Origin of the sequence: Flavobacterium sp. B183, from assembly GCF_023539155.1 — a bacterium.
In the GTDB taxonomy this organism is placed as follows: Bacteria; Bacteroidota; Bacteroidia; order Flavobacteriales; family Flavobacteriaceae; genus Flavobacterium; species Flavobacterium tructae.
The window spans coordinates 3,689,686-3,747,356 of record NZ_CP097434.1 but is presented as its reverse complement, the minus strand read 5'-3'; the positions used below and the strand labels follow the sequence as shown (position 1 = coordinate 3,747,356).

General features: G+C 35.5%; 41 protein-coding genes (1 of these 41 running past the window's edge). 28 read left to right on the top strand and 13 right to left on the bottom strand.

The window, feature by feature from the left end; all coding sequences use genetic code 11:
- The first annotated feature begins 470 nt into the window (after positions 1-470).
- Genes M4I44_RS15890 through M4I44_RS15880 form a run of 3 tightly spaced genes read left to right on the top strand, consistent with a single transcriptional unit; the run spans position 471 to position 5,088 of the window.
- Complete coding sequence (locus tag M4I44_RS15890; RefSeq protein WP_249965326.1) at positions 471-1,919, top strand: carboxypeptidase-like regulatory domain-containing protein; 1,449 nt, start codon at positions 471-473, stop codon at positions 1,917-1,919.
- A complete protein-coding gene (locus tag M4I44_RS15885) occupies positions 1,846-3,651 on the top strand; it encodes a TonB-dependent receptor domain-containing protein (protein WP_249965325.1) in 1,806 nt (601 codons plus the stop codon). Before M4I44_RS15890 ends, M4I44_RS15885 begins: the two co-directional genes overlap by 74 nt.
- Before the next feature lie 12 nt (positions 3,652-3,663).
- Positions 3,664-5,088, top strand: coding sequence for a SusD/RagB family nutrient-binding outer membrane lipoprotein (locus tag M4I44_RS15880; RefSeq protein ID WP_249965324.1), 1,425 nt, complete (start codon positions 3,664-3,666; stop codon positions 5,086-5,088).
- 113 nt (positions 5,089-5,201) lie between these two features.
- On the opposite strand, the gene M4I44_RS15875 is transcribed toward M4I44_RS15880, so the two are convergent.
- Genes M4I44_RS15875 through M4I44_RS15860 form a run of 4 tightly spaced genes read right to left on the bottom strand, consistent with a single transcriptional unit; the run spans position 5,202 to position 11,947 of the window.
- The gene (locus tag M4I44_RS15875; protein ID WP_249965323.1) at positions 5,202-6,344 is read right to left on the bottom strand and encodes a cytochrome-c peroxidase; all 1,143 of its coding nucleotides are present in this window, start codon (positions 6,342-6,344) and stop codon (positions 5,202-5,204) included.
- 30 nt (positions 6,345-6,374) lie between these two features.
- The gene (locus tag M4I44_RS15870) at positions 6,375-7,883 is read right to left on the bottom strand and encodes a DUF6850 family outer membrane beta-barrel protein (protein ID WP_249965322.1); all 1,509 of its coding nucleotides are present in this window, start codon (positions 7,881-7,883) and stop codon (positions 6,375-6,377) included.
- A gap of 11 nt (positions 7,884-7,894) precedes the next feature.
- Positions 7,895-9,097: a DUF4876 domain-containing protein gene (locus M4I44_RS15865; RefSeq protein ID WP_249965321.1), complete on the bottom strand. Its 1,203-nt coding sequence runs from the start codon at positions 9,095-9,097 to the stop codon at positions 7,895-7,897.
- Between the two features lie 27 nt (positions 9,098-9,124).
- Positions 9,125-11,947: a TonB-dependent receptor gene (locus M4I44_RS15860; protein ID WP_249965320.1), complete on the bottom strand. Its 2,823-nt coding sequence runs from the start codon at positions 11,945-11,947 to the stop codon at positions 9,125-9,127.
- Between the two features lie 472 nt (positions 11,948-12,419).
- On the opposite strand from M4I44_RS15860, the gene M4I44_RS15855 reads away from it, so the two are divergent.
- Together M4I44_RS15855 and M4I44_RS15850 are read left to right on the top strand one after the other, a co-directional pair.
- Positions 12,420-13,250: a restriction endonuclease gene (locus tag M4I44_RS15855; protein ID WP_017497195.1), complete on the top strand. Its 831-nt coding sequence runs from the start codon at positions 12,420-12,422 to the stop codon at positions 13,248-13,250.
- Between the two features lies 1 nt (position 13,251).
- Positions 13,252-14,607, top strand: a complete 1,356-nt coding sequence (locus tag M4I44_RS15850) for an MBL fold metallo-hydrolase (RefSeq protein WP_249965319.1) — start codon at positions 13,252-13,254, stop codon at positions 14,605-14,607.
- A 28-nt stretch (positions 14,608-14,635) separates the two neighbouring features.
- Here M4I44_RS15850 and M4I44_RS15845 read toward each other — a convergent pair whose 3' ends face one another.
- The 4 genes from M4I44_RS15845 to M4I44_RS15830 all read right to left on the bottom strand — a co-directional run bounded on the left by M4I44_RS15845 (position 14,636) and on the right by M4I44_RS15830 (position 23,588).
- Entirely contained in the window at positions 14,636-15,523 is an 888-nt protein-coding gene (locus tag M4I44_RS15845) for a hypothetical protein (RefSeq protein ID WP_249965318.1), read from the bottom strand.
- An 801-nt stretch (positions 15,524-16,324) separates the two neighbouring features.
- The gene (locus M4I44_RS15840) at positions 16,325-16,600 is read right to left on the bottom strand and encodes a hypothetical protein (protein WP_249965317.1); all 276 of its coding nucleotides are present in this window, start codon (positions 16,598-16,600) and stop codon (positions 16,325-16,327) included.
- Positions 16,601-16,604: 4 nt separating this feature from the next.
- Entirely contained in the window at positions 16,605-20,198 is a 3,594-nt protein-coding gene (locus tag M4I44_RS15835; protein ID WP_249965316.1) for a DUF6443 domain-containing protein, read from the bottom strand.
- A 12-nt stretch (positions 20,199-20,210) separates the two neighbouring features.
- Positions 20,211-23,588 carry a hypothetical protein gene (locus M4I44_RS15830; protein ID WP_249965315.1) on the bottom strand — a complete coding sequence of 1,126 codons (3,378 nt, stop codon included), beginning with the start codon at positions 23,586-23,588 and terminating at the stop codon, positions 20,211-20,213.
- A 656-nt stretch (positions 23,589-24,244) separates the two neighbouring features.
- On the opposite strand from M4I44_RS15830, the gene M4I44_RS15825 reads away from it, so the two are divergent.
- The 9 genes from M4I44_RS15825 (at position 24,245) to M4I44_RS15785 (ending at position 35,998) form a co-directional block, all read left to right on the top strand.
- Positions 24,245-24,952 carry a Sir2 family NAD-dependent protein deacetylase gene (locus M4I44_RS15825; protein ID WP_249965314.1) on the top strand — a complete coding sequence of 236 codons (708 nt, stop codon included), beginning with the start codon at positions 24,245-24,247 and terminating at the stop codon, positions 24,950-24,952.
- Positions 24,953-25,354: 402 nt separating this feature from the next.
- On the top strand, positions 25,355-28,672 hold the full coding sequence (locus M4I44_RS15820; protein WP_249965313.1) for a carboxypeptidase-like regulatory domain-containing protein: 3,318 nt from the start codon (positions 25,355-25,357) through the stop codon (positions 28,670-28,672).
- A gap of 229 nt (positions 28,673-28,901) precedes the next feature.
- Complete coding sequence (locus M4I44_RS15815) at positions 28,902-30,326, top strand: amino acid permease (protein ID WP_249965312.1); 1,425 nt, start codon at positions 28,902-28,904, stop codon at positions 30,324-30,326.
- Positions 30,327-30,528: 202 nt separating this feature from the next.
- Positions 30,529-31,227, top strand: a complete 699-nt coding sequence (locus M4I44_RS15810) for a DUF1826 domain-containing protein (RefSeq protein WP_249965311.1) — start codon at positions 30,529-30,531, stop codon at positions 31,225-31,227.
- Positions 31,228-31,271: 44 nt separating this feature from the next.
- Positions 31,272-31,703 carry a hypothetical protein gene (locus M4I44_RS15805; RefSeq protein ID WP_249965310.1) on the top strand — a complete coding sequence of 144 codons (432 nt, stop codon included), beginning with the start codon at positions 31,272-31,274 and terminating at the stop codon, positions 31,701-31,703.
- Between the two features lie 9 nt (positions 31,704-31,712).
- A complete protein-coding gene (locus M4I44_RS15800) occupies positions 31,713-32,120 on the top strand; it encodes a hypothetical protein (protein ID WP_249965309.1) in 408 nt (135 codons plus the stop codon).
- A 264-nt stretch (positions 32,121-32,384) separates the two neighbouring features.
- Positions 32,385-34,136 (top strand): alkaline phosphatase, encoded by a 1,752-nt coding sequence (locus M4I44_RS15795; protein WP_249965308.1) that lies wholly within the window; start codon positions 32,385-32,387, stop codon positions 34,134-34,136.
- A gap of 174 nt (positions 34,137-34,310) precedes the next feature.
- Positions 34,311-34,910, top strand: coding sequence for a transposase (locus M4I44_RS15790; protein ID WP_249965307.1), 600 nt, complete (start codon positions 34,311-34,313; stop codon positions 34,908-34,910).
- Positions 34,911-35,449: 539 nt separating this feature from the next.
- Positions 35,450-35,998, top strand: coding sequence for a hypothetical protein (locus M4I44_RS15785; protein WP_249965306.1), 549 nt, complete (start codon positions 35,450-35,452; stop codon positions 35,996-35,998).
- A 379-nt stretch (positions 35,999-36,377) separates the two neighbouring features.
- On the opposite strand, the gene M4I44_RS15780 is transcribed toward M4I44_RS15785, so the two are convergent.
- Positions 36,378-37,007 carry a DUF6506 family protein gene (locus tag M4I44_RS15780; protein WP_017497208.1) on the bottom strand — a complete coding sequence of 210 codons (630 nt, stop codon included), beginning with the start codon at positions 37,005-37,007 and terminating at the stop codon, positions 36,378-36,380.
- Between the two features lie 281 nt (positions 37,008-37,288).
- On the opposite strand from M4I44_RS15780, the gene M4I44_RS15775 reads away from it, so the two are divergent.
- The 4 genes from M4I44_RS15775 to M4I44_RS15760 all read left to right on the top strand — a co-directional run bounded on the left by M4I44_RS15775 (position 37,289) and on the right by M4I44_RS15760 (position 39,991).
- Positions 37,289-37,858: a Crp/Fnr family transcriptional regulator gene (locus M4I44_RS15775; RefSeq protein ID WP_249965305.1), complete on the top strand. Its 570-nt coding sequence runs from the start codon at positions 37,289-37,291 to the stop codon at positions 37,856-37,858.
- Between the two features lie 69 nt (positions 37,859-37,927).
- The gene (locus tag M4I44_RS15770) at positions 37,928-38,383 is read left to right on the top strand and encodes a VOC family protein (protein ID WP_249965304.1); all 456 of its coding nucleotides are present in this window, start codon (positions 37,928-37,930) and stop codon (positions 38,381-38,383) included.
- 2 nt (positions 38,384-38,385) lie between these two features.
- Positions 38,386-38,751, top strand: coding sequence for a Dabb family protein (locus M4I44_RS15765; RefSeq protein WP_249965303.1), 366 nt, complete (start codon positions 38,386-38,388; stop codon positions 38,749-38,751).
- A gap of 217 nt (positions 38,752-38,968) precedes the next feature.
- Positions 38,969-39,991 (top strand): META domain-containing protein, encoded by a 1,023-nt coding sequence (locus tag M4I44_RS15760; protein ID WP_249965302.1) that lies wholly within the window; start codon positions 38,969-38,971, stop codon positions 39,989-39,991.
- A gap of 254 nt (positions 39,992-40,245) precedes the next feature.
- Here the strand turns inward: M4I44_RS15760 and M4I44_RS15755 are convergent, their stop codons facing one another.
- Entirely contained in the window at positions 40,246-41,850 is a 1,605-nt protein-coding gene (locus tag M4I44_RS15755) for a T9SS type A sorting domain-containing protein (protein ID WP_249965301.1), read from the bottom strand.
- A 443-nt stretch (positions 41,851-42,293) separates the two neighbouring features.
- On the opposite strand from M4I44_RS15755, the gene M4I44_RS15750 reads away from it, so the two are divergent.
- Positions 42,294-43,058, top strand: coding sequence for a restriction endonuclease (locus tag M4I44_RS15750; RefSeq protein WP_249965300.1), 765 nt, complete (start codon positions 42,294-42,296; stop codon positions 43,056-43,058).
- A gap of 57 nt (positions 43,059-43,115) precedes the next feature.
- Positions 43,116-44,219 carry a DUF3800 domain-containing protein gene (locus M4I44_RS15745; protein WP_249965299.1) on the top strand — a complete coding sequence of 368 codons (1,104 nt, stop codon included), beginning with the start codon at positions 43,116-43,118 and terminating at the stop codon, positions 44,217-44,219.
- A 26-nt stretch (positions 44,220-44,245) separates the two neighbouring features.
- Here M4I44_RS15745 and M4I44_RS15740 read toward each other — a convergent pair whose 3' ends face one another.
- Positions 44,246-44,650 carry a helix-turn-helix transcriptional regulator gene (locus M4I44_RS15740; RefSeq protein WP_249965298.1) on the bottom strand — a complete coding sequence of 135 codons (405 nt, stop codon included), beginning with the start codon at positions 44,648-44,650 and terminating at the stop codon, positions 44,246-44,248.
- Between the two features lie 204 nt (positions 44,651-44,854).
- Here M4I44_RS15740 and M4I44_RS15735 point away from each other — a divergent pair, with 204 nt between their 5' ends.
- Positions 44,855-45,400, top strand: a complete 546-nt coding sequence (locus M4I44_RS15735; RefSeq protein WP_249965297.1) for a hypothetical protein — start codon at positions 44,855-44,857, stop codon at positions 45,398-45,400.
- A gap of 342 nt (positions 45,401-45,742) precedes the next feature.
- Positions 45,743-46,156, top strand: a complete 414-nt coding sequence (locus tag M4I44_RS15730; protein WP_070908121.1) for a 3-hydroxyacyl-ACP dehydratase FabZ family protein — start codon at positions 45,743-45,745, stop codon at positions 46,154-46,156.
- A gap of 272 nt (positions 46,157-46,428) precedes the next feature.
- Here M4I44_RS15730 and M4I44_RS15725 read toward each other — a convergent pair whose 3' ends face one another.
- Positions 46,429-46,896: a hypothetical protein gene (locus tag M4I44_RS15725; protein ID WP_249965296.1), complete on the bottom strand. Its 468-nt coding sequence runs from the start codon at positions 46,894-46,896 to the stop codon at positions 46,429-46,431.
- Positions 46,897-46,908: 12 nt separating this feature from the next.
- On the bottom strand, positions 46,909-51,114 hold the full coding sequence (locus M4I44_RS15720; protein ID WP_249965295.1) for a DUF6531 domain-containing protein: 4,206 nt from the start codon (positions 51,112-51,114) through the stop codon (positions 46,909-46,911).
- A 758-nt stretch (positions 51,115-51,872) separates the two neighbouring features.
- On the opposite strand from M4I44_RS15720, the gene M4I44_RS15715 reads away from it, so the two are divergent.
- The 6 genes from M4I44_RS15715 to M4I44_RS15690 form a co-directional block, all read left to right on the top strand.
- Positions 51,873-52,589: a type 1 glutamine amidotransferase domain-containing protein gene (locus tag M4I44_RS15715; RefSeq protein WP_249965294.1), complete on the top strand. Its 717-nt coding sequence runs from the start codon at positions 51,873-51,875 to the stop codon at positions 52,587-52,589.
- 12 nt (positions 52,590-52,601) lie between these two features.
- On the top strand, positions 52,602-53,651 hold the full coding sequence (locus M4I44_RS15710; protein ID WP_017497223.1) for a hypothetical protein: 1,050 nt from the start codon (positions 52,602-52,604) through the stop codon (positions 53,649-53,651).
- A 26-nt stretch (positions 53,652-53,677) separates the two neighbouring features.
- Positions 53,678-55,039 carry an aldehyde dehydrogenase gene (locus tag M4I44_RS15705; protein WP_017497224.1) on the top strand — a complete coding sequence of 454 codons (1,362 nt, stop codon included), beginning with the start codon at positions 53,678-53,680 and terminating at the stop codon, positions 55,037-55,039.
- Between the two features lie 88 nt (positions 55,040-55,127).
- Positions 55,128-56,060 (top strand): NAD-dependent epimerase/dehydratase family protein, encoded by a 933-nt coding sequence (locus tag M4I44_RS15700; protein ID WP_249965293.1) that lies wholly within the window; start codon positions 55,128-55,130, stop codon positions 56,058-56,060.
- A 41-nt stretch (positions 56,061-56,101) separates the two neighbouring features.
- Complete coding sequence (locus tag M4I44_RS15695; protein ID WP_017497226.1) at positions 56,102-57,013, top strand: AraC family transcriptional regulator; 912 nt, start codon at positions 56,102-56,104, stop codon at positions 57,011-57,013.
- Between the two features lie 17 nt (positions 57,014-57,030).
- Positions 57,031-57,671: the 5' portion of a nitroreductase family protein gene (locus M4I44_RS15690; protein WP_249965292.1), read on the top strand. It continues 88 nt past the right edge of the window; only the first 641 of its 729 coding nucleotides appear in the window; its start codon is at positions 57,031-57,033; its stop codon lies beyond the right edge, outside the window.

Here is a 57,671-nt window from a genome sequence, read left to right as displayed (position 1 = left end):
TAAAAGGCTGATTTATTTAACATTTTTTATATAAAAAAAAGAGTTAAAATTTTGGCTTTCGTTATTTTAACTTACTTTTGTTCTATCAAATTGGTAGAGTATAAAATTATCAGATTAGTGAAGATTAAAGAGAAGAATAGTAACTACTGTTTTTAACTAATAATAAGAATTAATAAGAGATAAGTTTCCTTTAAAAGTAGTCAGACAATAAAGTGATTTTTAATCTAACGCTATAATTTCAGTGAGACGAAGTCCTTTTTTGAGATTGAAATCTTACACAGATACATTTAGAAAGTAGTAATCCAAAATAATAAAAAATGAAGAAACGAATGCATAGCTGTTAAAAAAAGAACCATTTCTGCGGGAACAGAAATGGTGAAGCTTAAAGAAATTGTACATCTCTATAAGGAAAGCACGAGCGGAGTAAATCCGACTTCGGGGCACCTTATGTATTAAACTAAAACAAAGTAATGAAAAAAAAATTAAACAGATATATAGGATTATGTATTTTGTTAATTTCCGCAGGTATTAAAGCACAGGAAGTTAAACCCTTAATCCAGTCGAAACTCGAAGGAACTGTAATCGATGCTGTTACAAAGGAGCCCGTTATTGGAGCTTCGATAAACATTAAAGGAACTACTCACGGGGTTGTAACGGATATGGACGGTAAATTTTACTTTCAAACCGGGCAAAAACTTCCTTATACCCTAATTGTAAGTTATTTGGGCTATAAAAAAGCGGAAGTTACAGCCAATGAAAATTCAGTTGTGGTTACTCTTACTCAGGAACAGAATGCATTGTCAGAAGTAGTGGTTACGGCACTTGGTATTACAAAAGAAAAAAAATCTCTGGGATATACCACGCAGGCAGTTAAGGGCAAGGAATTGTCAGACACAAAAGAAACCAATTTTCTAAACAGCCTTAGTGGTAAACTTGCTGGTGTTCGTATTACCAATTCGCAGGGTGATATGGGATCTTCGCGTATCATAATTCGTGGTGAAACGTCTATTTCCGGAAATAATCAGCCGCTTTTTGTGGTCGATGGAGTTCCTGTAGACAACTCACAACTAGGAAGTACCGGAGGTACCACTCGTGATTTTAAAAATGCTATTGCCGATTTAAATCCACAGGATATTGAATCCTTAAGTGTATTAAAAGGTCCTAATGCTGCCGCTCTTTACGGATCACGTGCCGCACACGGAGTAGTGCTTATCACAACAAAATCCGGAAAAAGTCAAAAAGGGTTGGGGATAAGCGTCAATTCGGGAATCACAATTTCTCAGGTGGCTACTTTACCTAAATTTCAAAATTCATACGGACAAGGATCAAACGGAAAGTTTAGTTACGTAGACGGTAAAGGTGGCGGAATCAATGATGGAGTTGATGAAAGCTGGGGGCCTAAATTAGACGGTCGTCTTATTCCACAGTTCTATTCTAATGGTGTTGCGGTACCTTTCGTAGCACATCCGAATAATGTGAAAGACTTTTTCAACACTGGTATTACCTACGATAATAGCGTATCCATAGCTAAATCGGATGAAAAATCAGATTTTCGTTTAGGAATAAACAATCAAAAACAATTGGGTACAGTACCTAACAGTGAAACAAATAAAACAAACTTTACGGTTAATACAAATTACCAAATTTCTAAAAACATAAAAGTAGGGGTAACGGCTAACTATATTGTGACTGATGCACCCGCACTTCCGGGTGGTCCGCAAGGTAACCGTGCCGCTGGTGTGATGCTGCAGTTCCTTTGGTTCGGACGCCAGGTAGATATCGATCAGCTTCAGAACAACAGAGAGGTAAACTGGAACAACAGCTATTACAGCAATCCCTATTGGAATGCCTATTATACAACAGCGCAACCGTATAATAGGAGATATTCATTTGGATGCCAAAATTATCGACGGACTTAATTTTAAATTCCGCACCGGAGTTGATTATTATAATGATCGTAGAAAGTATACCATTAAATATGGTACAAACGGAACCCCATTTGGATCTTATGCAGAAGATGCTTACACGGTAAACGAAAGAAATACAGAAGGGATTTTTACGTATACAAAAAAACTAACCGAAGACTTTAGTGTGGATGCTCTTGCCGGATTCAATATTCGTAACCACAGTGATGCCAATAATTATCAAAAAGCACCACGTTTGGCCGTGCCGGATTTGTATACCTTAACGAATTCAAGAGATCCGTTGACTTCGTCGAATTCACTATCAAGATTAAGAGTGTACAGCGCCTATGCTTCAGCACAGTTTGGATATAAAAACTATGCTTATTTAAACGTAACTGCCCGTAATGACTGGTCGTCTACATTACCAAGCAGCAACCGTTCTTATTTTTACCCTTCCTTCAATGGTAGTTTTGTAGTTTCTGATGCTTTCAATCTGAAAAGCAACACACTTGATTTCTTAAAACTTCGTGGAGGCTGGTCTGAAGTAGGAAACGATGCAGATCCGTATCAATTGTCTACGGTTTACGATTTTCAAACTGCATTTGACGGAAACCCTATTCAAACTTCAGCGAAGAAAAAACTGAATGAGAACCTGAAACCGGAAACCACTCGTTCTACGGAATTGGGTATAGAATCTTCGTTCTGGAAAAACAGACTGCACTTAGATGTAGCTTACTATAATACGAATAGTTTTGACCAAATTTTAGAAATAAAAACTACGGCTTCAAGTGGTTATAATTCGCAATTAATCAACGCGGGTAAAATAAACAATCGTGGTATTGAAGTTCAGTTAGACGGAACTCCGATTCAAACGGAGAATTTTAAATGGAATGTAGGAGTTAACTATTCAAAAAACATCAGTGAAGTAAAGATTTTGGATTATGACAAACAAATCCAGAACTATACTATTGGTACATCAGGAGGTGTTGATGTACTGGCGTCGGTAGGACAGGCTTATGGAGCACTTTATGGTACAGCGTATCAACGTGATGCAAACGGAAATATAGTAGTTGGAGCTAACGGATTACCGAAAGCCGATCCTCAAAAAAGAGTATTAGGACATTATACTCCGGACTTTTTAGCAGGTGTAACCAACACTTTGAGTTATAAAAATCTTGAATTTTCATTCCTTATTGATGCCAGCTTGGGTGGAGATATTTTTTCGGGAACCAACAGAACAGGTACTTATACCGGAGTACTGGCTGAGACACTTGCTGGTCGTGATGCAGCAAACGGAGGTTTAAATTACTACTACCCTGGCAACAGTACAGCCAATCCAAAAACATTGGTAACGAGTGGTGGAGCACCAAATGGAGTAACGGTGTATGATGACGGAGTTCTATTTAACGGAGTTTACGCCGATGGAACCCCAAATACTCAGGTGATTAGTGCGCAGGAGTTTCATAAAGCATCTTACAATATTAGTGAAGCCTATATTTACAGTTCGACTTTTGTAAAACTGAGAGAAATAAAACTAGGCTACAATTTCAATAAGAAATTTGCCAGAAGACTGGGACTAGAAGGAGCAAGTATTACTGCTGTAGGCCGAAACCTTTTGTTTATTTACAAAGATGCGCCAAACATTGATCCTGAAACCGCTTTTAACACCGGAAATGCTCAGGGATTGGAGAGTTTGTCTTTACCAACTACCAGAAATTTCAGTCTGAATGTTAATCTTAAATTTTAAAAACGCGAAATCATGCTAAAAAAAATAGCTTATATAACACTATTTGCGGTAGCACTTACCTCTTGTAGTGACACTCTGGATGATATTAATAAAAATCCAAATGCAACCGAAACACCTTTAGCACCTTATCTCTTAACAGGCACGTTAAAGCAGGGAGCCGATTTGTACTGGGGAGCCGACAATAATTTTAATGCATCGTTACTATTTGTACAGCATTGGGCTAAAGTTCAATATACAGAACCGGACAGATATGACGTATCGAACACTTCTTTCACATCATTGTGGAATACGGGATACGCCACTTTGATTACAGATTTAAACACCATTCTGAAATTTCCGGATCAGCAGGCAAATCCAAATTACAAAGGAATTGCGTTAACCTTACGTTCATGGGCATTTTTATTGCTTACAGACGCTTACGGGAGCATTCCGTATAAAGAAGCAGGCCTAAAAGTAACTCCGGCATACAACACACAAAAAGAAGTGTACACCGGTTTATTGGAAGATTTAAAACAAGCGCAGTCTTTACTAAATCCAACTAGTGGAAGTGTAACGGGAGATTTGGCTTATAAAGGCGATATTTCGAAATGGAAAAAATTGGTAAACTCCCTTCGTTTGCGAATCGCATTGAGAATTTCTGATAGAGAACCTGCCTTAGCCAAACAAGCGGCGATCGATGCAACTACTGATGCTGCAGGAGTAATTAGCAACAACAATGAAACTTTTAAGTTTACTTTTACGAGTTCGCCTCAGCAAAATCCTGCTTCGGCCTGGTTTGAAACCCGTGATGACTTTCGTATTTCGAAAACATTGGTGGATAAGTTAAATGAATTCTCCGACCCGCGTTTGCCGGTTTATGCCCAGTTGCCAACAGATGCAAGCGTTGGAAAATATGTAGGAGGTGCTAACGGATTATCAAACAGTGATGCTAACAGCCAGGGGTTTGCTAAAACATCAAAGCCGGGAGCTTATTTTTTAACTTCGTCATCACCAGCCGTAATTGTTTCTTATTCCGAAGTATTGTTTAATCTTTCAGAAGCGGTGGCTCGCGGTTACATTGCCGGAGATGCAGAACAGTTGTATAAAAATGCCATTACAGCATCGTTCAATCAGTTTGGAATTACTGATGCCACTACAATTTCAAATTATCTTAATCAGGCAGCGGTAAAGTATGATGCAGCGAATTATGCTAAATCGATTGGTACACAAAAATGGATCGCATTTTTCGGGCAGGGTCTTGATGCTTTTGCAGAATGGAGAAGATTGGACTATCCGGTATTGAAAGCGGGGCCGGCTACGGTTCTAAACGGACAGATTCCTTCACGTTTCTTTTATCCGGGAACAGAGCAGTCACTGAATGGAGCCAGCTATCAGACAGCTGTATCTGCTCAGGGAAAAGATTTGTTGACTACAAAACTATGGTTTGACGCAAAGTAAACCTTAGTTTAATAAGGACAAAGCAAACGGCTTAAACGAGTCCGTAATCAATTATAACAGATAATACTTCAGAGAAAATTTTCTCTGAAGTATTATTCATTTAAAGACCAAAGTTATCTTGGTATTTGTGGTCTTTCCATCTTATACTGTCTTCCGGATAACGTTTTAATAAAGGAAACCAAAGCCACAATCTCGTCATCAGTAAGATTTAACGGCTGCATTAAAACATCTGTCTTAGGAAAGAGAGGATCTGCTATTTTTTCGGTTTCATCGGGATCAATCATGTGCATGCCGCTGTTATACATGTTCACAATTCCGGTGATATTATCAAATATGCCATTGTGCATCCAGGGCCCCGTATACATTACATCACGAAGAGAAGGAGTTCGGAATTTTCCAACATCATCTGCTTTTTTAGTAACCGTATAAAGTCCTAAATCTTCATATTCTCTTTTGTAATAAGTAAGCCCAATATTATGGAATGACTCATCGGTCATGTATTTTCCGGAGTGACAATTCATACATCTTGCTTTGGTTCGGAAAAGGTGCAGACCATAGATTTCCTGATCTGATAATTGCGTGTAATCGCCATCCATAAAGGCGTCAAAACGGCTTCGTTTGCTTAAAATTGTTTTTTGGAATACGGCCAGTGACTGCAGGATTTTTTCATAAGTAATCTCGGAATTTCCATAAGCATTTTGGAATAAAACAGGATAACCTTTAATTTTTCTCAATTTTTTAGCCAGATTTTTAGGTTCCATATTCATTTCATGATGCGCCGTAATGGGTCCTTGAGCTTGCTCTTCTAAAGTGGCAGCTCGTCCGTCCCAAAAGAATGATTTTCGGGCTCCGATGTTGTATAACGAAGGTGTATTTCTTTTTCCTTGCAAATGATCATTCCCTAAAGATACTTCACGCGCATCTCCCCAAGCCAGTTCCGGATCGTGGCAACTGCTGCAGGATACCTGATTAGATCCCGAAAGTTTGGGATCGAAAAAAAGCAGCTGTCCTAAAATTACTTTAGGATTTTCCATGGTATCGTAGTAACTCGTATCGATCGCAAGAGATTCGAATTCCTGCCATTGCACACCGTCATCAATAGTAGGTTTTGGCCATTGACTGGTTGGTTTACTATAGATTTCACGCCAATTTGTACTTGCAAGTTTCTCACTAAAGGCAGCGCTGAAACTTAACAATACATAAATTAGGCCTATGAAAAGAATAGAAAAAGAGGTTTTTAATAAAAGGGACTTCATTATAAGCGGATAGTGATGTTATAATTAAAATTAAAATGTCAAACCTATTGACATTTGAAAAAAAGTGTTGTTTTGTTTTTGAGGAAAACTGTAGTAACCCAGACTTGTCTTAACGAAAAAGTTAAGATCAGGTTGGTACTTGTAATCCCATCTTGCAGCGAGATTTATTTTAGTGTATGGAGAGGACAAAAAAGTAAAGTTATAATTGAGCATATTAAAAATTAAATTGGCTTTGCGATCGCTTAATTCCATTTCTGAACTTAAAATCCAGTTGTGTTCGAGTGAAGCCGAAACATTAATTAAGGATGGAGATAAAAGTTTTGAAATGGCAAAATCCAATCGGCCGATACCTTGCTGTAGGTCAATAGTCCGAAGAGGATCGAGATATTTTTCCGCAGTACTTTTTAAGTTAAAGCTTGGCGCAATCGACCATGATAATTCAGGATTTGGAACGTAGTACAATCCTGAAAACACAACAGATGTAACCTGATTAGTGTATTTGGTATGCTCGGCTATTTTGATGTAAGATGTGGTACTTTGGTTGTCAAATATATTTTCTTTTCCGGTTCGGTCTGTGTAAAAAAGTCCAATTTTTGCACCCCAAAACTTATCTTTTGATTTTTTGAAATAAGAAACCTCTCCTTCATACTGATTCTCTAAAATTGTAGACGCGACAAGGTTTTGGAATTCGGTCATGATTTTTTCATAACCAAATTGATGGTATCCCAGTAGTAAACCAAATCCATTTCGGTCTTTTGGAAAAAACTGCACATTGGCGCCATAGCCTCTTCCGTCATAATACGAACTCAGTTTATTTCCGGTAAGTAATTTATTGTACACGCCAAGTCCTACCATATGATAAACTGCGGGAGCCCCTAATTCGCTAAAGAATTTTAGATTATTAGATTGTGTATATTTTTGCAGATTTAAAGCCGAACCTAATACATAATGATCGCTAATGTTTAAGGAAATACCAGTAGAAACATTAAGATCTGAAACCGTATTTTTAGGTCTTGGATCAATATCCCGATATTCCATTAATGCCCTGTAATCAGCACTAATACCCAGAGTTATTTTATTAAATGCTTTAGCATAACCGCCACTAAAGGAGTACTCTTCATACGAAAGATCACCTCCTATAGAATCTGCCGTTACATAAGGATAGATTATTTGATAACCTGAGCTTTCGTTCCAACGCACATTTTTGCGTTTACCATTCTTGTAATGAGCGTTTCCAAAAACAGTATTTTCAGAATTAATCTTATAATACGATTGTGCTTTAATAAGAAATTGACGAATTCCATTTCCCAACTGTTGAATATTGGTTTGCTGTGCTGCCGAACTATAACCCGCGCTCAATTCTGATAAAGAATAACGGCGGGCATAATGCTGATTTGCAGGATTGGTATAAAATCTTCGGGCAAAAGTATTCTCGGGAGACAAGTCTTCTTGAATGCGAAGGAGCACAGAAGTACTGTCCTGTGCCTGCAGCAAACTGCAACTCAAAATAATAAATAGAAATAGGAAACGAAAGCTCATGATTAAATTCATTAATTCATTAAAGAAGGTTTAACCTCAGGGGAAAAATCTAATGTCGAATTATTAGTGTCTTTTAGTATTTTTTTGCCGTTTGAAGTAGTGGACAGCGTTTTACGACGAACACTTTTCCCATAACGTGTTGCATCTGAATCTACTTTTCCACAATAAGTCCACCCTTTATCCAGCGATGGAGCGGTAACAATCCATTTAAATTCAGATTCAACACTTAAATTAACAGCGTCTACAATCCATGAATTTGGAATCGAATACACGTTTTCGCCCATTGGATAACTTTCTCCGCCAAATACCAGATTGTATTCGTAGTTATAGGTATAATCCGTTAGATATTTTGCTTTGGTTATAGGCATACGAGCGATAACAAAACTTTTAAAACCTCTGTTATGAATTACCATAGAAGAGAATAAATTCTCCATATTTGGAACAGAAGGATTATCAACATCATCAGCGTCTTCTGTATAAAATTCAAAAGTAGCTTTTCTTAAATCCAACGAAGCTGAATTGTATTCTTTATGGTCGATTGCATCTTCGGCAATAACAAAAAACTCACCCGGAGCGATTGGATAAGTAGTTCCGTTACCGGGAACAATTGCAACAGCTGATACTGCAAAGGACTGCGCCATGATATTCGGGGTATAGTCTTGTTTGTCAGTTGTCATAAATTCTGATTGCGCGATCATTAATCCATCTGCATACAATACTTTATCCGTATTATTATGAATTTTAAAGTATTGGTCACCTGAATATTGTTTTCCCTGTGGTGTTTTGGTTCCGGTAAAAAATACCTCTTCAATCACAAAATCAGATTGTGTTGTTTTGAGGAAAAGATTTAAAGAAACGGAGGCACTTCCACCAGTAATCACGACCGCTTCTTTATAGCTGCTTACCGAAGCTTCGGCAATGTTACCGTCTATTGTATAGTTGATTTTTCCGTCAATAGATATTTCGTAAGAACCTTCACTTAAAGAGACAGAGATATTGTTATTTAAAGCTTTACTTTGGGTTACTTTACCGGTATTACGCTCTTTAAAAGAAACGGAAACATCAGAAAAGGTAACACTGCTTAGATCTTCCGGATTTACAAGTGTTAAGGTTAAAGCCGTTTCTTTATTGCTGTTATCATCATCTTTAGAACAGGATGGAAATAGTGCCATTATGGCTATTGTTAGATAAATGGGTAGTAATCTGATTTTCATAATTGGGTATTTATTTAATATTAAAAGTTAAAAATTCAAGTTTAATTCCATCCCGAAATAAGGTGAAGTAAGACCGCGTCGCTCGATCTTCTGACCATTAATTTCATAGTTTTGATAGTAACTGAAGAGTCGGTTAACGAACATGGAAATTCTAAATCTCTTGTAAAAATCTTTAGATACTTTCAGATTCATATTCATCGACATTGGGATTGATTTTTTTTGAAAAAGAGCATCATTGTATTTAATATCAAGCCATTGCAGAATAGGATCTGATAGGTCTTTTTCGAGATAAGGATGCTGTTTTCCAGAAGGATCAATATAAGCAATTGGTGTTCCGTTCATAGGAAGCGACTGATCACTTCTAAACCATAAAAACTGAAACGATCCCGAGAATTCTAAGCCAAGAGGAGGAACGTAGGTATCTACAATCAAATTGGTATTGAACTGCTGTTTTTCAGAACCATCATCAAACTGATACAGTCCTAAATAAGGAAGCCTCTTTCCATCAATGATAATATCTTTCTGTCCTCTTTTGTAAACCGGACTGCTATTGGTATAAGTGGTTTTAAACCAGGCTCCATTTAGAGTAAATCGGGTATTAATTGCCGTAAAACGTTTTGAGGAAAATTGAAATTCAACCCCGCTTTTGAGCAGCTTACTTCCGTTATTAGTGATGTTGTATGACGTTAATAGTGTGTCTCTAACAAAACGCATATCGGCTAAATTTGGTTGTGAGGTTAAGGTTAAAGGATCAATAGAATTATTGTCATACTTTTTATACGATAGCGCCTGATATTGAGAATTATTTCTAAATCCGGAATCCATACGTTCATTGAAAAAAGTAATCGAAAAACGATTATTGTCATAAGAGAAATCCGCTCGAAACTCCCATTTTTTATTTATAGCCGGTGTTAGATTGTAATTTACAGCAGATGTTTTATAAGTCATTAAGTTAATTCTTCGGTACTCCGGTGTATTATGATAATAGTTCAATTGCACCAGATCATTATAGATAAAATCCGGGTAAAGCTGGGCCAGTGTTGGAAATTTGGTATACTGTCCGAAACCGGCCGTAAGTTCTGTTTTTAGGAAATGTTTCCCCATTTTAAAGGATGGAAACACCCATTGCGTATTAATTCGGGGGTCAAAATAGTATTTTCCCGAAATGCTATAAGCCGACGGCACATTCAACAACGACATCGCCCGAAGACCTCCTGTGAGATTTAATTGGTGTTTACCAATTGGAATGGACAGAGCATCTTCGACAAAAAAAGAAAGATCAGTACTCGCCGGAATGTCTTTATACGATCTGGGACGTGTAGACATCTCGGGAGATGGGGGATGAGTAGTATCGTAAACCTGTCCTTTTCCGTTATTTTTTGAATAAGTCCATTCCGAACCCGCTTTTAAAGCATGTGTTATTCCAAATAACTGAATTTCGAAATCTCCCATGGTTTTAAAAAAGGCATCAAAAGGCTTTCCGTCAACAGTAAGATTAGAAATGTACTGTGGCGTTAGAAAAATTCCGTCAGATTCACCTTGTTCGGTAGTATTAGGAATAGCTGTTGCACTTGAGACCTGAACCCATTTGGTTTGCTCAATTTTATCGAATTGCTGATTTATTGCTGCCGACGAATGAATTGCTTTTAAAAACGGTGCCATTTTAAACTTTAAATCAAAAGAGTTTGCCAATGAGAACCGATTATAGCTTGAAGCATATCGGTCAATTTTGGTATAACCCACATCCGGATCTGCTCTTTCATTGTCTATAGAACCGCTATAATCTAAACTCGAATCCCATTGAAGCTGATGCGAATCATTTTCCCAAATTTTTTGTGCCCGTATAGAGGATGTAATTCTTTTGTAGTTTTCAAAACTGTTACGCGGATCTGATTTTGCATTTAAATAATCAATTCCCACATTCAGAATCAATCTTTTTTCTTCAGATTCAAAACCTTTTCCTAAATAAAACAATTTGCTAAACTCATCAGCCTTAAAACGGGATTCCCAATTAGTACGTCCTTTTTTTCGCTGAATTTTAATAAGTCCACTCGTCAAATCACCATATTCTACCGAAGGAATTCCCCTCACAATTTCGACTCTTTCAATCTGATCTGTCGAAATAGAGCGCATATCTACTCCTTTAGAAGTTGTATTGCGGCGTGTATTGGCATATCCTGAACCCGGTGTGATAGACATATTGAGTCCGGTGGTATACTGTAGATTTGCATCGGTATTTATTGGAATACCGTCAATTACAAAAGAAGTTCCAAGTGAAGAAACATCATAATTAGAATCAGCTGTTCCAACCTCTCTTAATTTAATATGATTCGAAGCATTAAATACAGGATCTTTTGAGCGTCCGCCAGGGAGTAATTCCAGTAAATCGGTGAAACTTGAAGGCTGTAAATGCTGCATGGCTTTTTTATCGATAACAGAAGTACTGGTCATACCACGAGATTCTACGGCTGTAATGACTACTTCGTTTAGCTGTACACTTGATGGGACTAATCCGAAAGAAAGACTTTGTCCTGTTTTAAACTCGAAATTTTTCTCGATCGTTTCGTAGCCTAAATGTGAAACTTTAAGCGTGTAACTGCCACTTTGAATGGAGTTTAAAACTATACTCCCCAAATCGTCTGAATGCGCTTTGTAGTGGTGAATTCCTTCTACAGAAAGTAAAACACCTTTTAAAGGAATTTTACTTTCAGCATCGTAAACGGTAATCTGAAGAGTAATTTTAGCAGTGTTTTGAGAAAAACTAAGGTTAGAAAAAAGAGAGAATAATAAAAACAGAACGGATACAATCCTTTTTAGCAGGAATGTAATAAGGCTATTAAAAGAAGTCATTGTATTAAATATCTGTTAGCTGAATAAGCTATATAACAAAAAGGCGGTTAATCGTTGCAAATGTAACTTAATTTAGACTGAATAAAAATAATTATTGATAAAAAATATTTTTACGACGTTTGCTCACGATTTAAAAATTAGAGCGAAAATGCCGATTATCAAAAATATTTCCCGAAATTTGTTACTATAACAACTTTTTATATCGTGTAGTAAATCAACTGTTTATAGGGTTTTTGTTGAGTTTTATAAACAGAAAAAACGTGAGTAAAAATGGTTGTTTAGTTTAAAAAGACCAAATCTTCAAGAGCTGTATTTCGTAAGAATTATGAATAAATAATGCTCAAAATAGAGGTTTCCAGCCCCGGAAACTGGCGGTAGAAGCCAATACAAAAAGTTAGAATTGAATCACAGCTAATTGCTTACTGTTCTTTTGTATTCAAATAAAAACAGTTCTTAAAACTCATTATCTGTTATGAAAATCACGAAGCACTCGGGACACAAAGTTCCTTTCGACAAAGAAAAACTGAAGCTTTCCCTTAAAAAATCAGGAGCTGCTCCCGATGTTATAACAGAATCTATGATTCAGATCGAAAAGCAGATGTATGATGGTATTACCACCAAAGAAATCTATAAGATGGCATTTGCAATTTTAAAGAAAACCGCAAATGGATATGCCGCTCGTTACAATATCAGACAGGCTTTACAGATGCTTGGTCCTGCGGGGTTTTATTTTGAGAAATTCATTGCAAGATTATATGCCGCAGAAGGGTTTAAAGCCAAAATAAATCTAACGCTTCAGGGTAAATGCGTCTCGCATGAAGTAGACGTTGCTATCATGAAAGACGATGCGATAACGATGATAGAATGCAAGTTTCACGGAAGCAAAGATGGGGCTTCAGATGTAAAAGTCCCCATGTATATTCTTTCTCGTTTTAATGATCTAAGAGAAAAACGACATATTATTTTTTCTAATAATGAAACTTTCACATCCTGTATCATCGTAACCAACAATCGTTTTACCAAAGACGCGCAGGATTTTGCCAACTGTAGCGGAATTTCTCTTTTAAGCTGGGATTATCCGCCAGATAAAAATCTTAAAAATAAAATTGATAGGGGAGCGCTTTATCCTATTACCTGCCTGACAACACTATCAATGGTCGAAAAAGAAAAATTGCTTTTCCTTGATCAGATACTGGTAAAAGACCTTCTTGACGATCAGGAAGGACTAAAAAAAATTGGACTGAGTCCAAACCGAATCAAGAATATAGTACACGAAGCTTCACAAATCTGTAAACTTATCTAAGATGAAAGTAAAATTTATAGGAGGTGCAGGAACCGTTACAGGTTCAAAAACACTCATAGAAACACAAAACAGCAGGATATTAATTGATTGCGGACTTTTTCAGGGTATAAAAGCATTGAGAGAACTCAACTGGGATCCGTTACCTGTTTTACCTTCCACAATAGATTTTGTACTTCTGACACATGGTCATCTGGATCATTGCGGCTGGCTGCCCCGATTAGTAGCACAGGGTTTTAAAGGTAAAATATATTGTACCGCGCCAACCAAAGCTATAGCCAGACTAGTGCTTTTAGACAGTGCCAAAATTCAGGAAGAAGAAGCCGAAAGAGCCAACAAAGAAGAATACTCTAAACATGAACAGGCAGAACCGCTTTATACCGTAGAGCAGGCAGAAGCTGTTACTCCGTTTTTTAAAATAATAGCACCAAATACAGCAGTAGAGATTGCAGAGGGTATCACTGCCGTTTTTCAAAATGCGGGACATATTATTGGAGCGTGCAGTATTACAGTAAATGCCGAAGCTAAAACGTTAGTATTTTCGGGTGATATTGGACGTGATGATGATGTATTGATGTTTCCGCCAACCAAACCCGTAAAGGCCGATTATATTTTTCTGGAAAGTACCTATGGAAACAAACTGCATGCAGAGTTGGACGTAAAGAAAGAACTGGAAACACTTATCAATACAGCCATAGCAAAAAAAGAGACGGTAATCATACCTGGTTTTGCTGTCGAGCGGGTACAATCGGTTATGTTTTTATTGTGGAAGCTCAAAAAAGAAGGCAGAATTCCGGACGTTCCCTATATTCTCGATACTCCAATGGGGAGTAATGCGCTGCATGTATTCTTAGAAAACCTGCAATGGCATAAACTATCCGTCGAGGATTGCCACGAAATGTCTAAAATGTTCACTATAGTTTCAGAGTACGAAGAAACCATGCGGATTATAGAAAATCCCCAGCCTAAAGTGGTTCTCGCCGCTAGTGGTATGGCAACAGGAGGAAGGGTATTGTCGTATTTTGAACATTATATAAGTCTCGAAAAAACTACAGTGATTTTTGTGGGGTATCAGGCAGAAGGTACGCGCGGAAGAAAATTGCTTGAAGGCGCCAAAGAAATCAAAATATATGGGAACTATTATTCCGTAAGAGCAAAAATCTTTCAGATCGAAGGACTCTCCGCACATGGAGATCAAAAAGACCTGTTAAACTGGCTTTCTGCTCTCGAAAACACTCCGAAATGCGTTTTTCTTGTACACGGTGAAAACCTACCTGCCGATGAATTGCGTGTTAAAATCCAGAAGCAGTACCACTTTAAATGTACCGTTCCGTTAATGGGGAATGAAATGGAAATTTAGGATAGGTTTGTAACTTCTTCAAAAAAAGCTAGGGCCTATTGGTAAATATTATTTTATTCAGATCTATAGTATCAGGCTGTTGTACATTCATTTCGTATGATACTTCTATTTCATGTTCAGACAGAAATTCTATAGTTTTAGCACATCCGTGAGCGCATGATTCGACCTTAATTGGGAAGTATAATCTTTTATTCTTATCATATCCAATGAGGTTATGACGAAAGTAGGGAACAATTTTAAAATCTGCATTTTCAATGGCTCCATCATCATTTCCTCTTCCGTTAAATTGAAATAGATCCTCCGAATAATAAGTACTTTTCACAACAGCTGGATAAGATGATTTTCCATCTTCAGTATAATTGTCTTCGTACCATTTTTGTTCAAAATTCTTATAAAAGTTAATATCCTTTTCTTCTTCTGATGGACTATAAATCCATTTACTCTTATTTGCGAAGCGATATAGTTCATTTTTGATCGCGGTGTTGTGATCTAATTCTGTATTTTCTAAAAAATTTCCATCAACCGCATTATCAGATCTTAGAGTAGGTTCGCCTTCATATTTTAAGGTATAATACTTAAGAGTATTTAAGTTTAACATTATAAAACTCAAATATAAGCTATGATCTCCATTACCTAAAGGAGACTCCATTAATGCAAATAGAAAATAATCTGCATTTTTCACTTTTTTTCTTAAAAAGAGTTGTCTGTCTATAGTAACATGATTATAATCACTTATTAATAAGGTGTCATTTTGAATTAATTGTTGTGGTTTGTTTTTTTTATACTTTGAAACTAACAGTATGTTTTTATCTCCAACTAGTAAAAAGTTGTCATCTTCGCTAACTTCACTCCCGGATATTTTTACTATCTCGGTGTTCTCAACAGTATTAAAGGAAAATAGAGTTGTGGTTTTCACTCCTTTAATAGTATTGTCCTTACTATCAGATTGTAGATTCTTTAGGTTACTACTTTTATCAGAACTCTTATCCTCTTTCTTACAAGAATAAAAAATGACAAAAGACAAAAGAATTAAAATCAGTTTGCTCTTAATGGTATTCAATTAATTTTAAGTTTTAGTTTACAGGAAAGATAAAATTTATTTTGTCAATTTAATTTACAGGTTAAAAAATCTTTTCTAATTTGATCTTTTTAGATTATTCGTTTACTACGCAACAGGTATTACGCTAAACATTCATTTTTCTATATCATCCAGCTTTCCGAAGTGTTCAACTGAAAAGCTGCGCAAATGCCTCTGACTTTGCGCTTTTTTTACGCTAGTTGAATTATTAAAGTTCGTAAAAGTCTCCCGACTTTTTATACTTATTTCTTAATATTATTTTGATTCTTTCTTTTTTAGAAATTGTATCTAAGAAATTTAGTTTTAAAGATTGAGACTTTACGGTTTATGCGTTATAAACTAGACGTTTTCAAGTTGGCGCAAAGTCAGAGACATTTGCGCAGCGCTTGTGTGGCAGACTTCGCAGAGCGGAGGTAATTGTAGGCTAGATTATCGATGAGCTGGGCTTACTTTGCACTACATGAAAGAATTCGTGCGGGGTCTTCTTAAATTCTTAGTAACAAAAAAAGCGCAAAGTCAGAGGCATTTGCGCAGCTTTTTATAAGAAACTCTTTGTGGAGCGGGTTTCAGTTAGTTACGTGGTTTTATTCTAAAAACACCTAATCTGTAACATCGCCTTATTCTATTTTACAATTAATATTAATTAAAAATTAGAAATTCATCTATAAATTCTTTTTCTTCATTAATATACAATACATAATAACCAATAATTTTTTCTTCTGTTTTATTTTTTATTTCAATCTTTATTTCAAAACAAGGTGTTGGAATAAACAAATGGTCTATTAAGAATGAAATTGATTTATCAACCAAAATAACTTCATTATTTTGATATTCTTCTAAATCTATATTATAATAAAATTCAGTTGCAAGCTTATAAAATTCTTTTTTATTTATATTTTTCTCAAATAAATCCATTTAATCAATGTGTTAAAAGTTTATCAAATACAAACTGTCCGTTAGGCGATTGTTTACCATATATTCTTAAATCGCCTCCTTTGCCTAATATTTTAAGTTTATGGGTATATCCCGCACCTACAGCTTCTGCTTCAGAAGCTGTTAACCTAATAATTCCCTGTTTTCCAGTTGGAGCAACTACTCCTTTTCCCATCGCTGATGCAAATTTCTTCGCTACAGATGAATCTAATTTTGAAAACACTTTGCGTGCAATCCAGCCCGTCGCTTTAACTTCAGTACTAGGGTTTGAAGGTACTGGGAAAATAACTGTCATCGCAGTTAGCCAATTATCTCCCACTTCAATCATTAAATTTGTTGAATCATAAAAAAAGCCTCTATCTACTTCCATTTGATGAGCTTCTTCGTTACTTCTCGGAGCCATCCTAAAAATTGATTTCATCAAATCCCAGAAACTACTTGTCGTTGGCGGGTCTGGAGTACCACCTTGACTAGATTCACTTGCTTGTCCTGATTCTGTTGATTCATCACTGTTTACAGTTGCTCCGTTACTTCCTGATGCTGAACCATCATCATTAAAAGTCCATTTAGTATTCTTACTATCATCTGATTTTTTCATTAAATCATCAATAAATGACTTTGACAACATTCCATCAGGGTCAATAAAATAAACAGGATTATCAAGAGCATATGTGTATGGGTTAAATCTACGAGATTTCTCCGCCAGCGGGTCAATATTCATCCAACGACCAAGTGCTGGGTCATAATTCCTCGCTCCATAGTCGTAAAAGTTAAGTGCTAATTCGTCCTGAAGCTCTTTACCGTTGTATTTATATTTATTTTCTACACCAGTTTTAACATTATTATACCCTTCCTGTTTTAAACCAAACGGATAGTAATTGTTTTCTTCTTTAATGGCAAGTGTTTGATCATAGCTTAAACGAACATTCCCCAAATGATCTTTGTACTGAAAAATATATTTAAAAGAACTTCCAGAAGGTTCAACATACCCCTCGGCTGTTGGGAAAAACTTTAAAACACTATTGTCGTATTGATAGCCACCCAGATAATCGGTCGTTATAGCTGTTTTTCCTGTTTCGCTTACAATTTTCTGTAGTTTTTGTCCCGCAGCATTGTAAATATACACAATATTTCCTGTAGTGGCAAAGGTAACTTTTGTTGGTAAATTTAAATGGTTATAAGTAATAGCTGTGATGTTTTTATTGGTATCAGAGATCATGTTTCCATTAAGATCATACGAATAATCGTCACCTGTGTTACTTCCTTCTGTGAAACCTAAATTTTTAAGGCTGGAATCGGTTACTCTTACAAGCTGATTGCTTTTATTGTCATTGCTGTAATTGTAGACCAGATTATCGATGAGCTGGGCCGTTTCACTATTTCCGTTGCGATTAAGTCCGGTGATGTTTCCGTTTTTATCATACCATAAGTTCTCATTATAAGCATTGTTAACGGCACCGTTTTTTGCAGAAATACTTTCTTTTAAGCGGTTCAGTTTATCGTATTTATAACCGTAAGCTCTTAAAGTGCCATTGTCTGAATTGGTTGCCCACTGTGTCTCGGAGATGTTTCCGTTGTACAATCCTGAAACTCCGGTTACTCCCGTAGGAAGGTTGTAATTGATTTTAAAAGCAAACAAATCCTTCGGATTTATACCTTTTTGCAGATTATTAACATCATTAATACCTGTTAGCCATCCACGAGTATTATAGGTATAATCTATTTTTTGTACACCACCTACTTCTTTTGAAATTAATTGTCCAAGTTCGTCATAGGTATTATTTTGGATGGGTTCCGGTACCTGTCTTCCATAAATAAAATGCGCAAGTGTCAAAAGTCTATCCTGATCAGAGTAATAGTAAATTTCAGATGTTTTTAATTCTTCACTATCTTCAAAGAGTCTTTTATGTGTAGTGACATTGTGTTCCAATCGTCCTGAGAAAGGATCCAGCTTACTTTCAGTATAAGTATATCCTCCTAAGAAATTTTTTATATAAGACTTAACGGGTCTTGCTTTGGCGTCATAAAGTGTATATGTTTGTTCGTTTCTAGTAGTTGTACTAGTTTCTGGGACTCTTGCCCAAGTTCCTGTTTCAAGTCCTATTGGTTTAATACTAGTATTATAGTAAACTTCTTGATCTGTGATGTCATCAAGAGCAGTAGGGATAACTGGTGCATCAGGAAAACTATAATTGTCGTAATAATTAACTGTTAGAAGCTTAAATGAGGTAGGGGCTATTGTATTACTGTAATACACTGCAATACCGTCAATCGTTCCGGAGCTTTGTTTACTTTCATGCAAAACTGTGGCAGCATTCTGTGCGTCCTGCAATGTCTTTCGGGCTGTCGAAGTGGAAGCCTGATTGTTCCAGCCTGTATAAATTGGCCGGCTAAAAGCATCGTATTTGGTAATGAGCCAGCCTGCGGAAGTAATGTCTGAAAAAGGAGAATTAGCAGGTCCTGTAGCAACAGGTCTGTCTAGTTTGTCGTATATAATGAACTCCCATTGTTTACCCGGTAGTTTTTTCTCGACCAATCTGTTTCGGTAATCGTATTTGTACTGATAGCACAATTGATCTAAAATACCCTGAGTACCATTATCAATAACAGCGCTAAAAGTACTTCCTGTTTGAGCATGAAAGCCCGGAAGCAAGGTAATAGAATTTGAAGCTACTAAATTCAATGTGTTTCCTGAGGCCGTTTGGACTGTTGAAGTCACATTGGCCTGTACAGCCGATAAGTTTTCTATTAAGTCAACAGCTTTGGGTGGAATAACATACGTAAGATTCCCATAAATATCATAGACATAATAGGTATCATGTCTGACCTGAGCGTCATAGGTTCTTTTTAAAACTACCTGACCTTCTTTGTTTTTAAATTCTACCGTTGAGCCATTGATTTCAAGGGGGGTAGCTGCTGTATTCTCATCATAGGTAATGGTTTTATAAAGTTCGTTGGCCGTATAGTTTCCACTATTGACAAACGATATCGTATAAAGACCCGCTGCAGCATCCCAAGCAGTATTGGCTCTGAAGAGTTTTACTTCTCCTGCTGTATTGGTCTGGTAATCCATTTTGATTTCATGACCCGATCCTGATCGCCAGTCATTTCCCGGAGCAGCCTGTTTGAGGATTCGGTTCAAAGGAGAGGCTTCGAGTTCTTTTTGGCTAAAAGGATAACCCGTGGTTTCCAGAGCAGGATTACCATTAAGTACGGGATTAGGACTCCCGTAATAAGACATAGTATTTGCTTTTGCAGCAGGATCAAAAGCCATGCTGGAAGATTCGGATTTGAAAGGCAGGTATTCTTGAGTTTGTCTTCCAAAACTGTCATATTCGATGTGGGTGATGATATCCTTACCTGAACTGGACTGTTGTGAGGCAACTTGCTGGATAGGTCTTCCGAGTCCGTCAAAATAAGTAACGTTTTGCGAAGCTTGTGCAGTTGTTGGAACAGTCGGCAGATTTGCTTCTGCAAAAGGTTGTTTATAGGTGGTGGTTTTGATGTAATTTTGAGTTGTGGTCTGTCCAATGGCCATAACAGGAAACAAAACCAAAAGGAATTTAAGTCTGTTTTTCATGATACTTTTGGTTTATGGTTTGTAGTTGTATTGGTTTTCTGAAAGGATCTTATCATTTTTATCTTTTACATATTTAAGTCTATTTAAACTATCATAAGTATAGATGATTTTATCCCCTTTAGGATCGGTGATGGTACTTACACCAACCAATGGAATATGAGTATAAGTGGTAATCATGGTATTGGCTAGCGAAGGATCATTTCGAAGTGCATTTAATGCAGATAACAAAGAAGTTTCACTTCCTGTCGCTGAAGATGCGGTTTCGATTGCCGATATTAAATTTGCCGGAATATCAATACTAGCAGCGTTTTCTATTTTTGCAACAATCTGAGTTTTGTTATATCCCCATATTACTCTGATATTAGATGCAGTATTTATTAAACGGGGTACAGCATTGTCTACCGAAATAACTCCTGTATTGATAATATTACCCAATTCATCATAACTGTAATACATTGTTTTTTCTAAAGCATTATTTCCTTTGCTTTTATAAAAAAAATGAGGTTTAAAGTTGTCAGAAACAGAAGTAAAATCATATTTGAACTGATCCGTAATTTCACCATTTGTTTTATTTACAACTTTTACCAAAGGCGAAATATTGTTTTTATTGATCATTTCCAGTGAAACGGCATCACTAAAATCATAAGGATAGAAGAGTTCATTGTTAACAATATGATTTGAATTAAAGGAAGTCGTGATTTTCTTTTGTTTGAAATGTGCATTATATTCAATAGTAGTATTTTTTTCTAATGGCTGACTACTATAATACTCCGTTGTTTTTTTATTGTACATAAATCTTTCTACATCAAACTCTTTATAAACTTTAAAATAAAAAAAGTCATTGAGGGTATATGGCAAAACAGGTTGTGACCCGTCAATAAGCCTCACTTTATAGGCCATCTTTAAACTTTTTGGGTAATTTGGATTGTTGATAACATCAGTTGGCTGATAGTTAGTATTATCAGTATCAAAATACAAATTGGTTTCTTCGGTTAGTTTTTTACTTGTAGTGGTAATATCATTATTAGAATAAATTGTTTTTACGTCTTCTATCCCAATACTTAAATCAGTACCGGTTGGTATAGAAGGATAGTCCGTTGCTTTTATTAACGGATTAACATACTTCGTTTCTTTATAACCTTGCGGATAAAGTGTTGTTCTGGTTCCATATACTCCGGGTAAATAGGAGTATACTGGTGAGTTGTCCCAGTTTGAATTAAAGTTACCGCCACAATTTCTGCAAAGAAATTTTGCTGGTTTAATCGTTTCAGATTTTATTGGAAACTCTTTTATCGAAAGATAGCCTACAGGAGAATTGTTTTGCATCGATAAATTGTGAGATTTAGAGCTTACCGTCATTACATTAGGAATAACAGGTAGTACAAACTGGCCACTATCTGCACAACAAGTTTCTTTCGACATCATTTTATCAGATAAAGACGAGTGCATAAAGGTAGTAGCGCTGGAAGTACCATCAGAATTTGTATAATCGAAGTTTTTGGCTATTGGCTCTCCATTTAAGGGGGAATCTATAATTTTACTAACTCGGATTCCTCCAATTGCAGCTGTTGGCTTGTATTGTACGAACTGTGCAACTGTAGCATCATAAAAATTAAGACTAATAGAAGCTTTGACGTTTTGAGTTCGATTATAATCTGTTTTAAATTTAAATTCGTAAGTCCCTGCAGGAATTCTAAATTTCCCTCCACTGTCTTTGCTTGATTCACAATTATTAAAGCTCAAACAATTACTGTCGTGCTGAGCCATCTCATTTAGTTGTGTTGAAACTAATGGTGTTTCACTTCCACTAATAATTCGGGATCGTTCAATCAGTAAATAATAGGGAGTTGTAGTGTCGTCACCGGTATTTCCACCTGAAATTTTTCGGATGCTTAAATTAACATAATTTATATTTTCTATGTAATGGCTTAGAGTCGCGGTCACATCAGTATCAAAAGTTTTGGTATATATATCCTCTTTTGTTGGGGGAGCGTCCGGTAAAAAATCAGATTTAAATTTCAAATTGATACCAACATTTGGTTCGTCGCTGCCATTACCATAAGTACCAGCTGTCGAATTTTGTTCATAGTATATATTGGTTCGGCCTCCCGTTTGATATTTTATTTCTCTTAAAGCTCCTTTTAGACTATAACCGAAGTTTGGCTTTTTATCGGCATTGTAATTAGTTCCAGAGACAAAAATCGGGTAAAGATTATTAGCGCCATTTGCAAAACCGTACTCATCCTGATTAGTAGGGTGAGTATAAATAGAATTTGTAAAGTCAGGTAAATCTCTGTCATAGTAATCAAATTCATAGAGAAATTGACTGTTTTTTGTAATCTTATCTAAGAGATTTCTTCTGCCGGAATAAGTAAAATCGTATAAGTGTACACTTTTGTTGTTCAGGTCTTTTACATTCAATTGATTGTAAACTTCCTGATTGTTTAGCGTGATATAATTAAAACTGATATTGAAATTAGGAGAGGTAATCGACTTTAAAATCCTTCTTTTTATAATATCACTGGTGCAGCCTTGGTTGTATACATCAGTTATTGCAGGGACACGGTTTCTTATTTCAACACTTGCATAAAAACTATACGTTTTAAAATCATCGAGATCATAAGTAAAATTGATTTCCTGACCATTATTCACTCTAATTTTTGACAGTTGCCAGCCTGAAGTATAAGAAGGGAAACCTTCTTCAAAAAAAGAGCTGTATCCCTGAAACGGTTCGTTAATTTCTTTTTGATCAAAAAAGTACTGGTTTGCACTGGCATCAGTTACGATAAAACCTTCAATAATCTGATTGTTAGTTGAATTTCGTATTATTTGTATTTTGTTGTCGTGTTTAGATAAAAAAGCAGCAGTACCATCTATTCCAATTTTGAAAGAAAAATGAATACCATTTACACTTACACTATATCGATCTGCCTCGGAATCATAGTAGCCTGAAGTTATCTTTTTAGCATTGTCGTAGCTAATGGAAGTATTGTTAATATAGTTATTTACAATTTCTTTAACAGCACTGTTATTATAGCCGCGAGGATGTTCATCAGGTAAACCTCTGACTTCTCTGGAAACAACTCCTCCTAAATTGAATTGCCAGCCAAGCCCGATTATAGATGGAGTCTCCTCTAGTTTGTTTCCGGCATAGTTGTAACTTAGTTGAATAGGGAGATTGAAATCACCAACTTTGCCATTAAATAGGGAAATGTTTTTTTCTAATCTGCCGTAAAACAAATTTACAGGGATCTCTTCATAAGTTCCCAATCGCGCTGCTTCAGGTGAAACGGGAAAAGTTAATAAATTAGATGATAAATTAGTTTGCTGGGCATGTACAGCAGTGTAAAAGATTAAAAAGAGTAGAAGTTCTATTGTTTTTTTGTTCATTTTCTTTTTTTAGTTTGGTGATTGTTATGTCAATAAAAAGATATTTTCTTGGTGATTTTTGCGGTAGGATGCAGAAATGTAATTCTGCGTTAGGACAGGTTAGGGCATTACTACTGTTTTAAATTTTAATAATTTGAACGGTACAATCTTACAAAATATTTAGTTAAAATAGTAAGGTAATTATGTTATTATTTAGCACTAGTTAAGAATCAGTTTTCCTGTTATGCGATGCATTTTCTTGTTGTTTGAGTAAGGTGTTTATTTACAGTGAATTAAGCTTTTTTTAGTTGTTTTCAGCTTACTGTTCTCCTGAAAATTAAAATGGACCAGTGTCAGAAATCATCCTATCCGAAAAAAACGTTTCTCTACCGATGAAACTTTAGAAGTAGACGAAGATTTTAGTACACCGTGAATTAAGATTATGAGGTTCTATTTGCTTTTCTGAGTAAAATGGCTAAGATGACTATAAAACTAAAATCTTGAGGAGTGACCAAATAGAATTGCTTTAGTTGTCAATTGATGGCAGAGAATTTTAAGCATTTTTGTAGAAAAACAAGGTTCTATTTGTCTATTTCGAAAAGAAAAAAGAAAAGTAAAATAACCTATTTTCGTACAGGTAAATTAACTCCCGAAATTTTAGAGAAAGAAGTTAAAAAATGAAAGAACAACTTACTGAAATCATAAGTCAGGTTTATCATAAAAGCAATAGAAATGGATTTACATTTTTAACAGGAGCAGGAATTTCCGCCGAAAGTGGAATACCAACTTATAGAGGAGCAGACGGGATATGGGTAAAAGGAACTCAATTTCATAAACCGGAAGAGTTTGGAACTTTTAAATACTTCAAGGAAAATCCTGAAGAGGTTTGGCAGTATTCATTGTTTAGAAAAAAGATGTTTGAAAACGCTCAGACCAATGAGAGTCACCATGAAATAGTAAAAATTGAAAACCTTCTGCAAGACAGATTCCATTTGATAACACAAAATATAGACAACCTGCACAGACGTGCCGGTACAGAAAGAATCTATGAAATACACGGAAAAACCAGAGAAATTAAATGTTCGAACGGCTGTAAGGAAATAGAAAAATTGCCTATAGAAGTCAAAGGAAAAAATATAGACGAAGATTTGACAAAAGAAGATATAGAATTGCTTAAATGCAAACAATGTGGCAGTTGGATGAGACCCAATATTTTGTGGTTTGATGAGTATTACGACGAAAAAACAAACAAAAAATTCAGTTCCTTAAAAAATTGCCAAGAATTCTGGTATTCTTTTTATTGTTGGAACATCCGGAGCGACAAATCTGCCGATGGCTATTGCAGAAACTACCTTGAAATACGGAGGAACAATAGTCGATATTAATACCGAGGATAATTTATTCACGGAACGTATTAAAGAGAAGAAAAATAAAATAATCATTCGCGAAACTTCTACAGAGACCTTAAAAACAATACGAGAGATAGTGCAGCATGTAATCGGGAAATAGATTATTTTATATTTCATCCACATCCGTCACAGTGTGCAATGTAATTTATGAACTGCCTTTTTTTTAACCTTAAAAAGGCAGCATTCCTATGCATAAAAGAAATGCCTTTCAACACGTTAAACATAGCTTAGGACGAATAAACGTCAAGTTCTTTACTTTGAAGAAAACTGGGAAACTGTATAATAATCATAGTCGCGGTATATTTAACATTGCTTTAACATTATTGTTTTTAGGTGCTGTAGTTTTGTCTCCTAAAAACTTAAATATTGAACAATACAATGAGAAAAGTTATTTTTATTTTGATTATTCTTCTATCGGCCTATGGTCATGCTCAAGTTACAAGTTCGGCAATGTCTGGAACGATTAGATCAAACAAAGGAGAGCCCCTTCCGGGAGCTACTGTGGAAATAATTCACAAACCTACCGGAACTAAATACTATTCGACAACTGGGTTTGATGGCGGATATGCAGCACAGGGTTTGAGACCGGGAGGCCCATATACTTTAAAGGTAACTTACATAGGTTACAAAACAACAGAAATCACAGATATTAATGTTGGTTTAGGAAACAATCTAACCGTAAACGTTAAAATCGACGAAGAACCAAACGCTTTACAGGAAGTCGTAGTGACAACCAAATCCAATGGAAATTTTAACAAAGGAAAAACAGGAGCGTCACAGCAATTTACAAACAGAGAAATTGTAGCAGTTCCCGTACTAGGAGCACGTTCTGTAAACTCTATCACTAAATACAATGCAAATGCCGGTGCTAATGGTACTTTTGGCGGTCAGGATTCAAGATTGAATAATTTTACTATTGACGGATCTGTATTTAATAATGGTTTTGGTCTTGGGAGCGAATCTCAGGCGGGGGGAAGAACAGGATCAACTGCTATTTCACTTGACGCTATAGAGCAGCTACAGGTTAATATTGCCCCTTACGATATCCGTCAGTCGGGATTTCTTGGGTCAGGAATTAACGCTGTAACCAGAAGTGGAACAAACGAAATCGAAGGATCTGTTTATAACTCCTTCAGAAGCAATAAATCCAGTTTTATTGGAACACATCCTGGAAAAGATGTGACCATCAAACCCGGAAAATTTGATGAAAAAATATGGGGAGCACGTATTGGAGCACCCATTATTAAAGACAAATTATTTTTCTTTGGAAACTTCGAAACCATCGAAAATACAAGTCCGGCAACAACATGGACTTCAACAGGATCACCACAAGGCGGGGCTCAGATATCAGAACCGACTTATCAGGAAATGCAGACTCTTTCTAATTATATGAGAGATAAGTTTGGTTATGAAACAGGTCCATGGGAAAATTATGATGCTACTAAAACATCTAAAAAATTCTTAGCGAGAATAGACTGGAATATTAATGATAATCATAAACTTACAGCACGTTATGTACATCATGATTCATCGTCAGACGAGCTAACTTCAAATTCCAACTCATTAGGTTTTGGAAACAGAAGAACAAGTACCTTAGCAATGTCGTTCAAAAACAGTGGTTATACGATCTTAGACAATACAAGATCTTTTGTACTGGAGTTGAACAGTAAATTAGGCAATTCATGGTACAACAATTTTATCGCTGGTTACGATAAACAAATTGAAGACAGAGGGCTTCAGGGAGGAGGATTGTTCCCTACAATTGATATCAAGAAGGGTACTGCAAATTATATATCTGTAGGTTTAGATCCATTTACGCAAGGAAACAAACTTAGCTATTCAACGCTGCATTTTACAGACAACTTAACCAAAACTATCGGTAAACATTCCATTGTTTTAGGAGCTAATTTTGAATACTTCAAATCAAGCAATTTATTCTTTTCCGGATCAAATGGTGTGTATATATTCAATTCTTTAGCAGATTTTTACGCAGCAGCAGATCAATCAGCAGCAAATGCAGGAGCACCTTCCACAGCTACAGCTACTTCGCCTGCACGTTTTCAGTACAGATACTCCGCTTTACCGGGTGCAGTTGAACCTTTACAGGTCCTGAAAACAAACAAACTGGATTTATATGCTCAGGACGAAATTAAACTAAGCGACAGATTCAAATTGTCAGTAGGGCTTAGAGCATCCAGAGTATGGTTTGCCGACACTGCGTTAGAGAACCCGACAGTAACTGCGATGACTTTTGCAAATGGAGAAAAATTCAATACAGGAGAAATGCCTGATGCACAATATTTATTTGAACCAAGAGTAGGTTTCAATTTAGATTTTAATGGAGATGCTTCAACCATAGTAAGAGGAGGTTCAGGTGTATTTACGGGAAGAGCTCCTGCCGTATATTTGTCAAACCAAATTGGAAATAATGGTGTGCTTACAGGTTTTATCGATGCAAGTGGTGCTGCTTTAGCCGCAGGAGGTTATGGTTTTACACCAAGACCTGCACAATATTTCACCCCGTCAACTCCAACGCTTCCTTCCACTTTTGATTTAGCCTTTACAGATAAAAAGTTTAAATATCCGCAAGTGTGGAAAACTACGATGGCAGTCGACCAAAAACTTCCATTTGGATTTGTAGGTACGATTGAAGGAGTAATCCAAAAAAATATCAATGCAATCAATTATTATAACGCCAATTTTGACGCACCAGTCGGAACTTTTACAGGAGCAGATAACCGTCCAAGATATTCAAGAAATGATAACGGAACGAGAATAAATGATAATGTTTCAAATGGGATTGTTTTAACCAATTCTGATAAAGGATATTTTTATTCTACTACCTTCAAACTAGAGTACCCATACCAAAAAGGACTTTGGGGATCTTTCGCCTACACACATTCTGAAGCTGCCGATTTAATTTCTCCAGGATCTATTGCTTCAGGATCATGGACAAGTGCCAGATCTGTAAACGGAAATAATGATTTAGACGTATCCTTATCCAATAATAATACACCACACCGTTTAGTTGGTGTTCTGGGATACAGAATTGAATACGGAAAAGGTTTGGGCGGTGCTACTTCCATCAACCTGGGGTATATCGGAGAAACAGCGAATCCATTTACTTATGCTTATAGTGGTGATATGAATGGCGACAGAGTAAACGGAAACGATCTGTTATACGTACCAAACAGCGCATCTCAACTTAGTTTTGCTCCTTTGGCAGTATCAAGTACTGTAAATGGCGTTACAACAACCAGAACTTATACAGAGGCAGAACAAAGAACGGCATTCGATGCCTACATTGATCAGGACAAATATCTTCGTACTAGAAGAGGTCAGTATGCAGAAAGAAATGCTGCTATCCTGCCAATGTTGCACCGATTAGATTTGTCTATTTCGCAAGACGTTTATATCAAAATCGCAGGTAAAAAGAACTCTTTCCAATTTAGAGCAGACATTCTGAATTTTACAAACATGATCAACAAAAACTGGGGAGTGACACAAAGAGCTACTAATCCTAATGTATTGGCTTACTCTTCTACAACCGCAGGCAACGTTCCGGTTTATACCTTGGCTACGCAAACAGATCCTGACGGAAACCGATATTTAATTAAAGATACATTCCAGAAAAATGCATCAACATTTGATGTTTGGCAGGCTCAATTTTCAATTCGATATATTTTTGGAAAATAACCTGAAAATTTCTTTTAAATAAACTTAAAAAACGGCATTGAATTTTGTTTCAATGCCGTTTTTCTTTTTAATCTTCGCATTAAAAATAAGAATTTGGGGTTGTCATTGGCATGCTCTCAGAAAGCGCTCAAACGTAAGGCGATCTCATAAAAGTTTTAGTGCAGAACATACTTTGTACGATTCCTTTTTTAACTTATCTTCGCTGTCAACTCATTTAAAAATCTAATTTGTGAAAAATAATCAGGAAGTCGTAGAAGAGAATCAGCTTAAACGTGGGCTGACCAACCGTCACATTCAATTAATTGCTTTAGGAGGATCAATAGGAACAGGTCTTTTTCTCGGTATTGGCCCAGCGGCTGTATTAGCAGGACCATCTGTTATTCTGGGATATGCAGTTGCCGGTATTATAGCCTTTTTTATCATGAGACAATTGGGCGAAATGGTTGTCGAAGAGCCTGTTTCAGGAAGCTTTAGTCACTTTGCTTATAAATATTGTGGTTCTTTTGCGGGTTTTGCATCAGGTTGGAATTATTGGATTTTATACATTCTGGTGAGTATGGCCGAACTTACAGCCATTGGGGTTTATGTACAGTTTTGGTGGCCCGAAATTCCGCTGTGGGCATCCAGTTTGTTTTTCTTCCTCGTTATAAATGCTTTAAATTTCGCTTCGGTAAAAGTGTACGGAGAAACCGAATTTTGGTTTTCAATCATAAAAGTAGTTGCCATTATTGCCATGATCCTTTTTGGTACTTACCTGCTGGTAAGTGGTACAGGAGGAGAGCAAGCTACCATTCATAATTTATACAACGATGGAGGTTTTTTTCCAAAAGGGTTCTTTGAAAAAACAGCATCGGGTAGTTTTCAGGGCTTGTTATCTGCAATGGCGCTGATTATGTTCTCTTTTGGTGGTTTAGAGCTAATTGGAATTACCGCTGCCGAGGCAGAAAATCCGGAGAAAAACATTCCAAAAGCAACCAATCAGGTGATCTATAGAATCCTTATCTTTTATGTAGGTGCATTGGTTATTTTATTTGCTTTGTCTCCCTGGCGACAAATAACGACAGACAGTAGTCCGTTTGTAATGGTTTTTCAAAATTTAAACGGAATGGAGTTTGAGTTGTTTGGTACTAAAATATACTTTACCCGCCTGATCGCCAATGTGCTTAATTTAATTGTTTTAACCGCAGCTTTATCAGTATACAATAGTAGTGTATATAGTAACTCACGTATGTTATACGGTTTAGCAGATCAGGGTAATGCGCCTAAGTTTTTAAAGAAGTTAAACAATAAATCAGTGCCTATTAATGCGATTTTAATTTCTTCCTGTTTTGCAGCGATCTGTATTTTAATCAATAAAGTAATTCCAGAAGAAGCTTTTAGCATTTTAATGTCTTTAGTGGTGTCTTCTTTAATTATCAACTGGGGAATGATTTCGTACACGCATCTTAGATTTAGACGTACGAAAGAGCAGGAAAGCACTAAAACGATGTTTCCATCGATATTTTATCCGGTAAGTAATTATATCTGTTTGGTATTTTTGTTGGGAATTTTATCCATCATGTGGATGACCGATATGAAGTTATCCGTAGAATTAATTCCTATTTGGCTGGGTATTCTTTTTATATTTTACAAAGTTTATAAAACAAAAAAATAAATAACTTTTATCGGATTTTCTGTTATTATCCATTGAGTGTAATCATTCTTAAACACATAGAAACATAGACTCTGACTTCTCGAAAGACGTTTCACTTAGTTAAAAAGCATAGGGTTTGCTATGTTTATTTATGCAATTGAAATGCCTTCTCGCGGTAACAAAACTATGTTTCTATGGGGTTAAATAGAATTTTTTGTAATACATGAGCAACACATTTTTGAACAACAATCAAATTGGAATAGTCGCTACTTTCTCTGAACTCGTACAGACTCATTTTAAAGGAGAAAGGAATGCACTGTGCTGGTACAGAAATTTGGACGGCGATTTTAACGAAATTGTAACTAAATTATCTTTAGAAGAAAATATCACAGTAGTTTATCCCGAAGATCTAATCGCACTCGAACTCACCGAAAAGGGGAGTATCGCCAGAGAAATTATCTTAAATGATTTACAACTATTAACTGATTTTGGAGCTTCGCCCTCGCTTAATTTACTAAAGTGTTACGAACGTGATGACGAATTTGATTTCATCTCGACAGATGTGTATTCGTTTCATGTAGATCGTTCGCCCATTGCAACCGATACTTTTTTATGTACTTACCACGGAGCAGCAAGTGATATTGTTGCTAATTCGCAGGCAGAACAAAAAATTCTGATTCCGGAAATCCGTGTAAAATTACAAGAGCTGCACGATGGACCGCCGGAAGAATTCGAAAGTTTTCTAGAAGAAAATTATTTCGATTTGCATTATCAGTTACATCCCAATGCAGCACCTGTTAATTTAGGCTTAGGGCATCTTTGGCGTCTGGCTGTAGATCATCCCAAACAAGAAGTACTGCCATGTATTCACAGAGCACCCATAGAAAACGATGGAGAGTACCGATTGTTGTTGATTTGTTAAAGGAAATAATTGTATTTGAATAACTATTTCTAAATCCAAAATATATGTGCATAAACGGAAAAGAAATTAAACTTTGTACCTGTGTTCCAAATGGAATGGATACCATTATTCACCACAAGAATTCCCGAAAAAACAGAAAAAAAAGACGTGTCGACTTTACCTGGACGTTAGAAAAATGCATGGGCTACAGTAAAACGACAATGGATGGAATGGGGTACAGGCCGGAGGAAGTTTTAACAGAAGATTTGACAAACGAGGGAATGCTTATGGTACTTAATGACACTAAAAAATGTTTCGATTTTGATTATCAACCTGGTGAAGGGGATAATCTTCAAGTTTTTGCTCCCGAAAACTCTATGAGAAGACATTTATCTTTTATTTTTAAAAATGGAGAATGGACAGCCGGCTCTCATATGCCTTTTATGTATGAGATGGAAAAAATAAATTTTGGAAAAGTAACTTTTAAAGATGTTTAAAAAACTAAAGTGAAAGAATTTATCAAAAGAATATTTAGAAAATCAACATCGGAAGTATTTGTAAATGTCGAAATTGAATTAACCGAAAATTGGGTCAGATACAACAACGGAAATTCAATTGGAAAGAAAGGTTCTGAAAGAGGTAAGATTTTAAATGATCAGGAGCATATAAATGGTTCTAGAATAACGATTGAAGCCAATGCCGGAAGTATTCCATTTGCTATTACATTTGGAATTTATGGATTAATGGTTCATACAGAATTCTTTAGCGAAATAGAAATTGCCACTGAATATTTCAAAAGAAAAAAAAATGAGATCGACGGGATTCTAAAAATGTTTGAAATTTCGGAAGAAAACCAAGATATAGAATGGAAAAGTAAAATGGACGAGTACTTAGAAAAATTAATTTACGAGTAAAAGTGGTTGATAATTGCTAGTATTCGCGGCAAATTGAGTTTTCGAATCTCCGAAGTGTTGAATTGTAAGCTGCGCAAATGTCTCCGACTTTGTGTATTTTTTATACTTACGAGTTATTAAATTTTATAAAAGTCTCCTGACTTTAAATGTTACTTCTTACTTTATTTTAGTAAATGAATTCTTAATAGTAATGTAAGGTAATTTTAAATATGCCATAACTTTGGCCTTAAGATTAAATTGTTTTTTTGACATAAAAATTTTTTTATGGAAAAGAACAAGGATTTAGGCAGAAGAAAGTTTCTTAGAAATTCTTTATTGGTTGCCGGAGGAGTTTTCATCGCCCCACTTATTGAAAGCTGCAGTAACGATGACAAACCAGACCATGATGGTGCTCCGGATGGAATGAAAAACGAAGGTTTTGAAACAGGAGTAGCCAGTTTTGACCCTACTGAAACCGGAGTGATTATCTGGACAAGATATTCAGCAGGCTCCGATGCCGAAATTAATTGGGAAATAAGTAAGAATGCCTCGTTTACTGAAATAACCAGAAAAGGGCAGGCAGCAGCATCTTCTACAAATGATTTTACAATAGCGGTAGATGTTCAGAATATTCCATCGAATACAAAATATTATTATAGATTTTATAATGCCAAAACCAAACAAGTTACAGTTACCGGAGAAACTCGCACATTACCCTCTAAAACAGACAGTGTAAATGACGTGAAAATGGCTGTTGTTTCCTGTTCTAATTTTCCGGCGGGACTTTTCAATGTGTACGGAGCAATTGCTTCTTCAGAGGCCGATGTAGTGGTGCATTTGGGAGATTATATTTACGAATACGCGCCGGGACAGTACGGGACAAATCCGTTTACTAACCCGCTGGGCAGAGAACATAAACCCGCCAGAGAGATTACAAGTCTTAGCGATTACAGAGAACGATACAGACAATATAGAGGAGATAAAAACTTGCAGCTTCTGCATCAGAAAAAACCTTTTATATGCGTTTGGGACGACCATGAATTTGCCAACGATACCTATAAATCCGGTGCCGAGAACCATCAGCCTTCCGAAGGAGATTTTCAGGTGAGAAAAATGGCTGCTTTCCAAGCTTATAGTGAGTATATTCCGCTTAAGACAGGAAAAGATTTTAGAATTTACAGAAGCTTCAATTTCGGGACTATTCTTTCCCTTTACATGATGGATACCAGAGTCATTGCCAGAGATAAGCAGCTAAGTTATGGTGATTATATCGATAATAGCGGAAATTTTGACCAGACTAAATTCAAAACCGATCTGTTAAGTACCAACAGAAAACTAATTGGAACCGAACAAATGGCATGGCTGGGATCGCAGATCAATGCAGATACCGCTAAATGGAAAGTACTCGGCCAGCAAATCCTGATGACTAAAATGCTGATTCCTGCTGAGTTATTGATGCTTTTGAACCAAATTTTAGGAGAAGTCTCTAAATTAGGAAGTGCAACACCGGCGACTATGAAGGCGCTTACTACAACAATCTCCCAACTTGTGGTGATTAAAATGAGACATAAACAAGGAGATCCTTCATTAACGGCTCAGGAAATTGCGAGAGTTACCACAACTTTACCTTATAATCTGGATGCCTGGGACGGTTATTTTGCCGAAAGAGAACAATTATACGCGATGCTTTCCGGAAAAAATATAGTGGTTTTGGCCGGAGATACGCACAATGCATGGATGGGTAAACTTACCGATATGCAAGGGAAACGAATAGGGACTGAAATAGCATGTAGTTCGGTTTCGTCACCGGGATTAGAATCGTATTTCGGAATTACCTCAGACCCTACAAAAGCGATAGAACTGGCACAAGCCTTTACAGTTCTGATAGATGACTTAGAGTATGCCAATTTGTACAAACGTGGATACACCTATCTTAAATTTACAGCATCCGGTTCTGAAGCCGAATGGCGATTTGTAGACAGTGTAACCACTGAAACCACCAATACGGTTACAGAAAAAAAATATACTATAGCCTAGGAATTCTATTCGACAGAGTTTCTTATGAAAAGCTGCGCAAATGTCTCTGACTTTGCGCAATTTTCTTAGTAGTTATAAATCATAATCGTTTCAAGAGTCTCAGACTCTTTTTTATCAGTTAATAAGTATTTAAAAATAAGTTAAATCTTATATTTTTGTAAAAAAGATTTAAAAATGAAAGAGGGATACATAATAAGAGATCAAACGTTGCCACATTTTATAACTTCAACAGTTGTGGACTGGATAGATATTTTTACACGTCAGGTTTATAGAGATATAGTCATTGAGAGTTTAGAATACTGCATTGAGAATAAAGGAATGATTTTATATGGTTATGTTATTATGAGCAATCATATACATTTAATTATTCAATCTAAACATGGAAAATTATCAGATTTATTAAGAGATTTTAAAAAATTTACCGCGAAAAATATACTTGAAAAGATTCAAAATATCCCTGAAAGTAGAAGAGAATGGATGTTAGGACGTTTTAAATTAGCAACCCACAGTCATTCAAGAAATAAAGAATACCAATTCTGGCAGTATGGAAATCATGCAGAAGAAATTTATAGTAATGAGTTTATGTGGTCAAAATTAGATTATATACATTTAAATCCAGTAAGAGGCGGAATTGTTGCTAAAGCATCAGATTATATTTATTCAAGTGCAAGTAATTATGTATGTGATTCAAGACTGCTAAAAGTTGAAAAAGCTGATAATCCAGTAATAAATGTTTTAGACCATAAATCGTTTGTTCGTTATAATAAATATTAATTTTTTAGTTAAAAGTCAGAGACTTATAGAGGTCTTTGTTCTTTCATGAAGACTTGAGTAGGTAGCGCAAAGTCGGAGACATTTGCGCAGCTTTAGAAAAGAACACTGCGGAGAGCTGAGATTTGTAGACAGTGTAACCACTGAAACCACCAGTACGGTTACAGAAAAGAAATATACTATAGCCTAGAATTTACGCTCTCCAGTTTGTCATTTCGACCGAAGGGAAACCGGAGCAATAGCGGATAGGTAAAGCAAATCGCAAGCTAATTTCGACAATGTAAATCACCAATCTTTGTTGAACTAGATTGAATTAAAACGGAACAGGAGTAATCGTGGTCCGTTTTTTTATTTTATCGATTTAAATGTTTACAAAATAAGAAATGATATTTGGCTGCGAAGGAGGTTTTATTTTGCTGTAACAAAATGAACAAAAAAAATATTTTGTTTCAAAAGTTGTAACAAAAAAGTAAAAAATAAAAATTTGTTACAGCTTTTGAAACAAATTCAAAAATAAATTAAATTTGTTCATCAAATAAATTATGGAACAACCAAAAGCAGGAGTGATGGAAAAAGAGGAGAATATTGGAGCGTTGATAGGAATACCACAGGAAGAAATGGCAATGTTGCTGGAGGTAAAGCGCGTTCAATGGGCGCTGTTCCTGACAGGAAGGCGAAGTCTGCCACCAACCGCACTGCTTAAATTGAGCGAGATGCTTACTATTTTAAAGAAACCGGATAATGAAGCCCCGGATGATGAAGCCATAAAGGAGGAGCAGGCACAAATAACTAGATATTTAGAAAAGGAGATCATCATCAACCTAAACAAACAGCAGCTTGTCCTGAACCAACTCGAGAAATGCAGGAAAAAGTTCCAATCGGCGGAAAATGCGATGAAAATTGCTAATGCCTTAATCGCCAGAGAACAACAAACCTATACCTGGCAGAAGGAACTTTTACCTATTATAAAAAGAACCGCCCAAGATGTCCTGAAGAAAAACAGCGTACTGATACAAGAGCAATATACCATAAAACTACTGGTACTACAGCAGGAAGAAGTAGTCTTGAGAGAACGATTATTGAGTAAGTAGATTATGATCTTTACACAGCACCTGTGAGGTACACCTTGCAGAGCAGAGTAAATATTAAATTTTTGATTAAAAGTCAGAGACTTATAGCGGGTTTTGTTCTTTCATGAAGACCAGAGTAGGTAGCGCAAAGTCGGAGACATTTGCGCAGCTCTAGAAAAGAACACTGTAGAGAGCTAGAGATTTATAGACAATATCACAACTGAAACGCGACCGCTACTGTTACAGAAAAGTTATTCGATAGCATAGGAATTTTATTTGAAACGGATCGAATTTTTCTCGAAAGTGCCAAAGAAAAAGATGAAACTAAATCGGAACTGGAGTACTCTTGTTCCGATTTTTTTTATCGTATTGATTTGAATATTCTCAAACCAAGTATTGATTATTGATTTGTTACTTCTAAAGTGAAGCTTCCTATTCCAACTGGAGCACGGCCGTTGACTGCTTCAATTACTTTGGCTGCTCCAGAAGCAGTGAATCCTCCGTAAAGTTCAATCAACCCAAAACCAGATTCTACAAGTTCTGCAGCAATCTTAGCTCCCATAGCTTCATCCGGTACCGGAATAAATGTGGTATGTTGCGGATGAAATACTTGTTCGAAACGGTCTCGTATTGGGTCACTACCACTCTCAAGAATAATGAAGGCTTCGCGAGGTGGGTGGCCATCGTGAAAGGATAAACTAAAAGCAGCTGCCAAAGCCAGCGATTCGAACCCAAAAGTAACCGAACTCACTTTGGCTCGACTTCCAATTGCTTCACTAACCTTTGCTCTCCAGACAGGCGAAATAGCACCACACAGTTCGATTAATTCTGCACCATCGTCTGCCAGTGTAATGGCAGCTGCCAGAGATTCTGAAGGGTCACCGATGGCTACAATTGTCAACTTACCAGATGCACTTTCACGAACAAACTTGGTTGTATTAGGTACTGCACCATAACCTTCATATATAATAGCCTTGTCGAGAGGACGTTGGTTTTCTTTGAAATCTACTTGTTTTACTGTTTTTTCCATGATTGTTTTTTGTTTTATTATTTAATAAGGCAAAGATCTCTGGAAATTCGTGTGTTTTTTTTGATGTAGATCAAAATCGTTTCTAGTATCGGAATGCGATTTAAAGCTTCTTGAGGTATGTTTTAAAAACAAGCAATCAGAACAGGGCAGAAATATAACAGGTTTTATTTATTGGTATTTTTTAAAGCAAATTTTAATTTAGTAAATTTGATTTTAAATCAAATGATACAAATCGGCGGGTGTTTATTTAAGAACTTATGCAATCGCGTTTCCCAACAGCTATGAACAGTATAAATCCATTAATTCAACAATTTAAGAAATATGGAACGCTGAGTTCAATCACCGAAACGGCTATTGAGCAAAAAACCAAAATATTTATAAAGAAAAAAAACGATCATTTTTTGAAGCAGGGACAGCTACTAACAAGTTATTTTGTGGTAAAGAAAGGTGTTTTCAGAGCTTATATTAATCGGAATGAAAAAGAAATAAACGTATGGTTTGGAGAAGAAAACCAAATTTTTGGGGCCATAATGCCTATGTATGCCAATAAACCTTCACCAGAGTACATACAATTTTTAGAAGATTCAGAAGTATATGCCATTGCAGTAGATGATTTAGAGATTTTATACGAACAGTATCCGGAGTTAAATCGTATTGGCAGAAAAATAGCCGAAGAGCTGTGTGTTATTCTAGAGGATAGAATTACTTCGTTGCATACCGAAAGCGCCACAGAGCGTTATCAATCACTTATGGAACAACAGCCTAGTTTAGTACAGCGTATTAATCTGGGGCATATTGCTTCTTTTTTGCGTGTAACACAGGAAACTTTAAGCAGAATACGCAAACGCTGACGATTTTGACCTACATCAAAAAATAGAATCTTTTTGCTTACGATCTTTGCAGTACTAAATAATTAAGACATGCAAAAAGATAGATTAAATTGGTTTAAGAATGTAGAACATCGTACACATCCACATCCCGGACTGAACTGGTTAACAGCCACTCTAAGCGTACCGGACGTAGCCAGAGCAATAGATTTTTATACCGGAGTAATGGAAATGGTTTCCATTTCTGAGTTGGAAGATCAAAACAATGGAGAACTATTGTTTGCAAGAATTCGTTATCGCGGAAACAATTTTGTACTCAATAAAGAACATTGGGATTTTCAGGCAGTAGCTCCAATTACTTCAGGACAAGTGTCTCCTTTTGTTTTTTACTTGTATGTAGACGATGTAAAAACATTGGTTGCCGAAATTAGAAAAGATAAAGAGGCTAAAATTATTGCTGAACCGGAAATGCAGTTTTGGGGAGATTTAAAAGCAAGAATTCAGGATCCGTTTGGTTACATCTGGGATTTGGCAGAAAAAGCGAACTAAAGATGAAATATTTATTTTTAGGCTTAGCCATTTGCGCAGAGCCAGGGCAAAACCAATGCAAATCGAACAATCCAAAAGCGGTAAATGTGGTGTTATTCAAATTCAAATCGGAGGCATCATCGGAGCAGGAGCAAAACTTTAAAAGTGAAATGCTGAAAAAGCACAGTATGGTTTCAGGACTTATAGATATTTCTTTTGGGGAAAACGTTACAGATATAGCAAAAGGATTTACCCGTGCAGAAGCAGCCCGGTTTAAGGACCAAAAATCGTTAAAAGTATTCAGTAAATCAGATCCTGTTGAAGAGCTAAATACCAGTTATATCAAACCGGTTTTGCAAGAGATTCTGGTATTCAATTCTTTTTCTTAACTTAGTAAAAGCAATACTCGTGCTAAATTAAATGGAGAATGCAAAGCTGGAGACATTTGAGTAGAATGATTCGATGCTTGCTGAGCACTTCACAGAGCAGGAGGGATGATAAAAAAATGTTAAAAACATTCTATATTTTAAAGTGGCACAGTTCGTGCTTGAAAGGAAATCATTGAATAATCTGAATGCTTAATCGGTATTCTAAAAAATTAAAATAATGAAAAGATTTAAATGTATTTATGTTTTTGTAGCGGTATTATTATCAACAATTACATATGGCCAGGAAAGTTTAAAAATGTTTGTAAAAGAAAGTAAAGTGTCCTGTATGGGTGTTGGCCCTATGGAATGTTTGCAGGTAAAGTATGACAAGGACAAAGAATGGCAGCTATTTTACGACCATATTGAAGGTTTTAATTTTGAAAAAGGAAATCGATACGAGATATTGGTTACAAGAACAAAAAGGCAAGAGCCTATTCCTGCCGATGCTTCTGCATACCAGTACAAACTGAAAAGCATTGTTTCGAAAACTCCTGTAAATGTCGAAAAAGGAATTTATAATACCAAAATGATCTTGACCCAGTTAAACGGAAAAAAGATAACTAACGGGAAAGCATTTATTACCATTAATGACGAAACTGGTACAATAAACGGTAACAACGGATGTAATATCTTCAATGTAAAGTATACAAAGCTTTCTGCCAAAAATCAAATTAAGACCGATTCTCCTTTTGGAACTTTAATGGCTTGTGAAGGTGAAGGGATGAAATTGGAGCAAGATTTTAGCGCTGCAATCACAAAGAAAAAGTTCAAAATTGTAAAGAAAAACAACAAAGTGCAGTTTAGAAATGGGAAGAACAAAGTGGTGATGGAATTTTCTATACCAACACAAAATCAATTGTGGAGTTTTATTGCAAAAAACAATTGGAAACTAATCGCTCTTGAAAATGTTGGACAGGATTACGGAAAGGCTTCTATTAAGTTTAATCCTGCAGAAAAGAGAGTGAGCGGAAGTACAGGCTGTAACAACTTCTCCGGAACTTATGCAACTACTGGTGATCGTATTTCTTTTGATAGGGTAGCGGCTACTGCTATGGCATGTATTGGTGAAGAAGGAAACAAAACAGAACAAAAAATGTTGTCTTATCTAAACAATAAAGACTTACGTTTTGATGTAGCCGATCAAACTCTTAACTTTTATCTTAATGATAAATTGGTCATGATGTTTGGCATTACAAGATAAATTTGTTCTATATGCCGTCTTAAAATAGACGATCATAAATAAAAAACCAGTGAAGTAAATTCACTGGTTTTTTTATGACTTTACGTTTTAGATTACATATTTGCAAGTGCGCGCAAAGTCAAATACATTTGTGTAGCGCTTGTGGGGTACACTTAGCAAAGCAACGAGAAAATCTTGTAAAAATAATAGATAAAAAAAGGTCGGAAGATTTCTCTTCCGACCAAAAGCAATCATAAGACTTTCTTTTAAATGTGTTACTGCTTGATAAATTTTGTCTTATATATATCAACTCTACTTTCTGCTGATATACTTAGACTTAGCGGCACTTCAAGGAAATAAATTCCAGGGCGTAAATTTGAAATATCGAAATGGAACATACCTGAATTACGAATCATTATTTCAGCTGGTGTCACCGTATTTCCTGTACTATCTACTATAACTATACCATTATTTATCATACGTCCCGGAGTCCTTAATGTTATTATTGTTGTAGCAGGATTTGGAAAGAGTAAAACAGCTTCATTATTTGGTCGGACTTCGAAATTTATTTGCGCCACATTGCTTATGTAATTTTTGTTATTTGCAAAATCATACAAAACTCTTTTATAATAATGAGTAGCTTCAAAGTATGTGGTTTCGGGATTGGATGATGTAAGCGTATAGTTTTGTCCGGTTGCTCCTAAAATTGGCGCCCAGTTTATATTATCTTTTGAAAAGAGCCATTGAAAAGTCGCATTATAAAGGGTGTTCCCGGTTAATTGGTTTAGAGGTGTGTTTCCGCTGATTGTCTGATCACAGCATATACTGTTTTTTGCCGAGCTATTTTCATAAGGCACAACCTCGATAACATTACTCGCGGCAGACCTTCTGTATAGGGATGTACTTGTCGGGTCTTCTATTAACAGTCGTCTATATTCTAATGTAAAATCAGATTTGGCAGGAGTGTAGTTCATTTGTGTAGCTCCGGGAATATCTTTCCATCCATAGTTATAAAAGTACAATTTAACATTTCCCCATGTCAGCGGCTCTTTTGTTCTGCTTTGCCACTGATAATTGTTTATTGCGATTGTAGTAGCTCCCGAACTTACCATGCCTTGATTACCCGTTAGTGTTTTTGGACTCTCTCCATTTTGTAAATATTGACTTTTTGCAATACTATTTTCGATTTTTTTAGGATCGTTAAGTCTTGTGAAAAAATCAACTACATGAAAATTAATTCGGTTGCCAACTACTTCACGTCCATCATTAAAAAAAGTTCTTTCCCATAATGATCCGGGATCATAAAAGGGGGTATTTGGTTTTACGGCATTACGGCCAATATCAACCCAATCCTGATGAACGACATCGTAATAACCTGAGAATTTAGGGAGTAATGGTGTACCGCCAAAAGGAACTATCTCTGTATTTGAGTCTGAAGATGGCGGATTTGGAGGAGGAACCCCGTTTTTAATGACAGAAATAGTAGCGCTCTTGTAGGTTATCCCTGAAAAAGTTTTGTATTCTGCATAAATAGATCCTGATGAAGTACTAAAATCACCTGCGTTTAGAGTTACAACAAAACTGCGAATCGCTATTTTTCCTTCTCCAAAAAATAATGCGCCACCATTTCCTCCGGTAACTACATTTGCATTTAAACCGTTAAGCGAGTATATGCTAATTGTTCCATTATTTCCCGGTATTGCAGGCATTTCGACCGTAACGCCTAAAGAAACACGTGCCTCAGTTTTGTTGCCTAAGTTAATTGGCCCCGTGTTTATGTTTTGGTTGTCGACAGCTGTAGGTGTAATTGTAACTTTTTGCCCAAATGAAGTAAAGGTTAAAAAGAAAAATAGGATAACATAAAGATAATTTTTTCTCATGATAAAATTTTAAGATTTATAAGAGATAAAAGTAGAATTAATATATGAATTATCTTATTTTTAAAAGTTTTAATGTGCCTAAAATGTTAGAATATTATCTTGATTATTCTGCTTCTTGTGCTGGCGGGAGTAGGGGATCAGTTTTAAAAAAACCAGTGAAGTTAGTTCGCTGGTTTTTTATAGATAATTAGTTTTAAACTCTGAGACTTTATGACTTTTATGTTTTAAACTAGATATTGCAAGTTGGCATAAAGTCAGAGACATTTGGCAGCGTTTCTGAGGTATACTTTGCGGAGCGGGGGGACATTTGTTAGCACTTGCGGGAGCACAGGGGTAGATAAATTAGACAGCAACTGATCAATTATGTTTTTATATTTTAAATCACGTAATTTTACTTGCTGGATCTATAAAATTCTTACTTAAATTGCTTAAAAAATCTTTATATGGCAATCCAAAAAATTTCAGAAGAAGAATTCTATAAATATAATGTCTATAAGCATCCTTCAGGGAATCTGCTAGGAGAGGAGGTTGCATGGTTTTCCGAAACAGATGCAAGTCTGATCGCATTGCTACTAAAGGATAAAATAGATAAAGACTATGCTTATGTAATACTGAGCAATGAGGAAGGCGATGAATACAGAGCTATGGAGGTTGAAGCTTCGCTCGATACGAAGCAAGCAGCAGAAAATAAGTTAAGGAAAAAAATAGGAGAATTGGTTGTAAAAGATCAATTTCGAGATAAGATTTATGAGCAAGATCAAAGCTTAATTCAATCAGAAAAATTAATTATTACTGATATTAATGAAGAAGTAAAAAAATACTTTAAGAAGCATCCCGAGAAACTTTATGAACTGCATCCAAGAAAATTTGAAGAACTTATAGCAAGTATTTTTGAGGACATGGGAATGGATGTTGAATTAACGAAAGCAACAAGAGATGGTGGTAAAGATATAATTGCGGTGATGAAAAATGCGCTCACAAATATGGTTTTGTTTGTTGAATGTAAAAGATATGCTCCTGATTTTAAAGTTGATGTAGGAATAATTAGGGAAGCAGCAGGTGTACATAGTTTTCGCAATCCAGAGAAAAGTATTATCGTTACTACTAGTTTTTTTACAAAAGATGCTGTTGAAGAAGCGAAACTCCTTCATGGCAAAATGCTATTAAAAGATTACAATGATTTAAAAGGCTGGCTTGGTAATTATTGAAATACTAAGAATAACTATTTTTTTAACTTGGTTTATAATTTTTTTAACTTGATAGAAATGGATTTCACGACTCTTAGAGAAAAAACAATAAAATTTGGTGGATTGTATGGAGTAGATGATTCTTATACATTTTATTATGACGAAACAAATAATATTCGAAAATTTTATGTCCGAGAGCATAATTTTAATGAATCTGTCAAGAAAAATTTCGTCGTTGGAGGGTTATGTTATGATAAAACAAAATTTAATTTAGGGGATTTGTTCAATAAACTAAATCTTCCTTCTAATGTTGAAGAAATAAAATTGAAACACATTGCTAAAGGTAATTTTTTAGAGTGTTTAACATCTAAGAAATTAAGACTATTTTTAGAAGGTATTCAAAAAAGTGATTTATATCTCCACTATTCAACTTTAAATTTTTTGTATTTTTCGATTGTTGATATAGTTGATTCTATAGACAGCGGAGATGATCAAAATTTTATTATGTCAAACAGAATTATTAAAGATGCTCTCTATCAAATTATAGAACTGGATAGAACAGAGTTTATAAAGCTTTTTTATAAATATGGATATCCAAATATCAAAGCCTCAGATTTAATTGAGTTCGTAAAAGATTTTATTTTTTTAATTGAATCTACAAAAGAAGAAAAATTATTACACCAGTTAAATAATCTGAAAGATTATCTTTTAGATTCCGCTGATAAAGGTAGGCTCATTTTTTTGACAGACGAGACGGATCATATGCTTATCGAAGATTTCGTACATTTTTATGCTAGACCAATGTATTTATTCAAGAATTCAAGACATATTTTCGATATGGAAAAAACAGTAGCTCCTCTTACCGAAGAACTTATGATGGAGATAGATGGAACAAAGCTAGATAATTATAGCTTCATCGATTCTAAGAATAATCTTTATATTCAAGCTTCTGACATTATAGTTGGGCTTCTGGGTAAATATTTTGATTATTTAGTAGAAAATTCGCTAGAAAAAATAAGGCAAACATTAATAAATCTTGACGATATATCATATTCAAACCTTGAATTGTTTGCAGAAATTATTGATAAGACTGATAGGAAAAATAAAGCTTTTATTCATAAAGTAGTTGCTGACAGTGAGATGGAAAAAGATCAGTATATTCTTGATTATTTTTTTAATTGAAAGTTGTATTTTATGAATTATTGTAATTATTTGTTAATCAATTTTTCAAGCCTGACCATCATCTCATCTTTCTCTTTCAACATACGCTCATATAACGCAATTTTTTCTTCGTGAAGTTGGATTATCTTGTCAATTGGATCATTATTGAAAGTTGGGCTGTAATTTATCAACCCTTGAGTATCATGAAAAGTATTAGAAATAATATTTATCGCCTGCTCTTCATCAAAATTCTGAAAAGCTTCCACCGGAATTCTTAATACAGTTGAAATTTGTTTTAGCAGTTTATCTTCAATGACATCTTTTTGCTCGAGCATCGAAATTTTCTTTTGGTTCCAGTCTTCACCAAGATCATAAGCCAATGCTTCCTGTTTGATATTAAGCATTTCTCTAAAACGCTTTAAGTTTCTTCCCTGATGTATTTTCTGTTCCATAACGAATATCAATTTTCTAAAGGCTCAAAGATAACCTCATTTGGGTTAAAAATCTCTGAATTTCAAAGATAAAAAAATATCGTATAAAACAGCTGTTTTGTCAGATATTATACCAATTTTTATTCAGGTATAATATCCGCTATTCGAATAGATTATCTTTTTGAAAGCATAGAACTTCGTTGGTGAATTTTAAATCTTCTTAGCATGAAAACAAGTAAAATATCCTTCGAAACGAGCTCTTGGGCAGGGGAGGTGTCGGGAAATCCAATGAAAGCCATTGATGCTTTTTTTTCCTATGCAGATCTCGATTATTACAAACAAAATTTAACCAAAGTGGTAGTTTACAGTTATAAGAGTGAGGTTCACGAAGCAAACAATCCCTCGAATGCTTTTGTTTTTTATACGGCTATGAACAATTTTCTCAAATTGTGTTACTGCCTGCTGGAGAAAAGCAAAAAATGGCAAGTTATGGAGTCTTTGCACGATGAAGCACTTTTTCCTCTTTCTTCGCTGACAAAGGAAGAATACGAGGATCCTTTTATCGTATTTCAAAAAACATTTGATGAAAAAACACCTGAAGAATTTGAATCGTTTCTGTGTCTGATCCTGGAGCTTTCAACGTCTCCCAATGCCCAAGATCCGTACTCTGATCTCACAACACCTTATATTTATTTAATCAAAATGCTCGATGCCACAGCGCTAATGAAAGATAGAGGTATTGAGAAAATCAGAAAAAATGAAACTGCCTGATGCTGTAGCGGAATAGTCCTTATTCAAATTTTAAAAATAAGAATAGGGCGTAGAAAAATCTCTTCGCTGGTGCAGGCGTCTTACTCGTGCGATCGATGTTGTCTCGTACTGAAAAAAGGTTACATACTTACACTTAAATCCTAAAATAGATTTGCATTCCTATTTTATTACTGCTATCCGTTTACAATAGTCGGGCTTTTTACATAATAATTTGTTAATCTATACTTTTACTCTACCAAAAACGTTCTAAATTGTGTTATAATTTGTAGTAGAGCTAATGAAATGTTTTACGATATCTTAGTGAAGGAAAAAAATAAAGTATTAAACCGTAAAAAAAGCAACATGTTAAAAGAAATTGAAAGTTTAATTCCGCATAGGAATCCTTTTTTATTTGTAGATAAAATAGTGTCATTTTCAAATGAAACCATTGTTGGTATTAAGACATTTGACGAAAGAGATCTTTGGTTAAAAGGAAGTGTCCCTATGTCTGAGTATATACCTGGAACAATATTGATAGAATCAATGGCGCAATGTGGCGGTGCAGGAGTTAAACTTTTAGGAATTACAAATGGAATTTTTGGACTTGTCAGTATTGAAGATGCTGAATTTTTTGCAACTGCAAAGTTTACAGATGATATTAAATTTGTAATACAAAATATTCGTTTAAGTGAAAAGATAATTAAGCAGTCCGGAATTGCTTATGTAGGAGATAAAGAGATCATTAAAGCAACCTGGATGTGTGTAAAATTGCAATAATGCAATTCATCAAAGCACCCCAGCTTTCCGAAGTGCTCAACTGAAAAGCTGCGCAAATGTCTCTGACTTTGCGCTTTTTTATGCTTATTGAATTATTAAAGTTCATAGAAGTCTCCCGACTTTTTATATTTATTTCTTAATATTATTTTGATTCTTTCTTGTCTAGAAATTAGACGTTTGCAAGTTGGCGCAAAGTCAGAGACATTTGCGCAGCACTTGTGAGGTACACTTTGCAGAGCGGGGGTTTTAATAAACTCTTACCACTATCTCAGTTATTCCCAGTCTTTTTGTTCAATTACAATAATTTCAGGGTTAATCAAATTAATTCTATATTTTAAATTACTTGACGAATAGGCATGAATTTCATTGTTATTAAATTCGATTTTATAAAATGGATTCGAATCTGTAAAAAAAAGAGCCCATAAAAAATCATTAGACTTATCTGTGCAAGCTATAAATCCTTCATTTCCCATTCCTCCTTCACCTCCAAAAACAACATATTCATTATTAATTTCCAATCTATTTGAAAAAACTTCGAAAGTTGTCCAAATATCAGGATTAAATTTTTCCAAACTTTCTATAGTTGTTTCGCAAAGAGGAAATGAATAATATGAAACATTATTTATATTATTAACATTATAACAATTCAAAATTATAATTTCACCATTGTTCTTTTGCAAAGAATTTATTCCAATTAATTCTTCATTTAACCAATGATCTAGTATTATTTTATTTTTCATTTCTAAGTATTTTTAATGACAAGCAATAACAGTTGGTTTAGTCCTGGTTCCAGTATTAGGTAATTGAATTTTAGGCAAGTCTGGTCTGTTTTTTGGTTTTGAATTTAACTTTCCTTTTAAATTTTTACCATAAGTTCCTCCTCCAGGCATTGAATCCTCAGGTTTTACTTTAATTATTGGGACTTCTGTTAATCCTGCATTTTGGGCAGCTAACAACCTTCTATTGTCTAATGAAACTAATTCTCCATCAACTTCAACAACTCTAAGTGCACTAGGTGTCTGATGATCATCAGGAAATTTATCCCACTTCCAAGTACCATCTTTCATAGCTTTTTCATAAGCTTCAGTTTGACCATTTACATACCCTTGAGAATAATTTAATAAATTAGGATCTATCATTTCTGCTAATCCGAAAATATCTACCCAATTATTAGAATCATGAACAAAAGCATACAAATTTGGTTTATTTCCTGCTAGTCTTATTGGATCTTGTGAAATATATCCCCCAGTTTCAGGACTATAATATCTAAACCTATTATAATAAAGCTCAGTTTCTACATCCTCATATTGTCCCAATTGTCTAAATGGAATAAAATTCCTGTCACCTTTTTGATCTTTCAGGCAACCATAAATATCATAATCAGTTTCCCAAACAAGACTTCCAGTTTCATTATAGGCCTGTAAAGGACGACCAATATAATCGTTAATGATAGCGAACTTTTCTTCTCCAATTATCTTAGCTGATGGAACAAAACTTCCTTCGTCATAAACCCAGGTAATTAAATTCTCAACAGGTTCCGGTTTATCATAGGCTAAATCATCCTCAGTGGCGATTAATTCAGGACGATCTTTTAAATCGTATTTCCATTCGTGAATAAGAACGTTTCCATCCCAAACATAGCGATTTATTATTTGGTTTGCAATTTTTGCGGTGCGTCGACCCAGGGCATCGTACTCAAAATGAACTTTCTTCCCATCAGGGTTGGTAATGCTCTCGAGCATACCATTCGCCAGCCAGTTATAGGTGGTATCTCCGTCCTGCCACTGCTCGTGTTCTTGTTGTAATCTGGTTTCTTCGGTTTTGTTACCTGCCAGTTTATCGATCCAGTTGGTTGGTTCTTCGAATTTTAGTTCTTCGTTGATGTTTCTGGTACTTTTGTGTATCAGATTACCCAGTTCATCGTATTTATAATGATACTTTTCGTCTTTCAATAATTTTCCACCTTTACCATACTTACGATCGCTGCGATCCGGAGTTTTGTAAAGATTTCCTACTGCATCCGGGGTTTTGTACAGCTGTTCTTTACCATTATAATCGGCTTTGGCCAAATTACCAAAGTCATCATAATCAAAGTAGGCGATATTGGAAGTCATTTGATTTACGGCACTGCGCAATTGCTGGTTGGTATCCCAGTTATAAAAGCGTGATCCAGTGCGTTTGCCATTGGCAAATACTTCCTGTTCTTTTTGTTTTCCACTGTTGTTGTAGCTCGTTTTAATATGGAGTCCACCTGTGGTAAAGCGTTCTATTTCTCTTCCCAGTTCGTCGCGTTTCAGGGTGGTTTCCCACTTTTGGTGCTGTTCTTTGAGTTCGTTGCTTTGTGCCTCGATGCGTTCCAATTGTCCTTTTGAGTCGTAATACGTACTGATCTCTGCTCCCAATGAACTATTTATAGCAATACGCTGTCCAAGTTTATTGTAAGTAGAGGTAAGGGTAATGGCATTTTTGGTGTTATCTAACTGTTGTTTCTGGGTTTCTTTTACGATACGCCCCATTTCATCACGTTCCAGAAGGATACTTACGTTTTGATTTATGGCCTCTGTTAAAAGTCCGTTTTTGTTGTAGCTGTAGGTTTCCCAGGTACCGTCATGATAGTCGGCTCTGGTGATGCGTCCCAGTGCATCTTGTTCGTATTCGGTAAATCTGCCGTTGCCATGGTCAATTCTGGTCACTTCACCTGCCAGATTGCGCTGGTATTTTTTGACCATACCATCAAAAGCAGTTTCTTTGATTATTTGTCCGGCTTTGTTGCGGCTAAAATAGTAGACTTCGTTGTCTTCGTTTTTGATGGCTTGCAACTGTTCCATCTTGTCGTAATCAAAACGAACTTTCACGCCATTTTGCTCGCGTGTGGCAAGGCTTCCCAGTGGAGTATAACTAAACTTAATCTTGTTTTTATTGTCTTTTAAAGCTATTATCTCGTCATAATTGTTATACGTGAACTGTATGACATTACTGTCTTTTTCAACAATTTGTCTTACCCGGTCTAATGCATCGTAACTAAAATAATCAGCCATCTGCATTGGGGTGTAGATCGCTTGTACGCGCCCACGATGGTCGTACTCCCATGATTTTAGTTTTTGGTTGTTCTCACGCCATTCTATCAAATTGTATTGATCGTCATAAATGAGTTCGAGTTTGTTGTTGTTTTTGGCCACTGTCGCTAATAGTCCATTATCATGATAACTAAAGTGGGTAGTGGTTTTATCGGGAGCAATAATCGTTTTAAGCTGATCCTCTTTATCTTCTTTGTACAGATAAATGGTTTTATTCCCTTCGGGATCTATGGCAATCGATGGACGATTCTCCTCATCATAAATCATGATTTCTTCGGTACCATCCGGATAAACAGTGCCAGTTTTGTTACCTCTGTCATCGTAGTTAAAGCCCAGAATGCGTCCTTCGGGATCAATCTCGCGATGGAGTTCCATAAACTCCGTATAATCATAAAAGGTACTGTTACCCATTGGGTCTTTCACTTGTGTGATGAGCTGGCTTGGCTCGTAATAATAGGTGGTTACGGCCAGATTAGAGTCTGTTATCAGATTGTAACCTTTCTCAGGATGGTATTCCATCCAACCCTCCTGCCAGCCGCCGTCACCCCAGGTGTGGATACAGCGGTTTTGAGTGTCATATTCCCAGTAAAAGGCTTGTCCGTTACGATCGGTTTTTTTGACCATTAAATGATTTTCATATTCAATGGCTGTCGGTTTTTGCAGTGCATCAATAATAGCACTTATGTTACCTTGTTCATCGTACTCATAGGCTACTAAAAGTTCGTCCTGTTCTGGTCCAACAAGCTTCAGCTTTTGAATAAATCCATCCTTAGTGCTTACTTTGATTTCTCTGCCTGCAGCATCGATGATTTTTGTCAAACGGTTTGCTGTAAATTTGAAAGCGATGCTAAGGCCGCTAATATTATTAATCTTGGTAAGTTGATATTTTTTACCGTCAAAAAGGGTAAACTCATAAAAAAGCTTGCTTTGATGATCGTAAGTCTGATAACCATCCTGAGTTTTTTTAAGGGTAGTTTTTTCTTCACGTAAGTAAAACTCTTCCTCAGGCAGCAGCATCGGAAAAACAACAAGTCGCCCGTCCTCCATGCGAAGTCCTAAGGCATCGTCCTCGGGGTATAATTCTACGGCTCTGTCATATACGCAATGTACACCATGACCCAGCCATCCTACATATTGGGAATCTGAATACCAGCTGCGTTTCCAATTTAGAGGAATTGGGCTGGTCAAATCAAAATCACTGCCTTCATAAATCACCACGCCATTGACCACATTTACGGGGTCATTAACACATTTACGGAGTCCATCTTTAAGCCCTTTAGGACCTTTTGATCCCTTAAGGTTAATCTTTTTAACAAGACCTCTAACTTTTTTCATTAGAGTACTAAAGCCAATACTAGCTAGTAAACCTGTAAGAACCCCACCCCAATCAGGAGGATAGGGTCCACCAACCATAACAGGTTTCCCCGTTGGGATAGGCAATGAAAAGGAGGTCGGGGCAAAAAGAGTTGGGGCAAACGGCAGCATTTTCTTGCCTATTTTGGTTTTCCCTAAAGACATCGAGAGCGGAATCCCAATATCATTGCAGGTCATTAGCATATGTCCTTTGGGGCTCATTCGGGTACCGTCTGAGAATACAGTTTTAGAAGCAAAAAAGTTCATGCTTTCATGGCCTATGATAGGTGTCATAAGCCAGGGCGGTGTAAAAAGAGGAATGTGCATCAGTGGAATTATAATACCGCTGGTGTCTGAGTTTCCACGTTTAAATCCATTTACATGCACCGTGGCACCTAAAAACGGAATATAATCAAATGGATCAATGACAATGCCTATATAAGGATGAAAAGGGTTAAAAGGGGGTAGGGTAGTAAAATGGATGTCTATCCCCACTACAATGGTTAAATGGTTATCGGTTAATAGCATGTTTAGTAGGTGTCGCTTAATTATTGGGTGCTTCTATTATATTGGGGGCTTATTTATTTGCTATCCAATGTCATTACTAAAAGAATGATATAGCTATAGCTTTTTGTAAATACATTACGTTCACTATATTTCTTGTAGGAAGAAGAAGAATATCGAAATACAGTTATGAACGAAAATACAACAGTATTTTGGATACACAAACTAATTTGTAAGATTTATTATAAAGAAAAGACTCTAATTTGTTAGTTTAAGGAATTAGAAAAAAAGCATAAAAAAAATCCCATTTCATACGAAATGGGATTTCTGTGACCCTTACTGAACAATTTACAAACCATTTTATGAATGATTTAAAGAAATTGGCTTATTTTGAGGTTATTTTGTAAGATAATTAATCTGATATCTAAATAGGAGATGGTTTGTATGTAATGTAGGGGTTAAACGTTAAAAAAAAATAAAACATTTTAATACACATACATTTTTAAAGTTATTAAGTCGTAACATTCTTTTGTGAAATTCTTGAATTCGTAAACGGCATTTAAAAAAGTTACGGATTTAAAAATATGCCCTTATCATTATCTGCAATTTTCGTTTGCATATGCAAATATTAATGTTCCTCATATTACAAGCAAATTACTTTCTGACTCGTTTTTTATAATTAAAATTTCAACAACAACAGAGATTATGTTATAATTTCAGTTGATTAGGTTACTTCTGCTTTGCATTTAAGACGGAACTTTGTATCATCAAAAAGAGATATTATGAACACATTGAAATTATTAATTATTGTTACTGGGATTAATATGTATGACGATGGACAATTGCCAACTGGTCTATGGCTCAGTGAACTTACCCATATCTATGATAAAGCTAAAGAGCAAGGGTTTGAAATTACCATAGCAAGTCCAAACGGTGGAGATACACCGATTGATCCTGAAAGTTTAAGACCTTTAGTTTTGGATAAAGTATCTAAAGGATATTGGAATAATATTCAATTTAGAGAAGAATTAAAGCACACCAAAAGTTTAAAAGAAGTATCAAAACAAGAATTTGATTGTGTTTATTTAGCAGGTGGACATGGGACTATGTATGATTTTCCAAATGATACTATTCTACAAAAAATCATTAAAGATCATTATGAGAACAATAAAAAAGTGGCTGCGATTTGTCACGGGGTAGGCGGATTGTTGAATGTTAAACTTTCCAATGGCAATTATTTGATAAAAGACAAAAAGATAACTGGATTTAATTGGTTTGAAGAAAGTCTTGCCGGACGAAAAAAGAAAGTTCCATTTAATCTTGAAGCAGCATTAAAGGAAAGAAACTCCGATTATAAAAAAGCTTTCATTCCTATGACTTCAAAAGTAGTTGTTGACAGTAATTTAATTACTGGTCAAAATCCTTTTAGCTCTAAAGAAATGGCAAGAGTAGTAATGAAAGAACTTGAAAAAATTAAAACAAACTCAGATACTAAATAAAACTATAACACAGTGAAAAAAATAAAAATCATATTTTTTGTAGTAGCCCTAGGAGCAATTCTACTTTTTATACCAGGCTTCTTTCTAAGCAGTGCCATCATTAATACAGCATCAGCAAATTCAAATCTGAAAGCAATAAACAACGATTCAATAGCTAAAAACGATACCATTATTGAATTGGCAGGTCATCAACTACCTGTTTTAAAGGGCGGTATGTTTGACAGATTCCATTCCAACTCACCCCTTTCCGTAGTCGCAGAGGAAAGACCTGATATAGATTTAAGCTGGTTCAAAACCCTTCACAAAGAAAAAAAAGATGTTGGCTTTATCACATATTCACCAAACTTTTATTACAGCAATAGTAGTATTACTGCTATTTATACAGCAGATATGAGCAAAATAAAAGAGCTACTTCCTGCGGAAGTAAACGAATTGGTCAAACCGATTTCTTATACACCCGGTAGAGGATTGATCGCTATTACTTCCTATGCTTACCATTTTTGTGATAATGATTCATACAATGAACTCTCTATCTCTATTGTAACCACTAAACCAAATAAAAGTAATTGGGGACTAATTTCTTTAATGGGTGAAGTGAATGATAAAAGTTTATGGGGCTATGTATTAAAATTACCTGTTAATACTGAATTAGCAAGAGTTCGTGGAAAAGTTGGATATAATTTACCGAAATGGTTAATCCCCATTGATTATAACACTGATGGAAACAATGTAACTTTCACTTATTATGATGAAAAAGGAAATTTGGATTTTTCAATGACAGGTAAAAAATTAGAAGTTACCAATTCAACACCTGAAGTTATCCGTTCAAATTTTATCAATCTAAATAGTAAAGGTCAGTTAACACACGGTTACAGTGATGTAAGAGGACTAAAAAAAGCATCAAGTAAAAAAGCAGAAGATATTCAATTGAATCTTTCAGATGGTCCGATATCAGTATTTATAAAATCTTTGAGCTTAAAAAAATTAGTTCGTTACGATTACCAACCTGAATTTCAAGCAGCGTTACACACACCCGAATTAGTGACCGAAAGCAACAGATAATTCAACTCATTTTAAAAATTAAGGAAATGGAATTCGCTAAAATATTTCTATCCCAGAAGGAGTTTTTCAACACTCATCAAACAAAAGATGTGGCGTTTAGAAAGGAAACTTTACTAAAGTTGAAAGATATTTTGAGAGGAAACGAACAACGCCTATATGAAGCAATTTATAAAGATTTTCGTAAAGGTTCTTTCGATACTTTTTTAACCGAACTCAATTTAGTTTATAAAGAAATCAATTATTTTATAAAGAACTTAGATAAGCTTACTAAACCCAAAAAAGTAAATACGGCTTTGAGTTTACAACCCGGACACAGTCGTATTTATGCAGATCCTTTGGGTGTAACGTTGGTGATTGGCGCGTGGAACTATCCTTATCAATTAACATTAGTTCCGATGGTGACTGCCATTGCAGCAGGTAATACTTGTGTTGTAAAACCAAGTGAACTTCCCGAAAATACAATGCACCTTTTGGCAGAATTAATCAACACCAATTTTCCTTCTCATTATTTATATGTAGCTGAAGGTAGAATACCTGAAACTACAGAATTATTGAAATTACGTTGGGATAAAATTTTCTTTACAGGAAGCCCGAAAGTAGGACAGATTGTATATGAAGCAGCAGCAAAAAATCTTGTTCCGGTTACTTTGGAATTAGGTGGAAAATCGCCTGCAATTGTAACCAAAACAGCCAATTTAGAAGTAGCCGCAAAACGTATAGTTTGGGGTAAATTTTTAAACGGTGGTCAAACATGTATTGCACCGGATTATTTATTGGTCGAAGAATCAATTAAAGACAAATTTCTAAAATTGTTAAAAGATAAGATTGCAGAAATTGACTATAGTGATGGTGCAGAACACTATACAAGCATTATCAACAAAAGGAATTATGATAGGATATTAGGTTTGATTAATCCTGATAAAATATTTTACGGAGGAAAACACAATGAGGAAACGCTTTACATAGAACCTACAGTTTTAGCCAATGTGACGCATGATGATACTGTAATGCAGGAAGAAATTTTTGGTCCTGTTTTACCTGTGCTTTCATTTAAAAATTACGATGAAGCTCTTGAAAAAATCATTGACGGAGAAAAACCTTTGGCAGCCTATCTTTTTACAAATAATGATGATGAGAAAGATAAACTACTAAACAGAGTTTCCTTTGGTGGTGGTTGCATCAATGATACATTGATGCAGATTACAAGTGATTATCTTCCTTTTGGCGGGGTTGGAAATTCCGGGATTGGTCATTATCACGGTGAATTCGGATTTTTGACATTCTCACATCAAAAATCAGTAATAGAGAAAACAACTTGGGGCGAACCCGATTGGAAATATCCGCCTTATTCAGATAAAAAAATGAAGTGGCTAAAAAGGGTAATGTAACAGAGATAATGTTACAACAACCCATAACAGAGTTACGTCTATCACTATGATAATACTGAACTTTGCAGTAGAATTTAAAACTAAAAAAATGCAGGTAATATTAGGAGCCAATGGTCAAATTGGCGAAGAATTAGCAAGAGAATTGAAGAGAAATTATACTTCAGAGATAAGAATCGTAAGCAGAGAAGCAAAGAAAGTTAATGATACAGATATAGTATTTTCTGCTGATTTATCTAATAAAAAAAGTGCTATTGAAGCTGTAAAAGAAAGTGAGATTGCTTATTTTACTTTAGGGCTTCCTATTAGTTCTGCCTTATGGGAAAAACAATTTCCTCTCATTCTGCGAAATGTCATTGATGCCTGTAAAATCAACGGAACAAAATTGGTTTTTTTTGACAATACTTATATGTACCCGCAGGATGGTCGTTTGCTCACTGAAGAAACCCTTTTCGATCCAGTTGGAAGAAAAGGAAAAGTAAGAAGAGAAATGGCTGAAATGGTTTTGAAAGAAATAGAATCAGGTGAACTCGAAGCGGTTATTTGTCGTGCACCAGAATTTTATGGACCTGGTAAAACACAGAGTATAACCAACACTTTGATTTTTAATAGTATAAAAGAAAATAAAAAATTGAAGGTGCCTTTGAGAAATGATAAATTGAGAAGTTTAATTTGGACACCAGATGCAAGTAGGGCAACAGCTTTAATTGGTAATACACCTGATGCTTTCGGTCAAACTTGGCATTTGCCGATTGATGATAACATGTTAAATTATAATCAGTTTATCAATCTGGCATCAAAAATTTATGGGAAAAAATTGCAATATTCAGTTGTACCAAAATTTGTTTTTAAAATTGGCGCAAAATTTAATGAAAGAGTGAAAGAATTGCAGGAATTACTTCCAAGATATAAATATGATAATTTATTCGACGATTCAAAGTTTAAAAAGCGTTTTCCTGATTTTCAGGTGACAACATATAAACAAGGTATCGAACAAATTAAGAATGAACAATTATTAAAATAAAAAATTGTAACTTAGTGATGTATAAGTCAGAATTTCAACAAATGAAAACTCCTTCAAAAGTTTCATCAATAAGTGCATTACATCAATTTTTAGGATTAAAAAGCCCTTCTAATCCGTTGATCAGTGTATTTAATTTTGATGATGTAAAGTTGGAGCCTGAAACAATTTTAAGCACAATAACAACTGATTTTTATGTGGTTGCTCTTAAAAAAGAGTGTGCAGGAGGCAAATGTAAATATGGCCAGCAATATTATGATTTTGATGAGGGCATAATGTACTTTATAGCTCCGCATCAAGTATTGCAGTTTGAAGATGTTCTTCTTAATGGTGTTAAAGGATTTGTTGCGGTAATACATCCCGATTTTTTGCAGGGATACAACTTGGCTGCCATAGTTAGAGACTATGGCTACTTTTCATATTCAACCAGTGAAGCTTTATTTCTATCTGAAAAGGAAGAAAAATCGATAATGGACATAATTGAAAATATCAGTAGTGAGATTGATGCCAACATGGATTCATTTACTCAGGATTTATTAGTGTCTAATATCGATTTGCTTCTGAAGTATTGCAATCGTTTTTACAACCGTCAGTTTTTGACAAGAAAAAAAGCCAATAACGATTTACTTAGTAAATTGGAAAATGTACTTGATGGTTATTTCAAAAATGACAAATTGGAGAAAGATGGCATTCCTACGGTTCAATATGTTGCTAACGAATTACACCTAAGTCCTAATTATTTAAGCGATATGTTAAGAGTTCACACAGGACAAACAACTCAACAGCATATTCAGAATAGAATTATCGAAAAATCAAAAGAACTGCTCTCTACCACTTCTTTGTCAGTTTCTGAAATTGCTTATCATTTAGGTTTTGAACACCCGCAGTCTTTTCACCGCTTGTTTAAAAACAGAACCTCTATTTCGCCTTTAGAGTTCAGACAATCATTTAATTAATGCTATTTAAAATAACGATGAATTTAACTGAAATATTAAATTTTAGACGTTCCGTTCGGGTTTATGATAAAGAAAAACCTATTGATGAAGAAAAGGTAAAAGAATGCTTAGAATTGGCAACTTTGGCTCCAAATAGTTCCAATATGCAATTATGGGAGTTTCATCATATAACAAAACCAGAATTATTAAAACAAGTATCTAAGGCTTGTCTAGACCAAACTGCAACTTCAACAGCTTCACAAATTGTAATTTTTGTAACCAGAAGAGATTTATTTCGAAAGAGAGCGAAATTTGTTTTAGATTTTGAAAAAGGGAATATTCGCCGGAATAGCCCGCAAGAACGTCAAGAGAAAAGAATTAAGGATCGTGAATTATACTATGGTAAAATAATGCCTTTACTCTATTCGCGTTTTTTTGGGTTACTTGGAATTTTCAGGATAATTTTAACAAAGATTATTGGATTATTCAGGACTATTACAAGAGAAGTCTCTGAGAATGATATGAGAGTAGTTGTTCATAAATCATGTGCTTTGGCAGCTCAAACTTTTATGATTGCAATGGCTAACGAAGGGTATGATACCTGTCCTTTAGAAGGTTTTGACAGTAAAGTTTTAAAGGGCATTTTAAAATTGCCTCAAAGTGCCGAAATTAATATGGT

Coding starts and splice junctions, on each gene's coding strand:
- M4I44_RS15890 (WP_249965326.1), top strand. CDS start 471: ATGAAAAAAAAATTAAACAGATATATAGGATTATGTATTTTGTTAATT.
- M4I44_RS15885 (WP_249965325.1), top strand. CDS start 1,846: ATGCCTATTATACAACAGCGCAACCGTATAATAGGAGATATTCATTTG.
- M4I44_RS15880 (WP_249965324.1), top strand. CDS start 3,664: ATGCTAAAAAAAATAGCTTATATAACACTATTTGCGGTAGCACTTACC.
- M4I44_RS15875 (WP_249965323.1), bottom strand. CDS start 6,344: ATGAAGTCCCTTTTATTAAAAACCTCTTTTTCTATTCTTTTCATAGGC.
- M4I44_RS15870 (WP_249965322.1), bottom strand. CDS start 7,883: ATGAGCTTTCGTTTCCTATTTCTATTTATTATTTTGAGTTGCAGTTTG.
- M4I44_RS15865 (WP_249965321.1), bottom strand. CDS start 9,097: ATGAAAATCAGATTACTACCCATTTATCTAACAATAGCCATAATGGCA.
- M4I44_RS15860 (WP_249965320.1), bottom strand. CDS start 11,947: ATGACTTCTTTTAATAGCCTTATTACATTCCTGCTAAAAAGGATTGTA.
- M4I44_RS15855 (WP_017497195.1), top strand. CDS start 12,420: ATGAAAATCACGAAGCACTCGGGACACAAAGTTCCTTTCGACAAAGAA.
- M4I44_RS15850 (WP_249965319.1), top strand. CDS start 13,252: ATGAAAGTAAAATTTATAGGAGGTGCAGGAACCGTTACAGGTTCAAAA.
- M4I44_RS15840 (WP_249965317.1), bottom strand. CDS start 16,600: ATGGATTTATTTGAGAAAAATATAAATAAAAAAGAATTTTATAAGCTT.
- M4I44_RS15835 (WP_249965316.1), bottom strand. CDS start 20,198: ATGAAAAACAGACTTAAATTCCTTTTGGTTTTGTTTCCTGTTATGGCC.
- M4I44_RS15830 (WP_249965315.1), bottom strand. CDS start 23,588: ATGAACAAAAAAACAATAGAACTTCTACTCTTTTTAATCTTTTACACT.
- M4I44_RS15825 (WP_249965314.1), top strand. CDS start 24,245: ATGAAAGAACAACTTACTGAAATCATAAGTCAGGTTTATCATAAAAGC.
- M4I44_RS15820 (WP_249965313.1), top strand. CDS start 25,355: ATGAGAAAAGTTATTTTTATTTTGATTATTCTTCTATCGGCCTATGGT.
- M4I44_RS15810 (WP_249965311.1), top strand. CDS start 30,529: ATGAGCAACACATTTTTGAACAACAATCAAATTGGAATAGTCGCTACT.
- M4I44_RS15805 (WP_249965310.1), top strand. CDS start 31,272: ATGTGCATAAACGGAAAAGAAATTAAACTTTGTACCTGTGTTCCAAAT.
- M4I44_RS15795 (WP_249965308.1), top strand. CDS start 32,385: ATGGAAAAGAACAAGGATTTAGGCAGAAGAAAGTTTCTTAGAAATTCT.
- M4I44_RS15790 (WP_249965307.1), top strand. CDS start 34,311: ATGAAAGAGGGATACATAATAAGAGATCAAACGTTGCCACATTTTATA.
- M4I44_RS15785 (WP_249965306.1), top strand. CDS start 35,450: ATGGAACAACCAAAAGCAGGAGTGATGGAAAAAGAGGAGAATATTGGA.
- M4I44_RS15780 (WP_017497208.1), bottom strand. CDS start 37,007: ATGGAAAAAACAGTAAAACAAGTAGATTTCAAAGAAAACCAACGTCCT.
- M4I44_RS15775 (WP_249965305.1), top strand. CDS start 37,289: ATGAACAGTATAAATCCATTAATTCAACAATTTAAGAAATATGGAACG.
- M4I44_RS15770 (WP_249965304.1), top strand. CDS start 37,928: ATGCAAAAAGATAGATTAAATTGGTTTAAGAATGTAGAACATCGTACA.
- M4I44_RS15765 (WP_249965303.1), top strand. CDS start 38,386: ATGAAATATTTATTTTTAGGCTTAGCCATTTGCGCAGAGCCAGGGCAA.
- M4I44_RS15760 (WP_249965302.1), top strand. CDS start 38,969: ATGAAAAGATTTAAATGTATTTATGTTTTTGTAGCGGTATTATTATCA.
- M4I44_RS15755 (WP_249965301.1), bottom strand. CDS start 41,850: ATGAGAAAAAATTATCTTTATGTTATCCTATTTTTCTTTTTAACCTTT.
- M4I44_RS15750 (WP_249965300.1), top strand. CDS start 42,294: ATGGCAATCCAAAAAATTTCAGAAGAAGAATTCTATAAATATAATGTC.
- M4I44_RS15745 (WP_249965299.1), top strand. CDS start 43,116: ATGGATTTCACGACTCTTAGAGAAAAAACAATAAAATTTGGTGGATTG.
- M4I44_RS15740 (WP_249965298.1), bottom strand. CDS start 44,650: ATGGAACAGAAAATACATCAGGGAAGAAACTTAAAGCGTTTTAGAGAA.
- M4I44_RS15735 (WP_249965297.1), top strand. CDS start 44,855: ATGAAAACAAGTAAAATATCCTTCGAAACGAGCTCTTGGGCAGGGGAG.
- M4I44_RS15730 (WP_070908121.1), top strand. CDS start 45,743: ATGTTAAAAGAAATTGAAAGTTTAATTCCGCATAGGAATCCTTTTTTA.
- M4I44_RS15725 (WP_249965296.1), bottom strand. CDS start 46,896: ATGAAAAATAAAATAATACTAGATCATTGGTTAAATGAAGAATTAATT.
- M4I44_RS15720 (WP_249965295.1), bottom strand. CDS start 51,114: ATGCTATTAACCGATAACCATTTAACCATTGTAGTGGGGATAGACATC.
- M4I44_RS15715 (WP_249965294.1), top strand. CDS start 51,873: ATGAACACATTGAAATTATTAATTATTGTTACTGGGATTAATATGTAT.
- M4I44_RS15705 (WP_017497224.1), top strand. CDS start 53,678: ATGGAATTCGCTAAAATATTTCTATCCCAGAAGGAGTTTTTCAACACT.
- M4I44_RS15700 (WP_249965293.1), top strand. CDS start 55,128: ATGCAGGTAATATTAGGAGCCAATGGTCAAATTGGCGAAGAATTAGCA.
- M4I44_RS15695 (WP_017497226.1), top strand. CDS start 56,102: ATGAAAACTCCTTCAAAAGTTTCATCAATAAGTGCATTACATCAATTT.